Raw genomic sequence first — 57,671 nt, forward strand, 5'->3', positions numbered from 1 at the left:
ATAGGCATCTAAAGGCTTTAAACTAACATTAAACTCACCTGTTACAATCACACAACTCTCCTTTAAATTTTCGCTTACGCGCACATTTTGTGTAAAAATTTATCTCTTTAAAAAACAACCACGAGTATACACATATTAATTAACACTAATGGCATCACCTTGAGAGATAAATCCACCCGTTATAATTTGTGCTCTAAGGCCTGCCTTGTGCATCATATGTTTTAACACTACCTTACCAATACGACCGGCAAGATAACCACAAGGCTCACACAGGCGCACACCACGCAAACGCACCTCCCCCACACTAAATTCACGGCCTTCTAAATCGTTTAAGCGCACACCTCGGGTAACAATATTACGGCGGAAGTCTGATGCAGAATAATCTAAACCAGCAGCCTCATTAAAGGCCTCTATTTCTTCCTGCTCAATTAGCGTTACTTCGAAATCTTGTGATTCCAGCAATAGATCAGAAAAAGTGCCTTGCGAGGAAAAATAGCGATCCCCAACAATGCCCTGCCCGGCTACCAATTCTGCACTTTGTTGTGCGACCATCTCACCGCCAGCGGTTTCGGCTATAATAATTTCTTCTACCTGCATTCTTTTAACCTCAAACCCAATACATTAAATTCAATTTATAAAATCCTAAACAGATCAACTAGCAAACAACGCTAGCGGCCAAACTACTCGGGTGGCCGTGTACTACTCAGCGCGGCCGCCAAAGCTTTAAACTTTAGCTCTACTTTTGCCTCTAAGCGCAACACCCAGTGATTCAGTTTTTTATACTTAACCCTTAAATTTCGCAGTAATATTTGCGAACGCGGGCTAACACAAACAAGTGTGGAAAGGCTCAGCGTAATAAGAATCAAGCCAACCGGAATAGGCGATATCAGCGCCACAACGCCTATGACTAAGACCACCAATGAAACAATCGTCAAAATAAAATTAAGCATAAACCCTCAAGAGCCATTCACGCGGCAATCCGTATACTCACCGCTATAGCAACACAGATAAGACTCTACTTCTGATACGCTTCTACTATTCGTTTTTCCTACTCACCTCTACTACTCGCCTCGACGACGCACGTCTATAAGCAAATCAACGTTAGCAAAAGCTGCTATAAAATAATACGCTAGCGGTCGCTACCACCAACTTTATTAAACGCCAACCCAACCACAGGAGTTGTTGTGAACCTATTTACCTACGGCTCACTAATGTACAGCAAAGTATGGGAATCTATCGTCACAGGACACTACCGCAGCGGCTCTGCGCAATTACGGGGCTACACACGACGCTGCGTCGTCGGCGAAGACTACCCCGTTATCATACCCGCCAGTGATTGCGATCTGGTTACCGGCACGCTTTATTTTGATCTCAATAACGCCGACATAGCCCTACTCGATCAATTCGAAGGGGAACCCTATATCCGTACGGGATTAGAAGTAGACCTAGGAAGCCAAACGGCAGCCGCCGAAGTCTATCTACTCAACCCCAGTAATAGCCAAATTGTATCGGAGGAAGCTTGGGATCAGGTGGCGTTTGAGCAACAGGGCTTGAACCGCTTTATCGAAAGTTATCAGGGGTTTATGCGAACAACCTAAGCTGTGGCAGGCGACAATCGCTTTTTAAATAGGCTATCGTCGAATAATACACCTTCAATTAAAACGCTGTTGGAGTAGGTTTCGATACAATCAAAACCGCAGGCTGTTAACAATTTAGTTGATGCAATGTTGTCCTCAACTACACGCGCCACGACGCTGTTACACCCCAAAGTCTGACACAATTGCAACATCCTCAACACTGCCTCCCGCGCGAAGCCTCGCCGTTGGAATTTTACTGAAATCATATAGGCCAGTTCAGCACTCATGGGTGCGGCGCCTCGCTCATCGAACTCGCCTCTCATTTCGCCATCCATTTCACAATCCATTTCACCATCCAACTTCAAGCCTACAACGCCGACAAACGCACTACTAGATTTTTCGATTAACGCAAAACTGAGCCAACCAGTCGAACCCTTGCCCCACGCTCCAATTTGCTCACTGAAAGAGGCATCTAAGGCACTCGTCGAGGGCTTATCGAAACAGTACCGAATAACGGCAGGATCGGTAACCAGCTGCTTATAGTCTGCATAATCGCTCTGCGCTAAACGGCGTAACCACAACTGCCTTGTGTAAAGCTCCACTAACCACGTCTCACTTATCAATCAATATTCACTCATTAGCTTTTTTAACCGCTCAAATTAAAGGCGAAAAAAAACCAAGCCCCATGAATAGTATCAGAGCTTGGTTTTTTAGCTATCGGTTGAACCTTACGGAACAACCGATATTAACTCAATGTAACGACTATGGCTTAGTTAGCCCACAAACGCTGAATCAAGCTAGTTTTACGACTGTCGAAGCCTAACCAAGTACCCCAGCTTTCTCCGTCATTATCGTATTCATGCAAGTAAAGGCCACCAGTGTCCGCAGACTCTGGGTTAATTGACCAGTAACAACCTTGAATGTTTTTCGCTTTCATGTAGTCAACGAATGTGTTCTGCCACTCTTCGTCTACAGAAGTCGTAATGTGGCTCCAACGCGCTTGGTCTGCGTCGCTGAATCCAGCTGGCCAATCCATCTTACCGCCGAACTCACCGATAACCATGGCATAACCTTGCTCACGCAAGAAACCAAAGTGCTCGTCCCATCCAGCTGCTAGACGATCAGCATCGATCACAACATTACAGTCGTTATCACCAGCTTCATCACCTTCTAAGCCGTCACACTCTGGCTGAGATGGATCCATAAACTGCTTCTGTACGAATACAGAAGGACCGTAGGTGTGTGGAGAAATAATCAAACGATCTTGTGGGATGTCTAACATAGCATCACGAGCTGGGTAGAAGTTCTCACCCCAGTTAGGGTTAGTGTCTTCGTTGCCGTGAGGAACTTCAACACCTGCAGAAGTACCACCAGAGATACCTTCAACCATTACCAACACGTCGTTGTTCACTTCAGCAATAGCGGCGTAAGCTTTCTCAGAAAGATCTTTCCACTCAGCCCAAGTGTAATCCCATGGCTCGTTGAAGATGTCGATAGCAATAATGTTATCAACGCCTAAAGCTTCGCTCAAACCAGCAATTTCACGCAAGTTGTTCAACCAGATAGTCTCGTTGTATGCATGAACGGTAGTAACAGAGCTTGGGTTACCGGTTGCGGAACAAGAGTAGCCTTCACGTTTGAAGTCGTAGTCTTCACGCTCAGCATCAGCATAAGGTGGTTTCGCATCTAAGCGACCCGCACGCCAGCCAAGGTAGTTGGAGCAAGAGTGAATATCGACAATAACTTCAAGTTCGTTTTCATCAGCTAACTTAATGAAATCTTCCATCGCCTGACGAGCATTTTCTTGACGAACGCCATCAGCATTCTTCAATACACCGCCGTCACGAACAAAACCTGTACCCTGAGGGTCGGTTGGGTCGAGGGTTTGTGGAACGATTGGGAAACGAACAACGTTGATACCCAACTGCTTAATTTCAGTCATAGTCTGCTGAATAGTACGACCAGTTTCAGCCCACCACATGTTGCCTATGTAAAGTTCCATAGGAGCACCATCGGCGTTATTTTCAGCGTCTTGCGGCTCGTGCTGACCTTCTAGACCAAACCAAGAACCACACTGAATTGGAATCACAGTGCCGTCTTTAGTAATTTCACCGTTGGAGTTCACACGGAACTTACCAGCAGTTGGATTACCGCTTGAGCTTGAAGAAGAGCTGCTTGAGCTTGAAGAAGAACTTGAGCTAGAGCTGCTGCTTGAGCTTGAAGAAGAGCTAGAACTTGAAGAAGAACTAGAACTGCTTGAGCTTGAGCTGCTGCTTGAGCTTGAAGAACTGCTTGAAGAAGAACTGTTACAGCTGCTGATTACGCCGCCACTACCAGATTGGCTTTCACACGTAGTGCGACCGATACAGCTTTGACTGTTTTCCCAGCCCCAACCGCTATCTTGGTTCTGACACAATGGACGTGGGTCATCTTGGTACCACTTACACTGCTCAGTACACTGACCACCGCTGGTAGAAGATGAAGAGCTTGAGCTACTTGAAGAACTTGAAGAACTTGAAGAGCTAGATGAACTTGAGCTGCTTGAAGAACTTGAAGAGCTAGATGAACTTGAGCTGCTTGAAGAGCTTGAAGAACCGCCTGAACAAGCATCGCCTGTTACAGTAGGAGTCTCGACGCTGCCGCCATTGGAATTACCCTGGAAGCCAAACTCAACAGATTGTCCTGGCTGGATAGTGCCATTCCAACCATAGTTAGTTGCAGTGTATGGGTTGCTACCGCTAACAGTGGCATTCCACGCATTGGTAACAGAGTTGTTGGCGTACTGCCAGCTAACGTTCCAACCATTAATTGCACTAGAACCGTCATTCGTAATACGTATGCTACCTTGGAAGCCTGAGCCCCACTGGTTAACAACGTTGTAGGTACAGCCAGCTTGCGAAACGGCACTGAAAGCTGATGCCGTTAGGCCCAAGCTCAGTGCTGCCGCCAAGCGGAAGCCTTTAGTTTTTGTGTTAATCATCAGAGAAAATCTCCTGTAAATTTTCGAGTGTTTTTATTATTAATGTGAGCAATACCAACCGCCGAAACTCGGCACTATCTGGCTGATTACAACGCCCTTGCTTCTAAAAAAGGGGAACCACACAACAGTCCACCCCAAATCAGTCCGTGACAACCTATCCTGAAAACACATCGGCCAAAGTAACCCCGATATGTACTTCTTGTGTTCATATGGTCGAGCGCCTAAAGAAGTAAGCCTCACCTTCCCCAGCCCGGCAAATACCGGCTAGTCCACCAGATTAAAAATCGCTAAACCTTAACGGTCATACCAACTAACAATCATTAGGCGCAATAATCAATGTTGATTTACGTGCAACCGATTACAGCCCGTAAAAAACAAAGCGTCAAACGTAGAGTCGATATGGTGGAGCTACTGCTATTACGTTTGCAAAAGCTATAAAACGGACGCGAATACCGTAAAAACGCACAGGAAGAATTCAACACCCACCAACAGCAGGCTGAGAAATGACAGCAGCACCAGCAAGCGCATCGCCCAAAGACGATTGCCACGCGAAGTACACATACACTCAAATGAAGCTAAATTGCGAAAACAGCAGAACGAAAACGCCAGTTATTGTTATATCGGCTTATGTTAATACGTTAAGTAATGCGCCATATTTACGCGTTTATATAAACAGCGGAAATATAGAGAAAACTCTAAGCTTCGAGATTGTAATTTACATCGTACCGAAGCGTCTGCTTACTGCTTCTCAATAATATTCGAGAAGCCTAGTAACCCGCCAATTCGCGTGATAAACATCACGATATTTAGTCAAAATGGCGTACTGAGACACAGGATCATACCCTATCGAGCCAAAAGATAGAAATAGCATTTTTGAATAGTAAATAAGATGCCAGCATTCACCACCTAGCAACTTAGTGAATATGTCACTGACATTTACAGCCCTCAGGGCTAAGGTTCTTTGCATAGCAATTTATCCTAAGGAATAGGAGATGCGCCATGACCACCGGAATAGGTCCGTATGAAACACCCGCCGCCGTAAACTTTGCTGGCGGCGGTATTTTTGAGGCGCGCTTCACCATCGCGCTAGCCAGCTTGGATATTGGCGGAACAACGGTTGAAGCAGAAGCCATCAACGGTTCAATTCCCGCGCCTACCATTCACCTCAACAAAGACGACATTCTCGTCGTTCGCTTGATTAACAACCTGCCTCACCCAAGCGGGCTGCACTGGCACGGAATAGAAATGGCAAACGCCGCCGATGGTACGCCATTCACTCAGAATGAAATCCCGCCCGGCGGCACCTACCTCTACAAACTTAAAGTGACGCGACCGGGTATATTCTGGTACCACCCACATCACCACCACTCAACGAATCGAGTCTTTCGTGGAACCTACGGCATGATAGTCGTCGCCGATCCAAACGAGGCCACCCTTATAGGCTCGGGCGTTTTGCCGGCTGCAGCACAGACTCAAGAGGTCGTATTAAGTGATATCACGGTTTGCAAAACGCCGGGAGCTCTGGGAACCGCTGGGGCAAATGACACCGTAACCTATGACCCAACATTACCCTTCCTAGCGGTGTCGACCGCTCAACCGGGGCCCGCGCCAGCCGACTTATGCTCAATAGCGCCACTAAACGAAGACGGCAGTCCCGCCGCAACACCGTTTGCCGCTGGTGAGATTCCCAACATTCAATTATCTGGGCCGGGGCGAACCAACGAAGGCCAAACCGTGCTGACCAATGGTTATATCGCGGGCGGGCGCAGCGGCGATCCATTCACACCCGGCTCGCTTGGTATCGATGCGCTAAGCCTAAACGTGCAACCGCAACAAGGCATTCGTTTACAGCTGCTAAATGCCGCAACCACGCGCTATTTTAGGCTGATACTCACAACAGCGACTGGAACACAGATCGATCTAGTCCGCGTTGGCGGCGAAGGTGGTCTGCTCGACAATGCAGTTGTCGAAGGCGGCGTAAGTGGCGCCTACGACACCAAGTACTCGAGCGGTGAAATCCTGTTGCCACCAGCCTCGCGCGCCGATGTTGTCGCCGTCATTCCGGCTACCGCCACAGGTGTTCTAACCCTTTGGACGCAGGATTTTCAGCGCACCGGATCCGGCTACTCGGTCATCCCAACGCTGCCGGTAATGCACTTTAACGTCAGCGGCACAGCAGCGGGCTTTGGCGGCATAAGCGCCGGCACTCCGTTGCGCGCCTCAATACCTGGGGCAGCGATCGAAATCCTCCCCGCCGCCACCGACAACCTGCTCAACCCCGCGTCATTCTCGCCGCCAAAACTGGGGATGGCTAACAGCGACATCGAGCTTTCCAATGCTGGCGGCACCCTTTCAATAAACGGCATTGGCGGAACAACTGCCGGCCCGGGCCCCTATACAAGCAAAGCAAAAATCGCCTCGGCGCGCTACGCTCAAACAGGTGACCTTTTGCAGTTGTCGGTCACCAATAGCACTGGGGCTCATCACCCTTTTCACCTACACGGTTTTTCTATTCAACCCAAATCCCTAACCCATCCAACACAACCAGACTTTACTTGGCCCTACCAAGAGTTCCGCGACAACGTTGATGTCCCCGCTGGCTACACGCTCAACTTTCGGGTACGTATAGAAGATCGAGAACTTGTCGATGCAACCACCCTTGGCGGAGCTTTAGGGCGCTGGCTGTTTCACTGCCACATATTCTTCCACGCTCACCAAGGCATGATAAGTGAACTTGTGGTAACAGACTCGGACGGCAGCGAAAAACCAAACGTTGATGTTGGCGGATCCTGGAGCTACGCACCACTCGGCGGCATTGCCACACGCCAAGGTACCTTCTCTCACCCAGATGGTGACTCGGTAACCCTGTCGGCGAGCAAAGGCGGATTTGTCAGTATCGGCACCAATACTTGGCAGTGGCAGTACATTTCAGATGGCAGTGATACGCAAACCGATTACGTTTACATCACCGCTCAAGACAGCAGCGGGCGCAGAGATCAAACCGTGTTTAGGCTCAAAATTGGTGGCGCCGATGACGGTTCAGACAACGGCGACCCACACATCCACACCCTCGATGGCAAACGCTACGATTTTCAAGCGGCGGGAGAATTTGTACTTCTACGCGACGATGAGGGCATGGAAATACAAACGCGACAAATGCCGGTGACAACCGCCAACCCCATTACCGACAGCTATAGCGGTTTAAAATCCAGCGTAAGCGTAAACACTGCAGTAGCTGCAACAATCGGCGCGCATCGATTTAGCTACCAGCCGAGTGCTGGGGAGTTTCGCGGCCAGCTGCAATTTTATCTAGACGGCAAGCCAACTCGCATCCCCGAAAATGGGATCGAAATTGACGGCAACCGTATCTCCTCATTTGCAGTAGGCCAAGCCCAAGGCCTGCGAATTGACTACAAACACCACCCAGTACTGCTGATCACCCCCTACCACTGGGGAAGTCACGATATCTGGATTTTAAATATTAGCGTCAGCCACACGCAAGCAGACCGAGGCCTTATGGGGCCAATCGGTAAGCACAGCTGGCTGCCCGCATTACAAAATGGAGCACACGTGGGACCTATGCCGAAAAGTCTTCATCAACGTCACATCCAGCTCTACAACACCTTTGCAGACTCTTGGCGAGTCACAGAAGAGTCGAGCCTATTTAGCTATGCGGACGGCACATCAACAGCGACCTTCACCGATAAAGACTGGCCGGCAGAAGAGCCTCCAACGGAACTAAAACCCGAATTTCAAATTCCCGGCGTACCTATACTCGCAGGCATGGCGATCGCCGATGCCGAACAGGTGTGCAACTTAGTTAAGGCTCCATTAAAAAGTGACTGCGTGTTCGACGTTGCAACCACAGGCGATGAGATTTTTGCCAAGGGTTACGAGCTAACACAATCGATTAACAGTCGTGCAACCAGCATTCAGGTCTATGCAACTAACGAATGCGAAAGCGGTATCGCCGCAGTTGTCATACCTCTGTTTAACGGCAATCCAACGCCTAGCGGCAGCGTTAGCTTTTACATCGATAACAAACCCGCTGGCGCGCCCGTACCGCTCGATAGTAAGGGCAGAGCCTGCCTGCCGTTAAACGCTGTCGAAACCGGCTCGCACGAATTTCGAGCAATTTATCACGGCACCGACACACCACACAGCTACGGCGCAAGTTCAAGCACACCGTTCAGCCACAGCCTGAATCCTACACAGAAAAAACCCAACGCCAGCAGCGCATTTAATTGGTGTCGAAATTTACTGATTTTATTCATTATTTTACTGCTGATTTCGTTAGTGCTCGACTAGTCAGCCTTCGACAGATGCAATAGAAAACGACTTTTATTAACAAAGATCCGTTATCAAAAAACAACGTTCGAACAGTTTAATAAGATCACTGCTTCGCCGACCCGCGAGCGGGGGCATTTAGAAGCGACTAAAACCTATGTTAAACCGCCCTATAACACTGTATTTAAATACAGTATTATAGGGCGATGTTATTTACCTGCCTATACACCAACAGCAACTACACCTTCCTAACTGGCGCCTCGCATCCACAGGAGCTCGTCGCGGGAGCGTTTGCTGCTGGCCACAAGGCTATAGCCATCACAGATGAATGCTCACTTGCCGGCGTAGTGAAAGCTCATGTTTGCGCAAAACAATTGGGAGTGCATCTTATTGTCGGTAGCTGTTTTAAGCTAAGCAATGGCTGCAAGCTGGTCGCTCTCGCCCCCAACCGCGCAGGCTACGCCGAGCTTTCGGGTTTTATTACGCTAGCTCGACGGCGCATGCCAAAAGGCGAATACCAAGCGCATCTCGAAGATTTACGCTTTCGCCTGCAAAACTGTCTGATTATTCTCTGCTTAGAACCCGATCTAAACGACTTAGACACACACTTAAAGAGTTTTTCTGCCGCCTTTAAACAACGCTTATGGCTTGGCGTTAGTCACCAGCTGAGCGGCGGAGAGCAAATGCTATTTCCCCACTGGCAATCCTTGAGCAATAGCAGTGGTATTCCACTTGTCGCCTGCGATCAAATATTAATGCACACAAAAGACCGCAAACCATTACAGGACGTGCTCACCGCTATTCGCCACAACCGCACACTTGAACAGTTAGGCAAAAACTTAAATAGCAATGCCGAAGCCTACCTGAAATCCTCAGAAGAATACCTAGCGCTGTACCCAGCCGAATTAATTGCACAAACAAAAATTATTGCAGAACAATGCCAATTCAACTTAGACGAACTGCGCTACCAATACCCGCGCGAACTTGTACCCAACAACTGCTCGCCTATCGATCACCTGCGCCAGCTCGTCGGCCAGGGAAAATTACAACGCTGGCGCGAGGGCGTTCCAGCAGAAGTTGAAACACTCTTAGAGAAAGAACTCAGCATTATTGAAGAGCTAAACTACGAATATTATTTTTTAACCGTACACGATATTGTCGCCTACGCCCGCAGCCAAAACATTTTATGCCAAGGGCGAGGCTCTGCCGCAAATTCGGTGGTGTGCTACTGCCTTTTTATTACCGAAATATCGCCTGGGCAAATAAATGTACTGTTTGAACGTTTTATTTCGAAGGAACGCGATGAACCACCGGATATCGATGTCGATTTTGAACATCAACGGCGCGAAGAGGTTATTCAATATATTTATCAAAAATACGGCCGCGAACGTGCCGCTTTAGCCGCGTCGGTTGTAACCTATCGGTCGCGCAGCGCAATTCGCGATGTCGGCAAAGCTCTGGGACTAGATTCAGCCCTTGTCGATCAACTGGCAAAATCGCTCGCGTGGTGGGATCGCAGTGGCGATTTAGAACAACGTATTACCTCTGCAGGTCTAAAGCCGCAACAACAAAAACTGCAACTACTGTTTAGCTTAGCCGAAGAGATTATGGGATTTCCTCGCCACTTATCTCAACACGTCGGTGGCTTTGTTATTACCGAATGTAAAATCAGCGATTTAGTTCCCCTTGAAAATGCCAGCATGCCAGAGCGCACCATTATTCAATGGGATAAAGATGACCTTGAAGCAATGGGGTTATTAAAAATTGATATCCTCGCGCTGGGCATGCTTACCGCCCTGCGTAAATGTTTACAGCTGGTAAACGCTTATGCGCCCAACATACGCAGCCTTGCGGATATTCCTCGCGAATGCTCGACAACCTATAACATGCTCTGCGCAGCCGATACGATTGGCATCTTTCAAATTGAATCGCGCGCGCAAATGTCGATGTTACCGCGATTAAAACCCCGCTGCTTTTACGATTTAGTTATCGAAATCGCAATCGTTAGGCCCGGCCCCATCCAAGGGGATATGGTTCACCCCTATTTACGTCGGCGTGAGGGCATAGAGCCTATAAGTTACCCAAGCCAAGCAATAGAGGCGGTATTAAAACCTACATTAGGCGTACCCATCTTCCAAGAGCAGGCCATTCGCCTTGCAATGGTCGCGGCAAACTTTAGTGGTGGCGAAGCCGATCAACTGCGTCGTGCTATGGCAAGCTGGGGAAAAAACGGTGCGCTGCTACAGTTCGAACAAAAATTTATAAGTGGCATGCTCACGAATAATTATTCGCCGGAATTTGCCCATAGATTATTTGAGCAAATTAAAGGCTTTGGCGGCTACGGGTTTCCAGAATCTCACTCTGCCAGTTTTGCCCTGCTATGTTATGCATCCTCATGGTTAAAATGCCATCACCCCGCCGCGTTTTACTGCGCGCTACTCAACAGCCAGCCTATGGGCTTTTATTCTGTATCGCAATTAATTCAAGATGCCCGACGCCATAAAATAAAAGTACTGCCTATTGCTATTAATCACAGTAACGCTGAACACAGTTTAGAAAAACACAGCGCAGGCTTTGCCGTTCGGCTTGGCTTTATTGGCATAAAATCGTTATCTCATAAAACGGCTGAAGCCATCGTATTAGCACGTGCTAGTACACCTTTCGAAAGCATTGAAGAGCTTTGCCTGCGCACTCAGTTAAGTCGTGCAGACATTCAATACCTCGCCGCGGCGGATGTACTGCAAGCCATTAGCGGCAATCGCCACATCGCTCACTGGCAAGCGGCTGCGCTACAACCGCAAGGTGAATTATTGAGAGATCTAGAAAAAGAGCCGCAAGACGACTTATTTACTCAAGCGCCGAATATCGAAACCGATTTACGTCATGACTATCAAACAACGGGGCTTTCTTTGCGGGTTCACCCTATGGCGCTATTGCGCCGCGAAAAACCTTTTAACCGCTGTAAACAGCAGCAGCAATTAGCCCAAATGACAAATGGTGGTTTTGTTCGAGTAGCGGGGTTAGTTACCGGCAGGCAGCGCCCCGGCACAGCTAAAGGCACATTATTTTTAACCCTAGAAGACGAAACCGGCAATATTAATGTGGTGGTATGGAAGGCGACCCAAGAATTATTTCGCAGCGCGCTACTCACCAGCAAATTATTATTGGTAAAAGGTCGAGTTGAAATCAGTCGGAATCCGCCGCTCTCTACAGCAGCAACCAACATCACCACGGACGATAATAGCAGCCCAGTTATACACGTCATTGCAGGCCAACTCATAGATTACTCGGCGCGACTAGACGCCTTTACACTGCCCTCTCGGGATTTTCACTAAGCGTTTAGGAAACCCGCAAGCAAGGTGACAAGAACTTTAACCAAAACTTCGCTATTATCCCTACCAGAAATCAGCCCCTAAGCATTTGGGGCGAAAACACTAAACCTCTACACGGGAGATTGCAGGTGGCTATTCGGCATTCACTACCCTCAGTAAAACACTGCTCACAGCGCCTATTAATTTGCTTGAGCGCTACGCTGTTCGCGATCGCATTAAGCAGCTGCAGTAAAAATAACGAATCTGAAGAGGCTAAAAAACCAAGCAGTAAGGTAACGCCACAGCTCAACGCTGCCTGGCCAAAGCTCCCCGGTCAGCACAAGGATAAAAGTGTCGAAACACGTATAGCCAAGCTCCTAGCGAAAATGAGTCTAGAGCAAAAAATTGGCCAAATGCTGCAGCCTGCAATTAGCAATGTAACGCCAGAACAAGCGCGCGAATTTCATATAGGCTCGATTCTCAATGGCGGCGGCATGTATCCCAACGACAATCGCAATGCCACCCCCAATGATTGGCTAACACTCGCCGATGCCTACTACGAAGCCTCCATGACCCCCATTGGCGACTTACCGGCAATTCCGATTATTTGGGGTACTGATGCGGTACACGGCCATAACAACGTTATCGGCGCGACCCTATTTCCACACAACAGCGCGCTCGGCGCAACTGGCAACCCCGAACTAGTACAGCAAATCGCTGCGGCTACGGCACGAGAAGTTGTTGCCACCGGCATCGATTGGACCTTTGCACCGACGATTGCCGTGGCTCAAAATATTCGCTGGGGCCGCAGCTACGAAAGTTTTAGCGAAAACCCCGGCCTCGTTGCGCAAATGGCCGATGCGGCGGTTACCGGCTATCAAGGCCGCCTCGACAGCTCACAATTCCTCAATAACCAGCATATCCTTGCCACCGCAAAACATTTTATCGCCGATGGTGGCACCGACCGCGGCGATGACCAAGGCATTAACCGGTCGAGCGAAGAGGAGCTTATCAATTTGCATGCGCAAGGCTATTTCGCTGCACTAAGTGCTGGGGCTCAATCAGTAATGGCGTCTTACAGCAGTTGGCATGCACTGCCCATGCACGCCAATAAATACCTATTAACCACCGTATTAAAACAACACATGGGGTTTGATGGTTTGGTGGTGAGCGATTGGAACGCACTCGCGCATATCGACGGTTGCACTCGCGATAACTGCGCCGCAGCCGTTAATGCCGGCGTCGATCTTTTTATGATTCCCTACGCTCCAGATTGGCAAAACATGATTGCCAATATCAAGACGCAGGTCGAAACCGGCATCATTCCACCATCGCGTATCGACGATGCGGTAACGCGAATTTTGCGCGTAAAGATTCGCGCAGGACTATTTGAAAAAGGCAAGCCGTCTAGCCGCAGCAATTACCAATATGAAAAATATCTAAGTGTGGATTCACATCGCCATCTCGCACGCGAGGCGGTACGCGAGTCGCTAGTCTTACTGAAGAACAACAACAGCATTCTGCCACTAAACCCAAGCAAACATATTCTGGTAACCGGCAACGCCGCTAACGATGCCAGTTTGCAAAGTGGTGGCTGGAGTATTAGCTGGCAGGGACACGACACCAAACCGGAAGACTACCCAACCACAACTACGATATATCAGGCCATTGCCAATGCCACACAATCCGCCGGCGGTAAAGCGCAGCTGAGTATCGATGGCAGCTATACCCAAAAACCCGACGTAGCAGTCGTAGTATTTGGCGAACAGCCCTACGCCGAAATGTACGGCGATATCGAAAACTTAGAAACGCTGGAATACGCCAAAGAAAACGCAACGCCACTAGCACGCCTAAGTCAGTACCAAGCGGACGGTATTGCCACGGTTGCTTTATTTGTGTCGGGCCGCCCGCGTTTAACCACCAAAGAAATTAATAAAAGCGATGCCTTTGTTATGGCATGGTTACCGGGTAGCGAGGCAACAGGTATTACCGATGTTTTATTTAGTCATATAGATGGCAGTATCAACTTCGACTTTAACGGTTCACTATCCTTCGCTTGGCCATCACAGCCCTGTCCAGATTCACCAGATTATGAAACCAAACTATTTCCATTTGGCTTTGGTTTAAATTACCGCACGCAGAATAAAACGCCCACCCTGAGCGAAGCCTATGAGCAACGCCGCTACGGCTGTGACCTTCACAACGACCTTTACCCATCAAAACCTTACCAGTTAACGACTGCCGACTGGTTCGCAGAGCTGGAACTTAAAAGTGTGGAAGGTGTACGCGTTGAAAAAACAACTGGGTGGAATGGCTTAGCTATTGATGTGCAACGAGATAAAAGCAACTCGATTGAGAAAATAGATCTCGCTTGGAGCGAGGCCCCCAAGGTAAACATGATGCTGAGAAATGGTCGAAAGAATCACTTTGTTGATTTTGTTGCCGCGGATTACGCTCTAGTACTAGACGTAAACTTAAGCGCAAAGCCCGATCAAGATGTGTATCTATTTATGGAGTGTGGCGACCTTTGCGCAGAACCACGCAAACTCACCGACACCTTCAGCAACTTACCACTAAATAAATGGCAAACCCTCTATTTACCACTTTCCTGTGAAGCCAACTTACGTACGGACTTTGCGAAAATCAATTCGGCCCTGCGCTTAGATTCATCGGGGAATTTCGCATTGAGTCTTCGCAATATGCGCTTTGCGCCAGCACCAAAAAGTGACGCCATTCGGCTGTGTGATTAATCTCGGTGGGCCGATGGAAAAGTCCAAAAGAGGTTAAACCTTCAGCCGCTGGAGTTTATTATTTCAATATCCCATAGCGGTTTTCGAAGCAAAAAAAGAGCGGCATATGCCGCTCTTTTGTTATATGGAAACCTACGCTATACCAACAACATACAACTACAAGCTACCACTATAAACTACAGCTGAGCCAACCAAGCGGCCGCGCCCAAGAAGGCTGTTTGTTCGTGACCAATAATATCGACAGGAATATCTTTGACGTAAGGACTCATAACGCCCTTGCTCGAAAAACGCTCGTTAAAAGAACTGTTTTTCACGAAATCAACAAAGCGGGGCAAGATGCCTCCAGCCAAATAAACCCCGCCTTTAGCGCCATAGGTTAGCGCTAGATTTCCAGATAGAGAACCAATAAAGCCACAGAACAGCTCCATTGTTTCTACACAAACCGGATCTGTGCCCGCAAGCGCATCGTGAGTGATATCTTTAGGTTCTACAACACGCGCCTGCTCGCCGCGAACGACACATAATGCCTTATACAAGTTGACAAAACCGGGACCAGAAATAAACACCTCGGCGGACACATGACCATGCTGCTCCATTGCCGCTTTTACCACTTCGCACTCAAGTGCTGTTGCCGGTGCAACATTGACGTGGCCGCCTTCACTCGGAATAGGCAGCCAGCTACCGTTGGCATAAACCAAACCGGCAACACCTAAACCAGTACCCGGCCCAAGAATCGCTTTGTTGCCTTTAGGGTCGCGCACGCCGCCTTTTATCTGGATAAGGTCTACTGGCTTGAGTGCACTGGTGGCTACAGCCAAGGAGGCAAAATCGTTAATAGCGGCGAACTTCTCAAAACCAAACTCTTCGCGAATACCCGACTGAGTAAACGACCAATTGAGGTTGGTCATGCGCACATTGTCGCCATCAATAGGGCCGGCGATGGCGACACAGGCGGAAATCGGTTTAACGCTGGCATCCAGTGTTTTTAAGTAAGCAGCCAATGCATCCGAGAAACTGGCGTAATCACTGCCATTCAAAATTACAATACGCTCCAGTATAAACTGGCCCTCGCGTTCGCCTGTAACCAGTGCGAAGCGCGCGTTGGTACCGCCAATATCAGCCACTATAGAAGGATACATATCGCCTGCCTTTGTCTTATTTGTGAGGTTCAAGTGTGTAAGATTAAAGTGTTTTCTATACTGCTCAAGCCCCACAGGGCCTAGCTATGCTTTTAAAAAGTGATGGCACTCTAGGCAATGGGGTGGAATTCGTCAAGGCGAGAGCTGGACATTAGGAGCGGTTCAATCAAGAATGCTCGCAGCTCTTAGGTAACTTTCTTAGTGTTCTCTTGTTAGCGCTCTCTTGAGTAACCCAGTAGTTTTTAGCTGCTAGCGGTCGCCAGCGATAATACATAGGCGATAAGCCCATTGGCCGCCACTAGCGAACGCAAAGCCCAGAGCAACCAATCTCTGCCAGCCCCCAATCAATTAAAATAACGAGGACTTTATGGCCAGCATTCCAACCCCCACATCTGCAGCCACAGACGACGCCAGCGCTCAAAATCAAACTGTACCTCTGGCCATTTTAACCACACTGTTTTTTATGTGGGGCTTTATTACCGTACTTAACGATGTACTTATCCCTCACTTGAAGGCGCTGTTCGACCTCAATTACTTTCAAGCTATGGCAGTACAGTTATGCTTTTTTGGGGCCTACGGGGTGGTATCTTACCCTGCCGGTACGATCATCCGTAAAATTGGCTACCAGAAAGGGGTAGTGCTGGGTTTGCTGGTAGCCGGGCTTGGTTGCCTTATGTTTTACCCTGCGGGGAGCCTGCGCGTCTACGGCTTATTTCTAGCCGCACTATTTGTATTGGCTTCTGGGATTACTATTTTGCAAGTTGCAGCCAACCCTTATGTGACCCGTTTAGGAAAACCAGAGAAGTCTTCGCTACGCCTCACTCTGACCCAAGCGTTTAACTCATTGGGTACCACTATCGGGCCTATCTTCGGCGCCTTGCTGATCTTCTCTGCCGCCACCGTCGACACCTCGATTTTGTCTGGAGACGCCCTCGACGCTCATCGTCAAAGCGAAGCTGAGGCCGTGCAACTCCCCTATCTTATGCTTGCCGCCGCGCTAATCCTACTGGCTATTGTTTTCGCATTCCTAAAGAAGCTGCCGGTCATTATTGATGCCCAGCAAGACCCTCAACATATAGGTAAGACTGCATGGCAATTTAAACACTTGGTACTCGGCGCCGTCGGCATATTTGTTTATGTCGGTGCAGAAGTTGCTATAGGTAGCCTGCTGGTGAACTTTCTTGGCGAGCCGCAAATCGCCGGGCTCAGTGAACGCAGTGCAGGCAGTATGATCTCGTATTACTGGGGCGCCGCCATGATCGGCCGCTTTGTAGGCGTTGCGTTAATGCTGCGTTTTCGTCCTCAACTTCTGCTCACTATCGCCGCGATTGCTGCCACCATCTTACTCTTGGTGGCATCACTTGGCAGCGGCTCAATCGCCATGTGGTCGGTACTGGCAATTGGTTTGTTTAACGCCATTATGTTCCCAGTGATCTTCAGTTTGGCGGTCGCCAAGCTCGGACCTGCAACCAGTCAAGGCTCTGGGATTCTTTGTGTAGCAATTGTTGGTGGCGCAATTATCCCGCCACTTCAGGGGTTGCTGGCCGACAATATCGGCCTACAGCTATCATTTTTGCTACCGATTGTTTGCTACCTGTATATCGCGTTTTACGGTATCAAGGGTTACAAAATCGACGAGGCGTAATACGCAGAAACGCTCCACCATCGAGTAGAACTAGACCATAGGAAGCAACACTGCAATGTCGCGCCATATCACCATTGTTGAAGATGAAGACGCCATAGCCCAGAACTACGCCGACGCCATGCGTCGGCAGGGCTACAAAGTGTCTCACTACCGCAACCGACCGGACGCCCTGACCGCCTTCGCTACCCGACTGCCGGACCTCGCCATCATCGATGTCGGCTTAGGCGATGATATTGAAGGCGGGTTTGAGCTCTGCCGAGAACTTCGCAGCCGCGCACCGCAACTACCCATCATTTTTCTAACCGCGCGCGATAGTGAGTTCGATATGGTTTCAGGGCTGCGTCTTGGTGCCGATGACTATCTCACCAAAGATATCAGTCTCCCTCATATGCTGGCGCGGATTACAGCACTGTTTCGTCGTATCGACTTACTTTCCCAACCCTCGCAGCGAGAGACTGAACTGGTACGCGAACAACTCACCCTCAACATGGACAGAATGACCGCCTATTGGAACAGTAACCACGTTGAGCTGACCATTACTGAGATGTGGATTGTCCATGCCCTCGCCCAACATCCAGGGCACGTCAAAAATCGCCAGCAGCTTATGGACGCCGCAAACGTGGTGCTGGATGACAACACCATAACCTCCCATATCAAGCGAATCCGCAAGAAATTCCGCGAACAAGACAATAGCTTCGACTGCATTCAAACCGCCTATGGCATGGGTTATCGCTGGTTAAACCGCAGTGACAACTAGTTTTGCACCCACACAATAGACGCCAATGAAACTACGCTCGCAGCTCGTTATCGTTAGCCTCATTACCCTTACCTTGCCGTGGCTAGGTGTGCAATACGTGCGCGAACTCGATGGCCATTTGCGCAACGGCCAGGTTGAAGCGCTAAACGCTACCGCAAAAGCCGTCGCCGCGCGCTTTGCCAGCGATTCCCATCTGCTAGCCCAGCAGCGTCATTACGCCGTACCGGTGGGCGCTATCGGGCTCTACGTCCACAAGCTTTCTCGACCAATGATTTTGGACGGTTACGACGAAGACTGGCAATCGCTAAACCTTAACCTGCAACACCTAGACAATAGCCGGTCTGTGCCGAAAACAACCACAGGCAGCACCAAGATGATTGCCGGTGTACGCGCCAATATTCAGAACGCCACGCAAGGCCAAATCCTGCAGTTATTTTTTAAAGTCGAAGACGGTGATATCCGCTATCACAACCCGACACTCCCCTCACCGCTGTTCGCCGATCACCTGCGTCTACAGCTCGTCGGGCCACAAGAAAGTAAGCGTACACTCCTCGTCTACGCCTCAGGCCCCGGAAGTTTGCAAGTTTCGCGGGCACTAAAAGATGGAACTCTACAGCGAGAGTTTGGCGTCAGTGGTAATTTAGTCGAATGGCAATATGGCTATCAAATTGAGTTACATCTGCCGCTCAACTGGGCCAATCAGGCTTTCGGCATCGAGATATTTGACGTAAACAATTACCCAGGTGCCGGTCACCCAACAAGCGACAATCTTGGCATTAACGGTGAGCTACCCCCACTGCTGATCCAATCCGACAAACTGACCCGCGAGCTAACCATATTCCAACGCGAAGGTGTACGTCTCCGCCTAACCACTCCGCAGGCGCGTTTGGTGGCGGAGTCCGGTGCTCTAGATACGGAATTAAGCGCTCAACTGGCTAGCCGTCACGGCCTGCTAACATGGTTGTTCAACCGTATTTTAGGCGCGGAATCACTACCTGAATTGGACACACCAGAAACCACCGGCTTAATCGAAACCCCAGAAATATCGGCCGCGCTGCTAAACCTCGCCACAACAACACCTCGCGATACGAGCAGTCACGCCCTATCTTCAGTTGCTATCGGTAAACCCAGCAGCGGCTGGTATCGACTAGGCAAACAGCGCGTGGTTCGTGTTGCCGTTCCGGTTATCGACAAGGCAAACAACAATCAGGTTGTCGCCTTGGTAATTGCCGACCAAAGTGCCGATAGCCTCGCCCAACTCGCGGGCTCGGCACTTTACAGGCTCCTCACCTATTCGCTAGTGACCACCACGGCAGTAGGCGTACTACTATTGCTTTACGCCAGCTGGCTGTCGTTGCGTATTCGCAAGCTCAGCCGCGCCGCCCAAGGAGCAATTTCTGATCGGGGCCAGCTAGTAGAAAGCTTTCCAGTGTTTTCCAGCGAAGATGAGATTGGCGACCTTTCGCGCAGCTACGCGCAATTACTGAAACGCCTGCAGGAATATACCCAGTACCTGAGAACCCTCGCCAGCAAACTCTCCCACGAACTGCGCACGCCCTTAGCAATAGTGCAGTCCTCCCTTTACAACCTAGAATACGAAAGCCTCAGCGACGAGGCCAAAGCCTATGCGCAGCGTGCCAACGAAGGTAGTCAGCGACTTCAATCCATATTGAATGCGATGAGCTCTGCTAGCCGTGTAGAGCAAGCGATAGACGCCGCCGAACTAGAAACCGTTTCTTGCGAGCAACTACTTACCAACCTCGTGGCGGCCTACGCCGACACCTACACTAAAGTGAGGTTTGAATTAGTGCTGCAACCCCCTAGCGGCGATTTCACCCTACAGGCCAGTGCCGACCTGCTAGTGCAAATGCTCGATAAGCTAGTAGACAATGCCGTCGATTTTTCCGAACCTGGCAACCTTGTTACTATCATCCTAGAGAATCAGCCGCACAAACAGCTCTGGCACGTTCACAATGACGGCCCCCCACTACCCGCTCAAATGCAGTCGCAGCTATTCGATTCACTGGTGTCCGTGCGCGCTAGCGGCGCGTCCCAGCATCTGGGTTTGGGCCTCTACATTGTGCGATTAATTGCCGAATTCCACGGCGGCAAGGTTACTGCTAGCAACGCTCCCGAGGGCGGTGTGACATTTACCGTAGACTTGCCAACTAACACCAAGGCTAGGAATTTAAACAGTTAGGGCTACTAAAGCCTAAGCGCTTGACTTTGATCGGCAAACAAGGATAATACCGCGTCCCAAAAGCCCTAGATGGGCATGTGGAATAGAATTTTTCTTTCATTTTAAACAGATTTTATAGGAGCAACGCCGGTGGCAAACTCACCTCAAGCAAAGAAGCGCGCTCGTCAAAACGACAAGGCTCGCGCCCACAATGCTAGCTTGCGCTCCATGGTTCGCACATATCTTAAGAAAGTAAATGCGGCGATTGAAGCAGGCGACGCTGAAGAAGCGAAAGCAGCATACGCTACAGCCGTACCCATTATCGACCGCATGGCCGATAAAGGCATTATCCACAAGAATAAAGCAGCTCGTCATAAGAGCCGTTTGAACAAGCAAGTTAAAGCTCTTGCCGCTTAAGTTTAAAACTTAACCTGCAGGTGCAAAAAAGCCGACATTTTATGTCGGCTTTTTTTTGGCTCACCATTAATCGGCTTAGACTCAACGAAAACTAACTGATCACCCCCAGCCGAAACGATCAGTAAACGATTAAATCAAACCGTCTAAAACCCCCAGCAAACGTTCAGTCTGCAGCTTATCACCAAGCGTAATACGCAACCCCATACGCCCACCGCTATCCGCCTTAGGCCGCACCAAAATTCCAGCGTCTAGCAAACCGGCATTAATTTCCAATGGATTAGCCGGAAAGCTCCACAAATAATTACCGCCGCTGGGCCAGTAATCAATGCCTTTTGCATCCAAAAATGCTTCCAACATCGGCTTTGAAACCTGCATAACCTCATCAACATAGCTTTCAACTGTATCGAGATTGTCCAATGCAGCTCGTATCGCCACAATTGCAAGCTGGTTAATATCATAGGGCCCGCGAACATTTAACAAGGCGCGCACATTTTCCGCTGCGGCGATAATATAGCCCAGTCGCAACGATGGAATCCCCCAAGTTTTCGAAAAGGTTCGTGTGACTACCAAGTTCGGATAGAGCCCAACCAAATCGGCCACGGTGACTGAGGCGTACTCGAAATAACACTCATCTACCAAAATCACAGCTTCTGGCGCCGCTTTGGCGATGGTCACAATATCGTCACGGGACACCAGAGTGCCGCTTGGGTTATTCGGGTTAGATACAGTAATTAAACGCGTTTTATCATTAATAGCGGCCAATGTTTCCGCTAAAGGGAAACCCTTTTCACGGCTATACTGCGGCTCGATAATGGTGAGATTTTCCACCAGCGCAACCTGCTTATACATCGCGAAACTCGGCCCGGGAATAATCGCCTCATCACCTTCGCGACAGGCCGCGCGGATCACCAAGTCTATACCCTGATCAGAACCGTTAGTAATCATAACTTGATCAGCCGCAACACCGGCGTAACCCGCAATCTTATCGGTAATATCGCCATAGGCCGGATACATCTGCAAGCGACCAGAATTGATGTAGTCGATCAATGCCTGCCGCACAACATCCGCAACAGGCTGGGTGCGCTCGTTAAAATCCAACAGTAAATGCTTATGCGGGTCACGCCCATCCAACGGTGGCTTGTACGCACTCATAGCATCAATGTGTGATTTAAAAACCGACATATAAAAGTCTCAACAATAACAGGATAGAATTAGCCGACGGCTCAGGATAAAACCAAATTATCGCGATGAATTAGCTCATCAAAATCTTTATAACCCAATAGCGATTCAATTCTTTTAGTGGGCTGCCCCATAATTTTACGGGCCTCGTCACTGTTGTAGTTCACCAAACCGCGCGCTATTTCACGCCCCTGCAGATCGCGACACTCAACCATATCGCCGCGCGTAAAATAGCCATCAATCTTTACCACACCAACCGGCAGTAAACTTTTGCCATTACCAAGGACAACTTTTACAGCACCATCATCAAGCACAACGACACCGCGCGACTGCATTTGACCAGCAAGCCATCGCTTGCGAGCAGCAATAGGCTCTTGATCTGCATAGAGCAAGCTACCCAAAATTTCGCCCGATGCAACTCGCGGAATTACGTCCGCTATTTTGCCTCCAACAATCACAGTACTAGCACCAGAGCGCGCAGCCAATCGAGCGGCGCGCACTTTACTGATCATACCGCCACGCCCTAAGGAGCCACCGCCAGTCGCCATAGCATCCAGCTCTGGAGCGAGCGCAGGCTTTTCAAAAATAATTTCTGCCAAGGCATTTTGCCGTGGATCACAGTCGTACATGGCATTTTGGTCAGTGAGAATACATAACACATCAGCTTCTATTAAATTAGCCACTAATGCGCCAAGCGTATCGTTATCGCCGAAACGAATCTCGTCGGTTACAACCGTATCGTTCTCGTTAATAATGGGCACCACCCCCAAATTAACAAGCGTGCGTAAAGTCGAGCGCGCATTCAAATAACGCTCTCGACTAGAAAGATCATCATGATCCAGCAGCACCTGGGCTGTTTTAATTTGATAATGCTGAAATAATTCTTCGTAGGCCTGAATTAAACTGCTCTGACCAACCGCCGCTGCGGCCTGCTGTTCGTGCACAGCTTTTGGCCGCTGCGCCCAACCCAGTCGAGACATACCTGCGGCAACCGCACCAGAAGAAACCAACACAACCTCGTAGCCCCGTTTGGTAAGCGCAGCAATCTGCCCCACCCAAACAGCCATAGCTTTATGATCGAGCGCGCGCCCATTATCCGTTAACAGAGCACTGCCAATTTTAATTACCCAACGACGACCGTCTTTTATTAGGTGTCTTCTGCTCATGCGCGATATCTTCTACTCTAAATTTTTAGCCAGTCTATTTTTACGGCGATTTCGAATTAACGACAACAGCCTTACTCTCGAACGTATTCTACTTCGACATCGAAGTCGTCGTCATCATCGTCATCCTGCTCATCATCGCCTTGCAGCCGCTTTGCCTTATGCTGCAGTCGCAGCTCTTCAATTCTTTCACGAGCTTCGCGCTGCATCTGATGCTGAACCTCCAGCTCGCGTGCTTTCACTTCAGGGTCTTCACGCTCGGCCTCCCAAATGGGTTCAAGATGGGTCAAAATGTTTTCACATAAGCGTTCTGTACCCTGCCGAGCAATCGCTGAAATTGTGTAGATTGGCCCCGTCCAATTTAGCGCCTCAATAACATGCTGTTTACGTTCTTCCAACTCTTCTTCAGTTAACAAATCGGTTTTATTTAACACCAACCAACGATCCCGCTGAGCCAATGCAGGGCTAAATAGCCCAAGCTCACGCACAATCGCAAGTGCGTTATCTGCCGGATCGCTACCATCAACAGGGCAAATATCCACCAAATGCAAAAGCACACGGCAGCGTGTTAAGTGTTTTAGGAAGCGAATACCAAGGCCAGCACCGTCAGACGCGCCCTCGATCAACCCGGGTATATCCGCAACCACAAAACTGCGATGCTGCTGCACCTTTACAACACCAAGGCTAGGAATAAGCGTAGTGAAGGGATAGTCGGCAACTTTTGGTTGCGCCGCCGAAACAGCGGTAATAAAAGTAGATTTACCCGCATTCGGCAAACCCAACAAACCGACATCAGCAAGAACCTTCATCTCCAAGCGTATATTCTTTAACTCACCATCACTGCCAGGACTGGTTTGTCGTGGCGCGCGGTTTACACTGGATTTAAAACGGGTATTACCCAAACCGTGAAACCCACCCTGCGCAACCAGTAGTGACTGGCCGTGACTAGTAAGATCACCGAGCTGCTCACCGCTATCGTCATCGAGAATTAGCGTGCCGACAGGCACCTTAAGATAAAGATCCTCACCTTTACGGCCAGTACAGTTGCGGCCGCGACCACCCTCACCACTCTGCGCGTTATGACTACGCTGATAGCGGAAGTCGATCAAAGTATTGAGATTTTCATCTGCAATCAGATATACGCTGCCACCATCACCACCGTCGCCGCCGTCTGGGCCACCCTTGGCGATAAATTTTTCACGCCGAAAACTCAGGCAACCATTTCCGCCCTTTCCCGCCTGAACCGTAATAGGAGCTTCATCTACAAATTTCATTTTCAATACCTTTGGTGTGAATACCGGCGCGACAAAAGGCTCGACCACGTTCCACTTTTGGCCATCTCGGAATTGAGGATAGCCACTAATTTTCTCGCCCAGGCTCTAATACCTGTAACGCTGGGAGCTAAGCATAAACTCATCCCCACAATGCAAAAAAGCCCCGCTACCAAGTAGCGGGGCTTTTCGAAGAACTTAAAACCGAAATTAAGCCGCTACGATGCTAACGTACTTACGGTTTAGAGGACCTTTCACTTCAAACTTCACCGCGCCATCAGACTTAGCGAACAAAGTGTGATCCTTACCGATACCAACATTAGTTCCAGCATGAAAACGTGTACCACGCTGACGAACAATGATGTTACCTGCTACAACTTCTTGACCACCGAAAATTTTAACGCCCAAACGTTTACTTTCGGAATCGCGACCGTTGCGTGTACTACCGCCTGCTTTTTTGTGAGCCATGATCTACTCCTAAATTAACCTTTGATGCCAGTGATTTTAACTTCGGTATACCACTGACGGTGACCTTGACGCTTCATGTGATGCTTACGACGCTTGAACTTGATGATAGTCACCTTGTCTGCACGACCGTGACTAACAACTTCAGCGGTCACTTTAGCACCGGCAACTACGGGAGCACCGATCTTAATGTCATCACCATTAGCAACTAGCAAAACCTGATCGAAATCGACGCTTTCGCCGGTTGCCACTTCAATTTTCTCTAGACGAAGAACTTCGCCTTCTTCCACGCGGTGCTGTTTTCCACCGGCAGCAATTACTGCGTACATACGTGCGCTCCAATTACAAAGTTGGACGATACGAAGCAGCCGACCTTCCGACTTTTAAGTTAACACCACCATTGGCACCAACCGCAGAGCTTGCATCGTTTTCGAAACACCCTAAACAAGTAGAATTGCAACCGCTTCACTAGCACTATACTAGCCCACCAAACGCAACCACCCCTTCGGGGGCGCGAATTTTACTTCAGCACTGCTCGCAAAGCAAACAGTTGCAAGCCAATTTCACTGCTTTTAAGGATATTTAAGGCCGCAAGAGTACAAAACATCCGCCATTCCCCCTATAATGGCCGCCTATTGAGGGCCACTGACTCGCAAACACACCAGCCCCCTTAAATTTTCAACTCATACCGCAACACACACAGGAACCCAGATTATGTCGACCAAGATTCTCGATGCAGTAAAACCGGGCGTAGCAACCGGCGACGACGTTCAAAAGATCTTTGAAATAGCCAAAGCCAATGCCTTTGCTCTGCCAGCCGTAAACTGCGTGGGAACCGATTCTGTAAATGCGGTATTAGAAGCAGCGGCAAAAGTAAAATCACCGGTTGTTATCCAATTTTCCAACGGCGGCGCAGCCTTTTACGCAGGGAAAGGCTTGAAAGCTGAAGGGCAGCAAGCCCAGATCCTGGGCGGTATCGCCGGCGCGAAGCATGTTCACGCCGTTGCCGAAGCCTACGGTGTTCCGGTAATTTTGCACACCGACCACGCCGCCAAGAAACTTCTACCTTGGATCGACGGCCTGCTCGACGCTGGCGAAAAGCACTTTGCTGAAACCGGCAAACCGCTTTTCAGTAGCCACATGATTGACCTTTCTGAAGAAAGCCTCGAAGAAAACATCGAAACCTGCGCCAAGTATCTTGAACGCATGAGCAAGATGGGTATGACCCTCGAAATCGAACTTGGCTGCACCGGCGGCGAAGAAGATGGCGTAGACAACACAGGCATGGACAGCTCAGAACTCTACACCCAACCAGAAGATGTGGCCTACGCATACAAAACATTGATTGCCGTTAGCCCACGCTTCACCATCGCAGCCGCATTCGGTAACGTACACGGCGTATACAAGCCAGGCAATGTTCAGTTGACACCGAAAATTCTCGATAACTCTCAGACCTATGTATCCGAGAAGTTTGGCCTTCCAGCTAAATCCTTGAACTTCGTCTTCCACGGCGGTTCGGGCTCTTCTAAAGAAGAGATTCAAGAATCGATCGGTTACGGCGTAATCAAAATGAACATTGATACCGACACCCAGTGGGCATCTTGGGAAGGCGTAATGAACTACTACAAAGCCAACGAAGGTTACTTACAAGGCCAGATCGGCAACCCAGATGGTGACGACAAGCCTAACAAGAAGTACTACGACCCACGCGTTTGGTTGCGCAAAGGGCAGGAAGCAATGATTGCCCGCCTCGAGCAGGCCTTCAGCGACCTAAACGCAATCGACCGACTCTAAGCAAAGTTACCGATTACATTTTTCCAACTAAACCCCAGCCATTCGCTGGGGTTTTTTATATCTCACCAAAAGCACTCTTGTGTCGTCAAAATCGACGCGCTAAAGTGAGACCCTGCGGGAATATCTGTAGTATATTGTCGCTCGAAAATAGTGTTATCCAGCTGATTCTGCTGGTTTGGTGGCGAGTGCTCGCTTAGCACTGCTGTAACTTACCCCTGCAACCATAACGAATAATGACAATGACTAACGTTAACCAGAAACTGTCCGTTACCGAGAAAATCGGCTACAGCTTGGGCGACCTTGCCGCTAACTTGATCTTTCAAACTCTAGTAACCTTTATTGCGTTCTTTTATACAGACGTTTACCGTATTCCTGCGGCAACCGCAGCAACCATCATCTTTCTCGGCGGTATGGCCGGCGCCTTTTTCAACCCTGTAATGGGGATGATTGCCGACCGCACCAATACACGCTGGGGTAAGTTTCGCCCCTGGATCCTATGGACCTCGGTACCCTTTGGCCTAATCTCACTGGCTGCGTTTAGTACCCCAGATTTGGGCGAAAACGGCAAGGTGATATATGCCGTAACGACCTATGTACTACTCGTAGTAATTTACTCCGCCAACAACCTGCCCTACTCGGCATTGAGCGGTGTACTCACGGGCAGCATGCAAGAGCGCAACAGTTTGTCTTCCTACCGTTTTGTGGCGGTAATGGTTGCTCAATTTATTATCCAAGTGCTGCTTTTGCCGCTGGTTCTTATCTTGGGCGACGGCGACAAGGCTGTCGGCTTCAAAAACACGATGACCTTCTTTTCAATTATTGGTGTGATCTTTTTCATCATCACCTTTATTACCACCAAAGAGCGCGTCATCCCAAAGCCTGAACAGCGCTCTAGCATACTTGAAGATCTAGGCGACCTATTTAAGAACAAGCCCTGGATTGTAATGTTAGTGGTAACCGTTCTGGTCTTTGTAACCCTCGCGCTTAAGGGTGGCATGTATGTTTACTATTTCAAGTACTACCTGAGCGAGCCCCATCTAGCGGCGTTCCTGACCGATGTTGGTTTTAACGGCTTTATGGCCAACCTCAACAGCGGCCTAACTAGCGTTGGCTTGACCGAGTTTAAGTGGCCCAAAGATGCTCCCACGTCAGCGTTAAGCTTATTCAATGCAGGTGGTATCATCTTTATGATTGTCGGGATTGGCTTCTCTAAATCGCTGGCAGACAAGCTTGGCAAGCGCGATGTATTTGCCGTTGCGCTACTGGCATCAACACTCTTTATGCTGGCATTTTACGTGTACGCTCCAGACGCGATTGGCATCGTATTTGTTTCGCAAATTTTACATGGGTTCTTTTACGGTATTACCATCCCACTGTTATGGGCAATGATTGCCGATGTCGCCGACTACTCAGAATGGAAAAACAATCGCCGCGCTACAGCTATCATCTTTTCGGCTATGATTTTTGGCCTAAAAGCTGGCCTTAGTATCGGTGGCGCACTAGTAGCGGCCATTTTGGCGCATCTCAACTATGTTGCCGAAGCGCCAATGCAAGCCGCCGAAACTGTAAACGGTATTAAATTAGCGGTGAGTCTATACGCTTCTACACCGTTCTTAATTGCGGTTGCCGCTATGCTTGTGTACGAGATCAACAAGCGTATGGAATTGCGAATTGAGCAAGACTTGATCGAACGACGCAGTAACTAAATACCTGCCACCATGCATAGGGTGTTCGCACCCTATGCATTATCAAGTCACATTTGAACGTACCCTATTCTCACCTAGTCATTCGTTAGAATTGCTCCTCTAGCAATGATTAAAGCTTTTCAACTGTACGGAAGTGAACATGTCTGATAACACCGAAAACGTCGATTACAAAACCCTGAAATCCCAAGCTATCTCACAACCTCTGGTTGAGCATATTTACACGGCCGACCCTTCGGCGCATGTCTTCGACGGCAAGATTTATATCTACCCGTCCCACGATATCGATGCAGGAATTCCCTTTAACCACAACGGCGATCACTTCGGCATGGAGGATTACCACGTAATCTCCATGGACAGCCCCGATAGCGAAGCGGTGGACAACGGCGTTGCACTACACGTTAAAGATGTCGCTTGGGCGGAACGTCAAATGTGGGCCCCAGACGCGGCAACGAAAGACGGCAAATACTACCTGTACTTCCCCGCAAAGCGCGCGGATGATATTTTTCAAATTGGCGTAGCGGTTAGCGATTCTCCTACTGGGCCATTTACTGCCCAGCCAGAAGCTATTCAAGGCAGTTACACCATCGACCCCGCTGTATTCGCCGATGATGACGGCGAATACTATATGTACTTTGGTGGAATTTGGGGCGGCCAGTTACAGAACTACCGCAACAACCAATACGATGCCAATGGCACAGAACCAGCCGATGACGAACCAGCACTGGGCCCTATTGTGGCGAAAATGAGTGATGACATGCTTGAGTTTGCCGAAGAACCTCGGGAAATAAGCATCGTCGACGAGAACGGCGCACCATTGCTAGCAGGCGATCACGATCGACGCTTTTTTGAAGCCTCATGGATGCACAAGTACAAGGGGAAATATTACTTTTCCTACTCTACCGGCAATACTCACCTAATCTGCTATGCCACTGGCGACAGCCCTTACGGCCCCTTCACCTATCAAGGCCAGATTTTGACACCAGTTGTCGGGTGGACGACCCACCATTCTATTTGCGCCTATGAAGACAAGTGGTACCTGTTCTATCACGACTCGATTTTATCTGAGGGTGTAACCCACCTACGCTCAATAAAAATGGCCGAGATCAGCTACGACAGCAACGGTAAAATCGTCACACTGGCGCCCTATATTGACTAGAAACGGTGCAATAACGCAGTTAGTGGGCTCCGACTCAGCCCACTAGGCTGCACCCTAACGCACCAAAACCCTGCAAAATAGAACTGGGCCACGCGGCACAACACGAACACACCGCAAACCCAGCGCGGCGACTTGACACCACCCCTTGTGCGCCCTAGCATCCCAGCCTCTATTTTTGTGGCCCTACTATAAGAACAATATTAAATGAACTCTTTTCATAAGGTTGTCGAGCATGATTTCGCGGCCGTAAATCAGCTGATTATCGATCAACTTCACTCCGACGTAGATCTTGTCGAAAATATTGGTCACTATATTGTCGACGCTGGCGGTAAGCGATTGCGCCCCTTGCTGGTACTGCTCGTTGCTAACGCGCTTGGCTATCAAGGCAAACAACATCTAAGCTTAGCTGCCATTATTGAGTTTATTCATACGGCAACACTACTCCACGACGACGTGGTAGACGTTTCCAGTCTGCGTCGTGGCCGACCTACGGCAAATGCCAAATTTGGCAACGCCCCAAGTGTATTGGTTGGCGACTTCCTTTATTCCCGCGCGTTTCAAATGATGGTCGCGATTGGCGAAATGGACATTATGGCGATACTGTCCGACACCACTAATGTGATTTCCGAAGGGGAAGTACAGCAGTTGATCAATGCCAAAAACCCCGATGTTACCGAAGCCAACTACATGACGGTCATCCACAAGAAAACAGCCGCACTGTTCGAAGCCGCTTGTGAGACTGGCGCTGTATTGGCAGGAGCGACGCCGACGCAACGCCTAGCGATGCGACAATTTGGTTACCATCTGGGGCTGGCATTCCAACTGATCGACGACGCACTAGACTACGAAGGTGACGCCGATAAGCTAGGTAAAAATGTAGGCGACGACTTGGCCGAAGGTAAGCCTACACTTCCGTTGATACATGCAATGGAAAACGGCAACGCCTCGGAAAAAGCGTTAATTCAAGCTGCCATTCGAGAAGGCGGTTTAGACCAGCTCGACAGCATATTAACGATTGTTCAAAAGCGCGGCGGTCTCGACTACACCAAAGCCTGTGCTAGCGCACACGCCAACCAAGCCCTAGCCCTTTTAGGCGAACTAGAGGCCTCCCCTTTCAGCTCGGCTATGGCCGAGTTAACTGCATTCTCTGTGGCGCGCTCCAGCTAGCTTTCTGGTATATGCACGCCATCCAACTCAACACTGTACGAGAACACGCCAATGGATGTACAAAACCTATCTGACCTATATAGCAACTGGCAAGAACTCACCGAACATGCTGCAAGCTGGGACACAAAAACCCTAAAGCAAGCATTTGCCGACGACAACAACCGGGCAGCGCGTTATTCCGTTGCGGCGGCAGGCTTAGAGCTCGACTATTCCAAGAACCACATCGACGACACCACCATAGACCTCCTAATGTCGGTGGCGAAACAAGCCGACCTGAAAGGTGGGATTAAACGTTTATTCCGCGGCGATCACGTCAACAACACCGAAGATCGACCAGCCCTGCACACCGCACTACGTTTTGAAGGTGCTCCCAGCACCGACGAGCAGCGTGATGTTCAAGCCACTTTAGACAAGATGTCGAATTTGATCGAGCGCGTATACAGCGGCGATTGGCGCGGCTATAGCGGCGAAAAGATTACCGACGTAGTAAACATTGGTATCGGCGGTTCCGACCTCGGTCCCCGCATGGTTACTAAAGCCTTAACGCCTTATCATACCGGTGATGTCAAAGTTCACTTCGTGGCCAACGTCGATGCCGCTGAAATTTACGATTTAACCAACGGCCTCAACCCCGCAAGTACACTTTTTCTGATCGCTTCGAAGTCATTTTCTACTCAAGAAACGCTTGAAAATTCTCTTAGTGCACGCCGCTGGATGCTGGAAAAAGGCTGCCCAGAAGACCAGCTGGCACACCACTTTGTCGCTATTTCGTCCAAAGTCGACAAGGCCGTTGAGTTTGGCATAGACGCGGATAATGTTTACCCGCTCTGGGATTGGGTTGGTGGCCGCTATTCGCTTTGGTCTGCAATAGGAATGCCGATTGCGTTCGCCATAGGTATGGACAACTTTAACAAGTTGCGTCACGGCGCTGCCGCCATGGACAAACACTTTTCCGAAGCGCCACTAGAACGCAATATTCCGGCTTTATTGGGGCTATTGATGTTCTGGTACAGCGGCTTGCGCGGTACTGACACCCAAGCGATTCTGCCTTATGCCTACCACCTACAGTTGCTGCCGGCCTACTTGCAGCAACTAGAAATGGAAAGTAACGGCAAAAGCGTGACCAAAAGTGGTGTTCGCGTGAACTACCAAACCGGCTCGATTGTATGGGGCACAGAAGGAACCAACGGCCAGCACTCCTTCCACCAGCTGTTGCATCAGGGCACGACCATGGTGCCTATCGACTTTATCGCCACGTTGAAAGCACATCACCCTATTGACCACCAGCACAAGCTACTCTTTGCTAACTGCGTGGCGCAAAGTCAGGCACTGATGACCGGTCGCGACCTCGCCACCACAGAAAATGAAATGCGCAGTCTCGGCGTTAGCGACAATGAGATTGACGCCATCGCCGCGCACAAGGTTCACCCAGGCAACCGCCCCAGCAATATGATATTGATGGACAAGTTGACACCCGAAACACTTGGGTCGCTTATCGCGGCCTACGAACACAAGGTGTTTACCCTCGGCACACTTTGGAATATCAACTCCTATGATCAATGGGGCGTTGAACTCGGCAAGCTACTAGGGACGCATGTAGCGACTGCAATTAGTACCACAGACATACCCGGTAACTGGGATTCATCTACCCAAACACTGGTGAAAAAATTTAATGAAGCGAATAAGTCTATTTAACAACGCATTTTTGAGACCTGACGCATAAAATGCCCTGCATCACGGTCGATAAAAAACGTTATAGTTTTGTGAAGATTTGCGGTTTGAACTTTGCGATTATGGCTAGGTCAGATGATCTGCTAGTAATCGCAAAGCAAAATTACCGCGAAATAGCCGCTATAAATGACGCAGAGCGCTGATGTAAAGTAGCCAATAATACTCATCACCCTAGCTTAGGGTTACATAATTCCAGGAGCCTCACCATGAAGAAAATGTCACAAACAATCGCATTAACAACCGCAATCGCCACCGGTTTAGCCATGGCTGCAAGTGCGCACGAAGCCGATGCGGGTGAAAGTAAATTTGAGAAATGCTTCGGCATGGTCAAGGCCGGCAAAAATGATTGTGCGATTAAAAGCCTAGGCACTAGCTGTGCAGGTTCTGCTCCAACCGACGGCGTACCCGATGCTTGGATCTACGTACCCAAGGGTAAATGTGAAGCTATCGTGGGTGGCAGCTTAACGCCTAAGAAGTAGCATTCTGCATGCGCAGCTCTAGATTCAACCGAATATTGGGCTGCGCAGCTCCCACCTTATGAAGCCCACATTCACATCCAGCACCGAGTTCGCTCTGCCAAATACCTGTGGCATTGGCTTACGAGCACCCCATTACCAATCGATACTAACCGACCGCCCAGATATTGCTTGGCTTGAGATTCATCCCGAGAACTTTATGGTAGACGGTGGCCCCTCGCATCACTATCTAACCGCTATCAAAGAGCACTATCCGCTATCTATGCACGGCGTAGGCATGTCGCTTGGCAGCGCCAATGGCGTCAGTATTGAACACTTAATTTCCCTAAAAAAGTTAGTCGACCGCTACCAGCCGCTGCAAGTATCCGAGCACTTATCCTGGAGCCACGGTCAAGATATATTCCTAAACGACTTACTTCCTTTGCCTTACACAGACGAAAGCCTAAAACTGATTTGTCACCACTTGAATCAAGTGCAATCTTTTTTAGATCGCAAAATTCTAGTCGAAAATCCGTCGACTTATATAGACTTCGCCAACAGCGATTACAGCGAAACAGAATTCCTAAAAGAAATTTGCAAACAAACCGGCTGCGGGCTTTTACTCGACGTTAACAATGTTTTTGTTTCCGCCTATAACAATGGATTCGACCCCTATCATTACCTCGACAACTTTCCTCATTCAGAAATAGGCGAAGTTCACCTCGCCGGACACAGCTTATACCCCCTAACAAAATCGGCGCAGATACGTATAGACGATCACGGTGCGCCGGTGGCAATGGAAGTGTGGGCCCTCTACGAGCACCTTCTCAGTCACTGCCAATGTAAACTACCAACGCTGATCGAATGGGACACAAACATCCCGCCGCTTGAGACGCTATTGATTGAGGCGACTAAAGCTGAGGCGCGCATGAAGATCTACTCGGTGCCGGTGTTGCCAACATGCGTTTAAGACAACTTCAGGCGCTATTTAGTGACGTCTTATTTAATCAAAGCCTTAGTTACGAGCTCGAAAGCGCGTTCCAGCACTATGACCGCGACGAGCTCGATGCAAGGCTAAAAATCTACCGTAATAATGTGTTCGCCTCTCTTAGAGACTGCCTCAAAGAGATATACCCATGCATCTATAAAGCGCTTGGCGATGATAAATTTCTCTCGCTTGCTCATAACTATATTCACGAGCACCCCCCCAAAACCGCAGTAATGGTAGCCTTTGGATCCGGCTTTGCCGATTTCCTAAACAAAAAATTAAACAGCTCTAGCGCTGCGCAGCTCCCCGTCTATTTAATAGATTTGGCTCGCTTAGAATGGCTGCAACATCAAGCCTATTATGCCGCCGATAGCGCGTCGCTAACCGCAGCAGAGCTAAGCTCAATTGCTCCCAGCAAACTCGCAGACAGTCACTTCAGCCTGCAACCCAGCTGCGCATTGCTCGAATCAGAATTCTCAGTATTTAATATTTGGCAAGATTTAACTGGCGGCCATTCGTTAACCGACGGCACCGCTGTAATAAGTAATGGTTCATTCAGTAAATCGAACGAAAGAGATACGAGGCAATCAATATTAGTTGTGCGCCCACAACTGGAGGTTCACACCTATCTGCTCGAACCCGGCATGCACGCCGCACTATCCGCGCTGCAGCAACAAGCCAGCCTCGGCGAAGCCCTAACAGCAGCAAGCGAGACACCAACATTTAATCCCGCCAGTGCCGTCGCATTTCTTGTTCAAAGCGGCGCCTTAACCAAGGTTACTCCGACACCATGAAATTCATTCGTTTACTCGACAACTTTTCTCGCAGCCTCGCCAATATAATTCCAGAATGGTTATTCGCAATTCTTGTTCGCATCTCTGTCTTTATGATTTTTTGGCCTGCAGCACAAACAAAAATTGCGAGTGGATATTTTTTGGGGCAGAAATGGGCGTTCTGGGATTTATCGGCAGGCGTCGTGCTCTTATTTGAACACGAATACAACTTGCCTTTATTACCGGCGGAAATTGCCGCTTACGCCGCCACTATTGGTGAATTCTTTCTATCGTTATTGGTACTTGCTGGGCTGTTTACACGTATTAGCACATTTATCCTGCTAATAATGACTGTAGTCATTCAAGTTTTTGTCTACCCAAATTCATGGGCGCTGCACTTGCTTTGGGCAAGCACGCTGTTGTACTTACTTAAACATGGAGCTGGAAAGGTATCTTTAGATGGGATTATGCGGCGCGGATAATATTACCGGGCAGGTATAACAAGATAGGAACGGAAATAAAATCACGCACTGAAGTAATCTGTAACTAATTAGGTATAGTTGATCTCGATTAGTCAGTGCGCGATTCTTTTAAGCGAAAAACTTACGTAAGGATAATTAGGCGTCAAACGTCTTAACCAGCCCCAACAATTCCTCTGTTTTTGCTTCCATTAAAGCGCGGTCACCACGCGACTCAATATTTAAACGCAACACAGGTTCTGTGCTCGACATACGAATATTAAAGCGCCACTCATCAAAGATCATCGACAAACCGTCAACCTTTTCAATTTTGCTACAGCTATCGGTGTAATGAGCCTCAATTGCAGTAATAATCTTAACCGGATCGTTAACCGTGTTATTACGCTCACCACTACAAGGAAATTTAGCTACGCGGTCGTTAACTAACTCGGATAATTTCTTACCGCTACGACTCATCAGCTCCGTCACCAACAACCAAGGAATATTTCCGTTGTCACAGTAGGCGAAGTCGCGGAAATAATGGTGCGCACTCATCTCCCCGCCGTAAACAGCATCTTCTAAGCGCATACGCTCTTTGATAAATGCGTGCCCCGTTTTACTTTCTATCGCTTCACCACCACCGGCTTTAGCAATATCGATGGTGTTCCACGTTAAGCGCGGATCATGTACGACTTTAGCTCCGGGGTTTTTAGTTAAGAACGCCGCTGCCAATAAACCTACAACATAATAACCTTCGATAAAGGCTCCGGTTTCGTCAAACAGAAAGCAACGGTCGAAGTCACCGTCCCACGCAATACCAAAATCGGCCTTGTTGGCAATGACCGCATCAATAGTTGGCTGACGATTTTCTACAAGTATTGGATTGGGGATACCGTTCGGAAAGTTGCCGTCTGGCTCGTGTTGGATTTTAATAATTTCAAACGGTAGTAAAGATTCGATTGCATCGATCACTGCACCGGCACCACCGTTACCCGCGTTCACCACAATTTTTAATGGCTTTAATGCTGACGTATCAACGTAAGTCATTAAATGCTGAATATATTCTGGGCGAACATCTTGTTTAACAACTTCGCCTTTGCGAACTGGCTCGCGGAATTCACCCGCTTCTGCCGCCGCGCGAATTTCATTCAAGCCCGAATCGCTAGAAATAGGCCTAGAGCCTTCAGCGACCAACTTCATACCGTTGTAATCCATCGGATTATGACTAGCCGTCACACAGATTCCACCGTCAACTCCCAAGTGGAAGGTACCAAAATACACTTCTTCGGTACCCACTTGACCGATATGTATCACGTCTGCACCCGCATCCGTTATACCCTCAATCAATGCATCCGTAAGCTCAGCACTCGTCAGGCGAATGTCATGGCCGACAACGACTTTTTTAGCGTCTAAAAACTCTACAAAGGCGCGACCAACTCGGTAGGCGACATCATTGTTCAACTCATCGGGAACACGACCGCGAATATCGTAGGCTTTGAAACACGTTATCTCTTTTTTCATTACATCTATCTCTGTGACTAGTTCTATTGAAATGTAGTATTTGCGCTTAGCACCGCCAAACGAAGCCGAGCGTCTAACTGCTTAGCCCTACAACTTATTCCTAGCAACCTAGGCCAAGCCGTACGACGGCAGAAGCCCTATGGGTTGTACAAGTTTTCGTAAACGTAATTAGTTGCGGTTACAAAACCTTCAACACTACCACAGTCAAAACGACGGCCTTTAAACTTATACGCCAACACACAACCATTTTGCGCTTGCGTCATCAATGCATCGGTAAGCTGAACTTCGTTATTTTTTCCAGGTGGAGTGTCACGAAGGATCTCGAAAATATCCGGCGTCAAAATGTAGCGACCAATAATAGCCAGGTTACTCGGCGCATCTTCTGGATTAGGCTTTTCTACCATTTCATTAACTTGATAAATGCCATCTTTAATTTGCTCTCCACCAATTACACCAAACTTGCTAATTTGATCTTCTGGCACTTCTTGCACGGCAACAATACTGCAGCGAAATTGCTTGTACAGTTTTACCATTTGCGAAAGAACACCTTCTTCGGCGACACAGAGATCGTCCGACAGCACCACACCAAAGGCTTCGTCACCAATAAGACGGTAACCATTTAAAATCGCATCACCTAAACCACGCATATCGCGTTGACGAGTAAATGAAAACGACCCCTTAGACATAACCTCGCGAATAGACTCTAAATACTTCTCTTTATCCGAACCGGCGATTTGATGTTCCAACTCATAGCTCACGTCGAAATGATCGGCAATTGCGCGCTTACCTCGACCAGTAACAAAGCCTATATCTTTCAGCCCCGCTTCCAGAGCTTCTTCGACACCGTATTGCACCAATGGCTTGTTTACGACGGGCAACATTTCCTTGGGCATAGATTTTGTCGCGGGCAAAAAACGGGTTCCATAACCAGCAACCGGGAACAAACATTTCGTAATCATAAAAAAGTACCTTGTAATGGTTAAAACTGTGAGAATTTAATGGTGTAGCCTATCGGTTCGCCTTGACAGGAAGATGTCAGCTGTAAGCTATTTATTCAAACGGCCAGCCCACGCAAATAAAGGTTAATGCCGACACCACGTCGACATACCCTTCGCGAGCAGTGTCAGCCAAGCTATTTTTCTGCACTTAGCCCGACTTAAGCTAAAAAAGTTCGTAAGATTGAGCATATCAAAAACAAAAAGCGCGCTATTTTAACGCACTTTAGAGGGCTATTTAGCTGGGCCGCACATTTCTGGCCACTCCACTGCACCCAAATAGCACCATAACGTTAATTCGAGGTCAATAAAGGCAGGAAATATACCATAATTACCACCAGTGTACGGGCGCATCTCCCGCAATTAGCCCAAGACCACAGGCAAACGTCTGGGTATTTGCGGGACTTGGCTACTGGACAAGCTAGATCGAGAGAGTAGAATGGCGCCTTTCGCGAATCACTGCCTCCAGGGCTAAAACCGTCTAAAAACAACAAATCGGACACGATACTAATGCAAGAATTTACACCCCAAGCTTCCTATACTCGAGAAGAACTCATCTCTTGCGGACAGGGCGAACTGTTCGGCCCAGGCAACGCGCAACTTCCAGTGCCAAACATGCTGATGCTAGATCGCATTGCTCACATAAGCCAAACCGGTGGTGAATATGGAAAAGGTGAGATTATTGCTGAGTTAGATATCAACCCTGATTTATGGTTTTTTGGCTGCCACTTCCCCGGCGACCCTGTAATGCCCGGCTGCTTGGGCCTAGATGCTATGTGGCAACTGGTCGGCTTTTTCTTAGCTTGGAAGGGTAATCAAGGTCGTGGCCGCGCTTTAGGCTCTGGTGAAGTTAAATTTACCGGCCAAATTTTGCCTACCGCAAAGAAAGTGACTTACCACATTCAACTAAAGCGAGTGATAGAGCGCAAGTTGGTAATGGGGATTGCCGACGGCCGGGTTGCAGTGGATGGCAAAGAAATTTACTTCGCCAAAGATCTACGCGTCGGCTTGTTCACTAATACCGAAACTTTTTAACTCGCCCGCCATCACAGAGGCAGACAACCGTTCAGCTGTGGCATAATTGCCCCCCACACGGCGCGCTGAGCGGTGTTAACAATAAAGAGGAAAGCTATGAAACGCGTTGTAGTTACTGGCATGGGCGTTGTATCGTGCATCGGCAATGACGTAGAGACTGTTCTGAACTCGCTGAAAGCGGGTAAGTCTGGCGTCACAACTAACGAATCCTACCAAGAGCACGGTTTCCGCAGTACCGTATCCGGCTCGGTAAATATTGATTTAAGTGAGCACATCGACCGCAAGGTATTGCGTTTTATGGGTGATGCAGCGGGCTTCACCTATGTCGCCATGGAGCAGGCCATTAAAGATTCAGGCCTCAGCGCAACAGAAGTTTCAAACGAGCGCACCGGCATTATCGTTGGCTCCGGTGGCGCGTCAACTCGCAGCGTTGTAGAGTCCGCCGACATTATTCGTGATCGCGGCGTTAAGCGTGCGGGCCCATATCGTGTTACCCAAACCATGGGCAGTACCACCTCCGCTTGCCTAGCAACCCCCTTTAAAATCAAAGGCGTCAACTACTCTATATCGTCCGCATGTGCGACCAGCGCACACTGCGTCGGCAATGCCATGGAGCTGATTCAGCTCGGTAAGCAGGATGTCGTGTTCGCTGGCGGCGGCGAAGAGGAGCACTGGACCTTAACCGGCCTGTTCGATGCTATGGGTGCGCTTTCAACAAAATATAACGACACCCCAGAGTCGGCATCACGCCCTTACGATGCTAGTCGTGATGGCTTTGTCATTGCTGGCGGCGGTGGCTGTCTGGTAATTGAGTCGCTCGACCACGCCCTCGCTCGCGGCGCTAAGATTTACGGTGAGCTTGTTGGCTATGGCGCCACCTCAGATGGTTACGACATGGTTGCCCCTTCGGGCGAAGGCGCTGCACGCTGCATGCGTATGGCGATGGCCGATATTAAAGGTGAAATCGACTACATCAACTCACACGGCACCAGCACGCCAGTTGGCGATCTGGCAGAACTTAAAGCGATACGAGAAGTATTTGGTGCTAGCAAAGTTCCAAACATTAGCTCAACCAAATCGCTTACTGGCCACTCACTTGGCGCTACTGGTGTTCAGGAAGCCATCTACACCTTGCTGATGATGAAACATGGCTTCGTGGCAGGCTCATCCAACATCACCACCCTCGATCCAGAGGCTGAAGGGCTGCCGATTCTCCGCAATGCTCAAGACGCCAATATAAACGTGGCACTATCCAACTCATTTGGCTTTGGCGGCACCAACGCAACACTCGCTTTTCAGCGTTATGAAGGTTAAGGCTAGCAACCAAAAATTTTACTTTGGCTAGACACAAAAAAAGCGCCTAAGGCGCTTTTTTTGTGTCTTACGTACACGTCAACTTAACGAGCAACCCTGCGTAGATCCGGTAGCATGCCTCGCCCATGAAGCCAGCGGCGAACTATTGTCTTAAAACCAACCCGCCATGTCGGCAGCTGTATGCCAAAATTATCAGTACAGCGAGCACCAATGATATGAGCATTGCCCCGCAACAAACGACCCTCATCTCGACCAGCGATTATCTCTGGCATTGGTAACTCCAACGAGGTCTCAGCATTTATATTGCGCACAGTAGCATCGACAAACTCGGCCTCAGTGCAGGTGTCCGCGCTGTGCAAGTGAAACACACCCCAATTTTCCGCCCCACAAAAAATCTGCTGTAACATTGCCGTTAAACTGCGAATCGCAAAATCCGTCGACACCAAGCCTAACTTGTGGTGATCCGAAGCGGCTGCTAACTGTCCGCTCAGTAACGGAGAGGCAATATGATTCAACAAGCAATCACCCGCTTCATCCAACACCCATGGCAGTCGCAACACGATACTATGATCGAGCTTAAGTGCCGCCTGCTCACAACGATAAAAGCGTTTAGCGTTGTCGTGATCCAGCTCTGGCGGCGTAGATTCTAACGCTGAACCTTGCTGATACCCCTCACCAAAAAGCACAAACGATGAACACAAGAGCAGCGGGATACTTTTAGTTTGACATTGAAGAGCCAAAACCTTTGCTCGCTCAACGTCCCGCTCACTGCAGTGGCGCGACCGCTCGGGGAACTGCACCACAGCACTAGGAGACTTTTCGTTAAATAAACTACTAACAGCAGCGGCATCTCGCCAATCAAACACATCGCTCGCGGGGATAATCAAAGAATAGGGGTAATCCTCCATGGCACGAATGAAAGCCTGAGCAAGATCAGCTTCTGCGCCACACACCAAAATTCTGAAACTCAAAAGAACCCCCTATTGCACATCACCCTTGTCGATAACTAGAACGGGATGTCATCGTCAAAGTCATCCATTGCTGGCGGTGCTGATTGTGCGGGCGCGGGAGAAGACTGCTGAGGCCGTGCGGCTGCCTGCTGTGGGTTTCCCTGTTGCGGGCTTGGAGCACCGCCACCAAAGTTGCTACCACCAGACTGCGGGTTATAGCCCTGGCCTTGACCGTCACCCTGGCGAGAATCCAGCATCTGCATTTCATTCGCGACAATTTCAGTGGTGTACTGATCAACTCCCTGCTGATTTTGCCATTTACGTGTTCGCAAAGATCCCTCAACGTAAACCTTAGAGCCTTTACGCAGGTACTCTCCTGCAATCTCGCCCAAGCGATTAAAAAATACTACACGATGCCATTCAGTGCGCTCTTGTGGCTGTCCGGTATTCTTATCCTTCCAACTTTCAGACGTGGCGATACTTATATTCGTGACCGCTCCGCCAGACGGCATATATTTGGTTTCTGGATCTTGCCCTACGTTCCCGACTAGGATTACTTTATTCACGCCTCTGCTGGCCACATCAATCTCCTCAAATACTTATCTATTGTCGTTTGTGCCCGATTCTAAACAGTTTTACGGCGGGCTCATAGCTCTGTTATCAGCGAACCTGTTAGCCACCGACTAATTTTTTCAATTCAAGCTCATCGAGGACTGATTTATCCACTTTCAAATAGATTAACCCATCATCCTCCGCGAGCAATGCCTCCTCAACCCCCACAACCCTAAGCAGCACATTCGTACCCGGAAATGAATCACCAGCAGGAAGGCAAAGGCTACTCAAGTGGCGCGGGCGAGGCATACTCGTCGCCACTAGCAGCCACAACAAAACAAACGCGCCAGCCGCAGAGAAAACAACCGTAAGGGAATAATTCTGTAACAGCCAACCGCCACAGGCGCCACCACAAAAGGCCCCCAAAAACTGGCTAGTAGAATACAGGCCCATGGCAGTGCCTTTGCCGCCAGCAGGTGCAAGCTTGCTAACCAACGACGGCAGCGACGCCTCAAGTAAATTAAATGCGGTGAAAAACACCAGCAACAAGGCCAAGCCGTAAACCACCGAATTAACGGCTTGAGCCAACAAAATAAGGCTCAACGCTAAAACCGCAATAGCACCAACAAAAACAGGCTTTAACTTGCGCTTGCGCTCCGCCACGATAATAAACGGGAGCATCAGAATGAACGCAACCACCAGCATGCCAAGATACACCAACCAATGATCATCCCGAGCAATAGTAAACGACTGCTCTAGGAGTTGAGGTACAGCCACAAAGCTAGCCATCAACACCGCATGCAGGGAGAAAATCCCCCAATTTAAGCGCAGCAAATCAAGGTTCTTAGCTGTACTAATGATTAACGCAGGGATAGCGCCGGACTCTCGGTGCGAAGCGGCCGCAGCACGCGGCGGGGTTGGCACAACTAGAAGTAATACGGCAATACCTAGCAAAGCGAGAAATGCCGAAAGCGAAAACACCCCGGACAAACCCGCTACCGCGGCTACCGCTGGACCGACAATCATCGCCACCGAAAATGACAAGCCTATCGAAGCCCCGATTGCCGCCATAGCCTTAGTACGATTTTGTTCTGACGTAAGGTCGGCTACCATCGCCATAATGGCGCTGGCAATAGCACCACAACCTTGCAAGGCACGACCAAAAACCAACCCTTCAATAGATGTCGATAGCGCAGCGATTACACTACCAAGTGCGAAAACAATGAGGCCGCCAATAATAACGGGCTTGCGCCCAAGCAGGTCTGACAACAGCCCCATGGGAATCTGAAATAAAGCTTGAGTGAGGCCGTAAACCCCGAGCGCCACTCCCAACAGAAAAGGTGTCGCCCCAGTATAATTAGAGCCGTACAGCATCAGTACCGGCAGCACCATAAAGAGCCCGAGCATTCGAAAGGCGTAGAGTAACGCCAATGACCCCACAGTCTTTGTTTCTGACGCCAAAGCGCAGTCTCCCAATTAAAAAGAGGGCGATTCTAACAGGCATCTACGGCGCGCGACACTACCACACCAAGAAACTCATACTTTGCCATAACGACTATCTTCGGAGGGGCACTTTTGGCGCCTAAATCAACCATAATTCATACGTACACGCGCCTTACCACCAACTTAAGGATGAATTTTTTTAAATAGTCAAGTGCAATTAATCATCCTTTTGGGTACTAATCCTGCGAATATAAGATACAATATCTAATGATCCCTGCTTCGTTGTTTCTCGAGTTAGGCATGCGGAGATAGAATCTTCTGCAATCGCCGGGCTTGAATCAAATTGTTGTCGATACTTGGGGAAGGTAATTACTTATTCGCATCGCATCGCAGATAAAGGCTTCGGTCCAACTGCTGCTTGCAAAACTTCAGGTAAACACGTGTCCAATACCGAAACTGACGCTACGTCACCCAACAAGCATATCGCGCTTTTTTCCGCCAACTCCAGCCTGCAGACAGGCCTGTTAGCTAAGCTTATAGGTGAAGAGCTACAGCTCACTTGTACTGTATGTAAAAATCTTGCCGGTGTTCCCGAGGATGTCGATGTATTGCTAATCGATTGCAATAACGAAGACCTAGAAACATTAAGTGTCTATGTACGTGATATACACGAAAAATTCCCCGATGTTACGGCAGCACTATTAAACGCAGAATATGAAAGCGAACAAGAAATGTTGCTTGACTGGCCATGCGTATCCGGACTGTTCTATATCGACTCTGAGCAGGAACAACTTATTCGCGGATTGCGCCGTTTGCTTGAAGGCGATTTCTGGGTTCCACGTCGCCTACTTCATACATTCTTGGATAAAAATCGCAAAGCGCCTTCAAATCTCAAGCGTCCAAATGTAAAGCTCACCAAGCGCGAGCGTCAGATTTTAAAACTGATTAAAGACGGTGCCACAAACGCCGATATATCGACCTCATTATCAGTTAGCGAACACACGGTCAAAAGCCACCTATACAACGTTTACAAAAAAATCGGGGTTCGCAACCGTCTCGAAGCCAGCAACTGGGTGCGGGATATGGACAACCTAGAAGGCTAATCCCCCTACTATCTTTGCCGTAGTTACCGCTACGGCAAACTTCCCTCCCCACATAGCCCCATTTCCATAAAATAAACGTATACTACAGCGCTCGCTGCTCGGCCAATCAAGGCCGTTACTTCCGACCCGCTGACGTTTATCAGGTCTTTACTGTGGAAAATATTGTTGTACGTGGGGCTAGAACTCACAACCTTAAAAATATCGATCTCGACCTACCCCGGGACAAGCTAATTGTTATCACGGGGTTATCCGGCTCGGGCAAGTCATCTCTAGCATTCGATACCCTATACGCGGAAGGGCAACGTCGTTACGTTGAGTCCCTATCGACTTACGCGCGTCAATTTCTATCGATGATGGAAAAGCCGGATGTCGATCACATCGAAGGCTTAAGCCCCGCTATATCCATCGAACAAAAATCAACCTCGCACAACCCGCGTTCAACAGTCGGCACAATTACCGAAATTTACGACTACTTGCGACTACTGTTCGCTAGAGTAGGAGAGCCTCGCTGCCCAGAGCATGACGAACCACTATCAGCACAAACTGTCTCACAAATGGTAGACCAGATTTTAAAGTTACCGGAAGGCAGCAAGGTCATGCTGCTGGCGCCAATTATTCGCGGCCGCAAAGGTGAGCACCTACATGTCTTCGACAGTCTTCGCCGCGATGGCTTTATACGCGTGCGTATCGATGGGCGCGTCGTTGACCTAGACGATATTCCCGACCTCGACAAAAAGAAAAAGCACACGATTGAAGCTGTTGTAGATCGCTTCAAAGTACGCGACGACATTAAATTACGCCTTGCAGAATCATTTGAAACCGCCATTCAGCTAGCCGATGGCATTGTTATTGTTGCCGATATGGACGGCGTCCACGCGGACCAAGTATTCTCGGCGCGCCACGCTTGCCCTGTCTGCGACTACTCCTTAGCAGAGCTAGAGCCTCGACTATTTTCGTTTAATAGCCCAGCCGGCGCTTGTGGCGGCTGTGATGGTTTAGGTGTTAAGCAGTTTTTTTCAGAAAGCAAAATAGTTCAGTACCCAGACTCGTCGCTCTCGGAGGGCGCAATTCGAGGCTGGGATAAACGCAGCCTATATTACTTCCACATGCTTAAATCGCTCGCAACACACTACGGCTTCGACCTAGATAAGCCTTGGAATAAGCTGGCAAAAAAATACCGCGATGTGATCTTATTTGGTTCGGGCACAACGCAAATCGATTTCAGTTATGTGAATGACCGCGGTGACACCTATTCACGCAAACATGTATTTGAAGGCGTTGTACCCAACATGGAGCGCCGCTATCACGATACAGATTCAAACTCTGTACGCGAAGAACTCGCCAAATTTTTATTGACACAAAAGTGCCCTGACTGCGGCGGAGCACGCCTTAAAAAAGACGCTCGCCACGTATTTATCGACAACCGAAACTTACCTGACATCACAGAATTACCCGTAAGCGACGCATTTGACTATTTCCAGCAACTTACCTTCGCTGGTTCGAAAGCTGAAATTGCCGATAAGATTTTGAAAGAATTACGTGACCGCTTTCGCTTCTTAGTAGATGTCGGCCTCAACTATCTTTCACTCAACCGCAGCGCCGACACACTTTCAGGTGGTGAAGCACAGCGCATACGACTCGCCAGTCAGATCGGCGCCGGCTTAGTAGGCGTCATGTATATTCTCGACGAACCATCGATCGGCCTACACCAACGAGACAATGAACGCCTATTGCGAACGCTCACGCATTTGCGCAATCTTGGCAACACAGTGATTGTTGTCGAGCACGATGAAGATGCAATTCGTAGTGCAGACTATATTGTCGATATTGGTCCTGGCGCGGGTGTTCATGGCGGCGAAGTTGTTGCCGCTGGTACCTATAAACAAATCATTAAAGCTAAGAATTCGTCCACCGCCGATTACCTTTCTGGACGAAAATTTATTCCGGTTCCCAAGCACCGAAACGTTCCCGACCCAGAAAAACAATTAGTTTTAAGTGGCGCTACAGGAAATAACCTAAAGAATGTTTCACTCTCAATACCCTTCGGATTAATGACCTGTGTAACCGGTGTTTCTGGCTCAGGTAAATCAACATTAATTAATGGTACGCTCTACCCTTTGGCGGCGACAGCGCTAAATGGCGCGACCACCCTTACGGCGGCACCCTATAAAGATGTTAAAGGTATGGAGCTGTTTGATAAGTGCGTGGACATCGACCAAAGTCCGATTGGCCGAACACCGCGTTCCAACCCAGCAACCTACACCGGCATCTTCACCCCAATTCGCGATATTTTTGCCGGCACACAAGAAGCACGTTCACGCGGGTATAAAGTTGGCCGCTTTAGTTTTAATGTTAAAGGTGGACGCTGTGAAGCCTGTCAAGGCGACGGCGTTGTAAAAGTAGAAATGCATTTCTTACCTGATGTATATGTTCCCTGCGACATCTGCAAAGGCAAACGCTACAACCGCGAAACCCTCGAAATAAAATTTAAGGGTAAAAATATTCATGAATGCTTAGAAATGACCGTAGAAGATGCGCGAGTATTTTTCGACGCTATCCCTAGCATCGCTAAAAAGTTACAAACGCTTATGGATGTAGGCCTTTCCTACATTCGCTTGGGGCAAGCCGCCACAACGCTTTCCGGCGGAGAAGCGCAAAGAGTAAAACTTAGCCGAGAATTATCCAAACGCGATACCGGCAAGACGCTCTACATCTTGGACGAACCGACTACAGGCCTACACTTTCACGATATACAGCAACTGTTAAACGTTCTACACCGGCTTCGCGATCACGGCAACACGGTTGTTGTTATCGAGCACAACTTGGACGTTATTAAAACTGCGGATTGGATTGTTGATTTAGGGCCTGAGGGAGGAAGTGGTGGTGGCACAATCATCGCGGAAGGTACGCCGGAGCAGGTCGCCAAACAAAAAGTGTCGCATACTGGCTCGTTCTTAAAACAACTTCTAGCGAAAAAATAAAAACTACAAGAGCTAAGATTTAAACCTTAGCCCGTAGCTTAAATTAATTAGCCCTTAACGTAGCTCGATAACGCGGCGGCCGGAACGTTCCAATTCTTCCACGCCGCGTTTAAATGAAGGGATGCTCATAAACAAACGATCGAAGCTGCCATCCTCAATTGCCCGCATCAAACCTAACTCAATTCGCTCTGCCAAAGCCGTATTGTTCTTTCGCACAAAAAAATAATACGGCGCGGGGTAATGCAACATCACATAAGGTTCAACAACGATATCTTGATCTGTATGCAGCGCAACCTCTCCCCAAACTTCATGAAGGCCACGCGGAAAATAATCAAATCGTTTGCTCGTCAACATAGCAAATAGCAATTCGTAATTCGATGTATTTACCACAGGCAATTTATTGCGTCTGAATACGTCGGCATCCGGCCAACTTGTGCCCAAACCAGCCCTAAACTTTGCCAAATCGTCCATCGACTTAACGTGCTTTAGGATATCTCTGTTTTCCGCCTGAACTAGAAATACTTTGTAACTATTTAAGTTTTTCAGAAGAGGAATTTCAATCGCCCGCACGCGGCTCTCACGATCGTCGCTGCTCATATTCCACAGCAGATCGACCAAGCCATCACGTTTTTCCAACTCTTTAAACAGCCGTGCAGAAGAGAGTATTTTGGGGTAGAAGCGCAATTCGAAATCACCGTGAGTTTTTCGGGTTTTCTCGAGCGCCAAATCTAGAAGTTGTGGGTAATATTGTGCATGCCCAGTAGAAGAAGCTTCAATCGGCGGCAATGTTAATCGCAACACCTCTGGAGCAGGAATAGATTCCGCAGATAAAGGACCAGCAGAGAAAAAGCCGAGCAAAGCAATGAAAAACGTCGCAATATCAGCCACAAGCGATCGCCGCCAACAGCTTTCATGAAACGTTCGGTTAGATAAGGTCATAGTAATAGTGCAGAGCAAGGCGGAAGAAACAATAGGTTAAGCTACATAATAAAATATGTGCCGAATTATCGCATAGCCAGCTACACACCGATACAGCCATCGAACTAAGCGCTCCGTTGTGGCGCGGGGGAACAGCGCTTTAAAAAAAGTAGAGGTGACAATAGTAAACCGCAACTTACGCGCCAGCGAGCTACTTTCTCGCGCCATGATAAAGCTGATCAATGTAAGATGTAGCGCTGTCCTGCCAAGTAAAACGCACCTCAGATGCGCATTTGGCGATTTGGCGATAATGCTCATTGTCGTGCTGAAACATATTCAGCGATGTTGTAAATTCACTAATCATATTTTGAGCTTGCTCGCGTACACCCTCACCACCGAAACAAAACCCGGTTTTATGATGATCAACTGTGTCTTTTAAACCACCGACACAACTTACTAAACAAGGCTGCCCCGCTCGCATCGCCAGCATTTGACTAATACCACAGGGTTCAAATGAGCTGGGCATTAAAAATAAGTCACCATACCGATAAAGCATTTGCGACAAATCATCCGAATAGCCATTACAGAAAATAAAATTACTATAGTCGCCACTTACTTTAACAAAAAATGCTTCCATGCTGGCGTCGCCGCTGCCCAACATAATGAATTGCCCCGCATCGCCAAGTGACTCTAACAATTGTTCGAGTGCCGTTTTGCCATTAATCCGGGTCATAAGCAAACGCGTTTTTTGTTCGGTAATTCTTCCTACCGAGGTAAGCGTAAATCCACGGCTCTTCTTTACACCCCATTGCTGAAGACGCTTTTCGGCTAACCAATGGGCACTTGCCAATACCGGCGAACGGCTGGCCCATTTGAGCAAACAGCTCTGCGCCAGTTCGACAACTTTCTTTTTCGCCGGCGCCGCGATACGAACCCCCTTAGGATACTCGCAGCCATTGATGATGCCGCAAAGGCGCCCCTGTTCGGACCGCAACTGTAAATCTCGCTCTAAGCCCTCACCACCATAGTGACCCAGCCGGTGATCACTCGCATGTAAAATTTCACGAGCGTAAGTGGGTGATACGGTATGCACCATGTCAGCAAGTCGAATCGCGGCTCGCATCGGATTAATACAGTGGGTAAGTTTCGGGTCACAAATCTCTGCGGCGTCATACTGAAGCTCTGGATACCAAGCTTGGAAAGCAGACGGATCACCAGAGAAAGGTCGCACACCCTGCATCGCCAAGTTGTGGATGGTAAATACTGTGGTGATACTTTTGAGTAAATGTAACGCTGGGTCAAAACGAATCTGAATTAACAAGAAGGCGCTGTGCCAATCGTGACAATGCAAGACATCGGGAATTGGCAGAAATCCTGCTACCAGCGCTTGCGTTACCGCGGAGCAAAAGAACGCGTATTTTGTCGCGTCAGTTGCAAAGGGGCGAGAGGGAGGATCATTGCAATAGACCGACTCCCCGGACGGTGCAAATGCTTGATGGTGCAAGATATACTGGCTAGACCCGCCGTGCAGCCCAGGGACTTTGAGCAGCGTAACCTCGCGCTCTTCACCGGAGAATAAAACGACAAAACTGCCGCAGTTCTCAAGCCCCGGTAATCTAGCCAAAAAGCCATACGAGGGAACAACGACATCAACATCCAAACCCTCAGCTACCAGAGCCGGCGGGAGGTCTCTCAAAACGTCACCAACGCCTCCAATTTTAGCGCCGGGTAAGGCGTCATTTTCCGCGGCAATCATTAAAATTCTTTTTTTCGAATTCATATTATTCTGCTAAATACTGGAGTTTGAATGATAAATTGCCTGCTTAGGGTGCAGGCAATTTATTCGCTCTTATCTTTAAATGGTCGTTAAGGTTTCTAAAAAACCCGCGTTACTGCGGTCGATGCTGCCCCAGCATCTCTCGCGTCACTAACACCACACCTTTTTTAGTAACTCGAAAACCACGTGCAATATCGTGTTCATGATCATGTCCAATAATCATTCCATCCGGAATAATGCAGGAACTATCTATAATGGCTTTCTTTATTTTCGCATTCCGATGAATTTCCACTTCAGGCAGAATTACTGACTCTTCAACGGTAGAGTATGAGTGGATATGAACGTTTGAGAACAACAAGGAGTTTTTAACCGTTCCGCCAGAAATAACACAACCGCCAGACACCATAGAGTCAACCGCATAGCCGCGTCGATCATCGTCATCAAATACAAACTTCGCCGGTGGCAGGTGCTGCTGATAAGTCCAAATCGGCCAATCGTTGTTGTACAGGCTGAGTTGTGGTGAGGGCGAAACAAGCTCCATGTTTGCTTCCCAAAATGAATCCAGCGTTCCAACATCCCGCCAATAGGAAGGTACATCGGTTTCGTGATCTCGAAAACGATATGCACGTATATTGTGGGTATCAATAATATCGGGAATAATATTCTTCCCAAAATCGTGTTCTGAATCGGGGTTTTCTGCATCTTTGCGCAACTGGTCGAATAGGAACTCAGTATTAAAAATATAATTACCCATCGATGCTAAAGTCATCCCAGGATGATCGGCTAGCTCCGTTGGATGCTTTGGCTTTTCAGAAAACTTCATGATGCGGTTTTCTGAATCTACAGTCATAACACCAAACGACCCAGCAGCTTCTTCAATCGGTACCTCAATACAGGAAACCGTTAAATCCGCTCCAGACTCAACGTGATACGCCAACATTGAACCGTAGTCCATTTGATATACATGATCGCCAGACAGCACCATTACATACTTGGGCGACTCCGCCTGAATAATATCAAGATTCTGATAAATTGCATCGGCGGTACCTTGATACCAGTTGGGAGAATAACGCTGAGATGCCGGCAGCACCTCTACATATTCACCCAGCTCTCTCTTAAAATGACTCCAACCGCGAATAACGTGGCGAATTAACGAGTGAGCTTTGTACTGCGTTAAAATCCCAATTTTACGTATACCGGAGTTAACACAGTTCGATAAGGGGAAATCAACGATTCTAAACTTTCCACCGAAATGCAATGCCGGCTTCGCTCGCCAATCGGTAAGTTCATGTAGTCGACTGCCGCGGCCACCCGCAAGAATCAACGCCATAGTGTCGCGAGTAAGTCGACTTACGTAGCGTGAATTCGGATCTAACATTGTCATTCTCCTAGTTTCCCTCAATGCAAAATCTCTAATAGACACTGAAGTATTGGTTTAAAGAGCTACAACGGCGGTTGATACAATCACACCACGGCTTGCGCTCAAAATATAAGTTACATATAAAAGCTAGCAGTCGTAAACATTAATTATAACGGTAGCTTCCAAATATCTCGCGCATATTCTGCAATGGTGCGATCACTAGAAAACTGCGCGCTAGCGGCAGTGTTCAATATGCTTGATCTCACCCAACGACTACGGTTTTTATAGGCCACATTAACATCCTGCTGCGCGTCTATAAAACTTCTAAAGTCTGCGGCAACCATCCACTGGTCTTGAGGGTTGCGAACAGTTTGTATAATAGGGTCAAAAATACCTGGTTCAAACATATTAAAGTGACCGCACTCTAACAACTGCATGACTCTATTCAAGTCGTGATCTTCGGCGATAATAGCATTTGCATCATGTTGCATTCTGAAGCTGGGGATATCCTCTACCCTCAATCCAAAAAGGAAAAAGTTGTCGGCACCTACGGCGTCAAGAATTTCAATATTGGCGCCATCGTAGGTACCGATAGTCAGCGCACCGTTCATCATAAATTTCATATTACCTGTACCGGAAGCCTCTTTTCCAGCGGTAGAAATTTGCTCCGACAAATCCGTGCCCGGACATATGACTTCCATGGAAGTAACGCGATAATTCGGCAGAAAAGCAAGCTTGAGCCAAGGCGATACCGTCTCATCCGAATTCACAACAGTGGCAACATTATTAGCAAGCTTTATGATTAACTTTGCCAAGGCATAGCCTGGAGCTGCCTTGCCACCCAGTAATACCGAGCGCGGCACCAAGCCTTCCGTGTCACCGCGAGTAATTCGATCATATAGGTGTATAACGTGAAGAATATTAAGTAGCTGTCGCTTGTATTCATGTATGCGCTTAACTTGAACATCAAATAAACTATCAACACTAAAATCAACTCGACACTTATCTTTTACGCGCTCAATTAAAGGCAGCTTATTGCGCTGCTTTACGTCAAACCAACGCTTTTGAAATTCCGTATCATCGGCGAGTGGACGAAGCTTTTCTAGCTCCGTCAAATCTGTTCGCCAGCCATCACCGATCGCTTCATTAAGGAGTGAACCAAGGTTAGGATTGCAGTGCGACAACCAACGACGAGGCGTAACACCATTAGTTTTATTGTTAAATTTGTCCGGCCAGAGCTCATAAAAATCTTTAAAAAGCCCGGTAGTTAATAGCTGCGAGTGTAGTGCTGCAACACCGTTAACCGAAAAGCTGCCGACGATTGCCAAGTAGGCCATACGGACATATTGTTCGTCACCCTCTTCGATGATCGACATACGCTGCTGCCGCTGGGTATCGCCAGGCCAGCGATGAGCGACCTCGGCAATAAAGCGCGCATTAATTTCAAATACAATATCCAACAAGCGCGGCAATAATTCACGAAATAGTCTTACCGGCCACTTCTCGAGAGCTTCGGGCAGAAGTGTATGATTAGTATATGCCATGGTCCGTGTTGTAATACGCCACGCCTCGTCCCAACCAATGCCGTGGTCATCGATCAGTAAACGCATCAATTCTGCAACAGCCAGTGTCGGGTGAGTGTCGTTTAGCTGAAAACAATTGAACTGATCAAAATCGTTAAACTCTTCGCCGTTCAACATCACCCAATCAGCTATTACATCTTGCAAACTGGCTGAGGCAAGAAAATATTGTTGGCGTAGGCGTAGCTCTTTCCCATTCTCACTGGAGTCGTTGGGATAAAGCACCATGGTAATTTGTTCAGCAAGATTTTTTTCAGCGACAGCATCCGCGTAGTCGCCAGCATTAAACTCTTGCAAATTAAACTCATCGGTAGCGGCCGCTTTCCACAGCCTTAGGGTATTTACTTTGTCATTTTTATAGCCGGGAATCGGCATGTCGTAAGGTACAGCTAGAACATCTTGTGTATTAATCCAGCGCGCACATAGCCGACCAGAGTCATTGTTATAGTATTCTGTTTTTCCGTAAAACCGAACGCGACGGGTATGCCCTGGTCGTTCAATTTCCCAAGGATTACCACCGATGAGCCAGTGATCAGGCTGCTCTACTTGTCGTCCCTCCTGAAAGCTTTGGTGAAACATACCGTATTCATAGCGAATACCGTATCCAATGACCGGCAAGCCCAGTGTCGCGCAACTATCCATAAAACATGCGGCTAAGCGACCAAGTCCGCCGTTACCTAAACCCGCATCTTTCTCGTCCGATTCAATCTCTTCCAGCTTGCTGCCAAAATCCGCTAACGCGCCGCGTATAGATTCTTCCATATCTAAATTTAAGATGGCATTACTTAAACTTCGCCCTAGCAAAAATTCGAGGGATAAATACATCACCTTGCGTACGTTGTGCCGACTTCCCCGCAATTTGGTGATACGCCAGCGATCCATCAAGCGATCTCGAATGGTAAGCGCTAATGCGGTCATCATATAGCCATTCATGTCGTCGCTATCGAATCGACCGAGAGTAAAGTTGTAGTGTCTATGTAAGTCGGCGGTTACTTGCTCTACGCTATTGCTTAGGATTGGCAGATTCTCTTTATCGTCCATATGTCTACGCCTTATTGCTTTATTCTTTGCGATCTATTCTTTACCGTTTTGCTCGTCGCGGCTCTAGTAACATAAAAACAACGCACGCCGCGAAAATGCCTTACAGGAATTCAATAGCAAATTCATTTACCGGTCAGCTAGTTTAGCCAACCAGCATTAGAAATTGTCGCTATTGTGAAAAATTTGCAATGAACATCCGTATGGATTTCCCGTGCAGTTTCACCACGGCATCAGTACTAACATTTGCTTCTCGTGGTTTTCCGTCTGAATAATAGGTATCTAATACGCAGTTCCAACTTGCAGCTAATGGTGCTTCTGCATCCGTCTTGCTTGCCGTCGGCATAGAAAAGGGAATCGTTTCCATACCTGCGTTAAATAAAATCAGTTTCCGTACCGGTCGGTAGAACTTGTCCTGCCGCGCACCATCCTCCACTTCCTGTGCGGTAGGGTAATGTTCCAATATCCAACCTAACGATTGCACATATTGCTCGACCCAATGCGAATCACGCATTTCTTCACCCGTGGGGTTCAACCAGCGCACCATGCATTTAATGCCGTCGTCAGGCTCATCCGGCTTATGGATGTAACGTAGGGATGTTAATAGCGGATAAGTACGACGTAACTCTAGTACATATTTGGCGAAGCTTTTAAGCTGCAGCTGCGACTCACTAAGTTGCGGCCAATTTAACCAATTTATTTCGTTATCTTGACAATAGGCATTGTTATTCCCACCTTGACTTCGTCCCAACTCATCGCCGGCCAACAACATCGGTGTTCCTTGCGACAAGAACAGTGTGGTCAACAAATTACGCTGCTGACGTAAACGTAACTCTTCAATTTTAGGATCATCGGTTTCACCTTCAACGCCGTGATTTTCGCTAAAATTGGCATGATGGCCGTCGCGATTTTGTTCATTATTGGCTTCGTTATGCTTGTCTCGATAACTAACCAAGTCACGCATCGTAAATCCGTCGTGGCTGGTAATAAAATTAATACTAGACGATGGCGCCCTACCCGAGTGTTCAAATAGGTCGCTAGAACCGTGTAAACGTCGCGCAAATTCTGGCAACACACCGGGTTCACCGCGCCAAAAACGCCGGCAGGTATCACGAAAGCGATCGTTCCATTCCGACCAGCCGTTGGGGAAACTTCCCAACTGATAGCCGCCAGGGCCGATATCCCACGGCTCTGCAATAAGTTTACAGCGCGCCAATATCGGGTCTTGCCGAACCGCATCGAAAAAGCCGCTACCACCATCAAAGCCCTGTACTTCACGGCCCATAACCGTAGCTAAATCAAATCGAAAGCCGTCAACGCCCATAGTATTGGCCCAAAAACGCAGGCTATCCATCACCATCTGGAGGACGCGCGGATGCTTAACATTTAAGGTATTACCACAGCCGGTATCGTTTGCGTAATAACGTTTATCGTGATTCTGCAGAACGTAGTAGGAGGCATTGTCGATACCTCGAAACGATAAGGTTGGACCAAGGTGGTTCCCTTCCGCCGTATGGTTATAGACAACATCTAGAATCACTTCCAAACCCGCTTCGTGAAACGCACTAACCATGCGTTTGAACTCCAGCAGGTCGCCACTGGCAGAGTAGTCTTGGTGCGGAGCAAAGAAATGAAGAGAGTTATAACCCCAATAGTTGGTGAGATTTTGCTTAACTAAAAAACTTTCATCGATAAAGCCCTGCACCGGCAGTAATTCAACGCTGGTGACACCCAGATCTTTTAAATAGGCAATGACATCTGGGTGTCTTAGGCCCGCGTAGGTGCCACGCTCTGGAGCTGGAACCTTTAAATTCAACTGCGTAAATCCACGTACATGTGTCTCGTAGATCACGGTTTCATGCCACGGAATTTTCGGTTTATTTGCTGATGGCTCTACCTCGTTCGCAGGCAGTGCTAACGATTCATCCGAAACAACCACCGCTTTTGGAACATCCAGCGCATTATCGATAGCGTCTTTATATAAATCTTCTAATGCATGGCCAGGGCTATAACCGTAGATTGAGTTCGACCAATGAAAAGCCCCCTCTACTTTTTTCGCATAGGGATCCAATAGCACTTTATTTGGATTAAAACGATGGCCATGGGCCGGATCATAAGGTCCGTAAACTCGATAGCCGTATATAACCCCCTCACCCAAACCTTCCACATGTAAGTGCCATACATCATTAGTACAGCCTTCCATTTGTAATCGCGCTAGCTCGACTCGGCCAAGCTCATCAAAAATACACAGTTCAACTTTCTTAGCATGAGCCGAAAAAAGTGCAAAATTAACGCCACCGGCAACACAAGATGAGCCCAAAGGATAGGCATCACCGCGCTGTGTTTTGTAGTCCTTGGTATTTTTAAATGGGCGCATCACATACTACCTCTGGAGCTTTAGAACTACCGTCGAAAGTGGCGGCAAGTTTATAACTATAGACTGCTCGCGATGGTGCCACGCTGTCGCCTCAGTTTGTACGCCGCCAGCATTACCTTTATTGCTACCGCCATATATTTCTGCGTCGGTATTAAGTAGCTCTTTGTAATAACCCGACTCGTTTACACCGACACGAAAATGCTCCCGATAAACCGGCGTGAAGTTACTAACCACGACTACGGTTTCTTCTTTGTTACGGGATTTACGATTAAACGCAAATACTGAATTGTGGTAGTCATCAGCTTCTATCCATTCAAACCCAAGCCCGTCACAATCCACTTCATGCAGCGCTGGCTCAGATATATACAGATGATTTAGATCGCGAATTAACTGTTGTACGCCACGATGCTCCGGCAACTCCAATTGATGCCAAGCTATGCTTGAATTGTGATCCCACTCGGCGCCCTGGGCAATTTCACAGCCCATAAATACCAGCTTTTTCCCAGGGTGCGCCCACATAAAAGAATAGTACGTACGTAGATTCGCAAACTGCTGCCAAGCATCGCCCTGCATCCGCCCAAGTATTGATCGCTTGCCGTGAACAACCTCATCATGGCTTAACGGCAGCACAAAGTTTTCACTAAATGCGTAGTAAAGGCTAAAGGTCATATCGTGGTGGTGGTACTGACGATGGATAGACTCTTTCGCAATATACTCGAGACTGTCATTCATCCAGCCCATATTCCACTTAAAGCCAAACCCTAAGCCACCAAAATGCGTCGGCTGCGATACTCCGGGCCACGCGGTAGACTCCTCAGCAACCATCATTGCATCAGGAAAGTGCTGGTATACCCGAGTATTTACATTGCGGAGAAAATCTATAGCCTCAAGATTTTCGCGTCCACCATAAGCATTTGGAAGCCACTCGCCCTCTTTCCTGCTGTAGTCCAAATAAAGCATGGATGCGACCGCATCGACTCGCAAACCATCTATATGAAAAACATCTAACCAATAGAGTGCATTTGCCATTAGGTAATTGGAGACTTCTTTTCGGCCATAGTTATAAATAAAGGTATTCCAATCGGGGTGGAATCCTTGGCGAGAATCCGCATGCTCATACAGTGGTGTTCCATCGAACCTACCCAGTCCGTGCTGATCGGTAGGGAAATGGCCAGGAACCCAGTCAATGAGCACCGCAACGCCCGCTTGGTGGCATTGATCAACAAAATATTTAAAATCGTCCGGACTACCAAAACGGCTAGTAGGCGCAAACATACCAATGGGTTGATACCCCCAGGAACCATCGAAAGGAAATTCGCTCACTGGCATCAACTGTAAATGCGTAAACCCCATGTCTTTTACATAGGGAATAAGTTGTG

At 48.5% G+C, this 57,671-nt stretch carries 43 protein-coding genes (2 of these 43 cut by a window edge); 21 read left to right on the forward strand and 22 right to left on the reverse strand.

Going from position 1 to position 57,671, the window contains the following annotated elements; all coding sequences use genetic code 11:
* The 3 genes from IDZ20_RS01855 to IDZ20_RS01865 all read right to left on the reverse strand — a co-directional run.
* Positions 1–51, reverse strand: partial view of a DUF3224 domain-containing protein gene (locus IDZ20_RS01855; protein WP_188149728.1) — the 5' portion only. The gene continues 354 nt to the left of window position 1, outside the view; the window shows 51 of its 405 coding nt (coding positions 1–51); it begins with the start codon at positions 49–51; its stop codon lies off the left edge, out of view.
* Positions 52–135: 84 nt separating this feature from the next.
* Positions 136–597, reverse strand: a complete 462-nt coding sequence (locus IDZ20_RS01860; protein ID WP_188149729.1) for an MOSC domain-containing protein — start codon at positions 595–597, stop codon at positions 136–138.
* Positions 598–680: 83 nt separating this feature from the next.
* Positions 681–950, reverse strand: coding sequence for a hypothetical protein (locus IDZ20_RS01865; protein ID WP_188149730.1), 270 nt, complete (start codon positions 948–950; stop codon positions 681–683).
* Positions 951–1,184: 234 nt separating this feature from the next.
* On the opposite strand from IDZ20_RS01865, the gene IDZ20_RS01870 reads away from it, so the two are divergent.
* Positions 1,185–1,598 (forward strand): gamma-glutamylcyclotransferase family protein, encoded by a 414-nt coding sequence (locus IDZ20_RS01870; protein WP_188149731.1) that lies wholly within the window; start codon positions 1,185–1,187, stop codon positions 1,596–1,598.
* Here IDZ20_RS01870 and IDZ20_RS01875 read toward each other — a convergent pair.
* Positions 1,595–2,200, reverse strand: a complete 606-nt coding sequence (locus IDZ20_RS01875; protein WP_188149732.1) for a GNAT family N-acetyltransferase — start codon at positions 2,198–2,200, stop codon at positions 1,595–1,597. The two genes, IDZ20_RS01870 and IDZ20_RS01875, sit on opposite strands and share 4 nt — an antisense overlap.
* Positions 2,201–2,346: 146 nt before the next feature.
* The gene (locus tag IDZ20_RS01880; RefSeq protein ID WP_188149733.1) at positions 2,347–4,557 is read right to left on the reverse strand and encodes a cellulase family glycosylhydrolase; all 2,211 of its coding nucleotides are present in this window, start codon (positions 4,555–4,557) and stop codon (positions 2,347–2,349) included.
* Between the two features lie 999 nt (positions 4,558–5,556).
* Here IDZ20_RS01880 and IDZ20_RS01885 point away from each other — a divergent pair.
* The 3 genes from IDZ20_RS01885 (at position 5,557) to IDZ20_RS01895 (ending at position 14,905) form a co-directional block, all read left to right on the forward strand.
* A complete protein-coding gene (locus tag IDZ20_RS01885; protein ID WP_188149734.1) occupies positions 5,557–8,865 on the forward strand; it encodes a multicopper oxidase domain-containing protein in 3,309 nt (1,102 codons plus the stop codon).
* 185 nt (positions 8,866–9,050) lie between these two features.
* A complete protein-coding gene (locus IDZ20_RS01890; protein WP_188149735.1) occupies positions 9,051–12,179 on the forward strand; it encodes an error-prone DNA polymerase in 3,129 nt (1,042 codons plus the stop codon).
* Positions 12,180–12,304: 125 nt separating this feature from the next.
* A complete protein-coding gene (locus IDZ20_RS01895) occupies positions 12,305–14,905 on the forward strand; it encodes a glycoside hydrolase family 3 protein (RefSeq protein WP_188149736.1) in 2,601 nt (866 codons plus the stop codon).
* Between the two features lie 176 nt (positions 14,906–15,081).
* Here IDZ20_RS01895 and glk read toward each other — a convergent pair whose 3' ends face one another.
* Complete coding sequence (gene glk / locus IDZ20_RS01900) at positions 15,082–16,044, reverse strand: glucokinase (RefSeq protein ID WP_188149737.1); 963 nt, start codon at positions 16,042–16,044, stop codon at positions 15,082–15,084.
* 367 nt (positions 16,045–16,411) lie between these two features.
* On the opposite strand from glk, the gene IDZ20_RS01905 reads away from it, so the two are divergent.
* The 4 genes from IDZ20_RS01905 to rpsT all read left to right on the forward strand — a co-directional run bounded on the left by IDZ20_RS01905 (position 16,412) and on the right by rpsT (position 21,042).
* Entirely contained in the window at positions 16,412–17,689 is a 1,278-nt protein-coding gene (locus IDZ20_RS01905; protein ID WP_188149738.1) for a sugar MFS transporter, read from the forward strand.
* A 55-nt stretch (positions 17,690–17,744) separates the two neighbouring features.
* Complete coding sequence (gene pdsR / locus IDZ20_RS01910; RefSeq protein ID WP_188149739.1) at positions 17,745–18,446, forward strand: proteobacterial dedicated sortase system response regulator; 702 nt, start codon at positions 17,745–17,747, stop codon at positions 18,444–18,446.
* A 25-nt stretch (positions 18,447–18,471) separates the two neighbouring features.
* Entirely contained in the window at positions 18,472–20,646 is a 2,175-nt protein-coding gene (locus tag IDZ20_RS01915; RefSeq protein WP_188149740.1) for an ATP-binding protein, read from the forward strand.
* A gap of 129 nt (positions 20,647–20,775) precedes the next feature.
* Positions 20,776–21,042 carry a 30S ribosomal protein S20 gene (gene rpsT, locus IDZ20_RS01920; RefSeq protein ID WP_188149741.1) on the forward strand — a complete coding sequence of 89 codons (267 nt, stop codon included), beginning with the start codon at positions 20,776–20,778 and terminating at the stop codon, positions 21,040–21,042.
* A 129-nt stretch (positions 21,043–21,171) separates the two neighbouring features.
* Here the strand turns inward: rpsT and IDZ20_RS01925 are convergent, their stop codons facing one another.
* The 5 genes from IDZ20_RS01925 to rplU all read right to left on the reverse strand — a co-directional run bounded on the left by IDZ20_RS01925 (position 21,172) and on the right by rplU (position 25,449).
* Positions 21,172–22,224, reverse strand: coding sequence for a pyridoxal phosphate-dependent aminotransferase (locus IDZ20_RS01925; RefSeq protein WP_188149742.1), 1,053 nt, complete (start codon positions 22,222–22,224; stop codon positions 21,172–21,174).
* Positions 22,225–22,265: 41 nt separating this feature from the next.
* Positions 22,266–23,387, reverse strand: a complete 1,122-nt coding sequence (gene proB / locus IDZ20_RS01930) for a glutamate 5-kinase (protein ID WP_188149743.1) — start codon at positions 23,385–23,387, stop codon at positions 22,266–22,268.
* Between the two features lie 71 nt (positions 23,388–23,458).
* A complete protein-coding gene (gene cgtA / locus IDZ20_RS01935; protein WP_188149744.1) occupies positions 23,459–24,658 on the reverse strand; it encodes an Obg family GTPase CgtA in 1,200 nt (399 codons plus the stop codon).
* A 207-nt stretch (positions 24,659–24,865) separates the two neighbouring features.
* Positions 24,866–25,123 (reverse strand): 50S ribosomal protein L27, encoded by a 258-nt coding sequence (rpmA, locus tag IDZ20_RS01940; RefSeq protein WP_188149745.1) that lies wholly within the window; start codon positions 25,121–25,123, stop codon positions 24,866–24,868.
* Positions 25,124–25,137: 14 nt separating this feature from the next.
* A complete protein-coding gene (gene rplU / locus IDZ20_RS01945; RefSeq protein WP_188149746.1) occupies positions 25,138–25,449 on the reverse strand; it encodes a 50S ribosomal protein L21 in 312 nt (103 codons plus the stop codon).
* Positions 25,450–25,834: 385 nt separating this feature from the next.
* Between rplU and fbaA the strand changes: the two genes are divergently transcribed.
* The 9 genes from fbaA (at position 25,835) to IDZ20_RS01990 (ending at position 35,372) form a co-directional block, all read left to right on the forward strand.
* Complete coding sequence (gene fbaA, locus IDZ20_RS01950; RefSeq protein ID WP_188149747.1) at positions 25,835–26,914, forward strand: class II fructose-bisphosphate aldolase; 1,080 nt, start codon at positions 25,835–25,837, stop codon at positions 26,912–26,914.
* Positions 26,915–27,153: 239 nt separating this feature from the next.
* A complete protein-coding gene (locus IDZ20_RS01955) occupies positions 27,154–28,620 on the forward strand; it encodes an MFS transporter (RefSeq protein WP_188149748.1) in 1,467 nt (488 codons plus the stop codon).
* A 139-nt stretch (positions 28,621–28,759) separates the two neighbouring features.
* Positions 28,760–29,776: a glycoside hydrolase family 43 protein gene (locus IDZ20_RS01960; RefSeq protein ID WP_188149749.1), complete on the forward strand. Its 1,017-nt coding sequence runs from the start codon at positions 28,760–28,762 to the stop codon at positions 29,774–29,776.
* A gap of 204 nt (positions 29,777–29,980) precedes the next feature.
* The gene (locus IDZ20_RS01965) at positions 29,981–30,943 is read left to right on the forward strand and encodes a polyprenyl synthetase family protein (protein ID WP_188149750.1); all 963 of its coding nucleotides are present in this window, start codon (positions 29,981–29,983) and stop codon (positions 30,941–30,943) included.
* A 51-nt stretch (positions 30,944–30,994) separates the two neighbouring features.
* Complete coding sequence (gene pgi / locus IDZ20_RS01970; RefSeq protein ID WP_188149751.1) at positions 30,995–32,638, forward strand: glucose-6-phosphate isomerase; 1,644 nt, start codon at positions 30,995–30,997, stop codon at positions 32,636–32,638.
* A gap of 242 nt (positions 32,639–32,880) precedes the next feature.
* The gene (locus tag IDZ20_RS01975; protein WP_188149752.1) at positions 32,881–33,153 is read left to right on the forward strand and encodes a BufA1 family periplasmic bufferin-type metallophore; all 273 of its coding nucleotides are present in this window, start codon (positions 32,881–32,883) and stop codon (positions 33,151–33,153) included.
* Positions 33,154–33,211: 58 nt separating this feature from the next.
* A complete protein-coding gene (bufB, locus tag IDZ20_RS01980) occupies positions 33,212–34,099 on the forward strand; it encodes an MNIO family bufferin maturase (protein ID WP_188149753.1) in 888 nt (295 codons plus the stop codon).
* Entirely contained in the window at positions 34,090–34,911 is an 822-nt protein-coding gene (locus IDZ20_RS01985) for an HvfC/BufC N-terminal domain-containing protein (RefSeq protein ID WP_188149754.1), read from the forward strand. Before bufB ends, IDZ20_RS01985 begins: the two co-directional genes overlap by 10 nt.
* On the forward strand, positions 34,908–35,372 hold the full coding sequence (locus tag IDZ20_RS01990; protein ID WP_188149755.1) for a DoxX family protein: 465 nt from the start codon (positions 34,908–34,910) through the stop codon (positions 35,370–35,372). The genes IDZ20_RS01985 and IDZ20_RS01990 overlap by 4 nt, the downstream gene beginning before the upstream one ends.
* A 135-nt stretch (positions 35,373–35,507) precedes the next feature.
* On the opposite strand, the gene IDZ20_RS01995 is transcribed toward IDZ20_RS01990, so the two are convergent.
* Both IDZ20_RS01995 and galU read right to left on the reverse strand, forming a co-directional pair.
* On the reverse strand, positions 35,508–36,869 hold the full coding sequence (locus tag IDZ20_RS01995; protein ID WP_188149756.1) for a phosphohexomutase domain-containing protein: 1,362 nt from the start codon (positions 36,867–36,869) through the stop codon (positions 35,508–35,510).
* A 137-nt stretch (positions 36,870–37,006) separates the two neighbouring features.
* Positions 37,007–37,828, reverse strand: a complete 822-nt coding sequence (galU, locus tag IDZ20_RS02000) for a UTP--glucose-1-phosphate uridylyltransferase GalU (protein ID WP_188149757.1) — start codon at positions 37,826–37,828, stop codon at positions 37,007–37,009.
* A gap of 546 nt (positions 37,829–38,374) precedes the next feature.
* Here galU and fabA point away from each other — a divergent pair.
* Both fabA and fabB read left to right on the forward strand, forming a co-directional pair.
* Positions 38,375–38,899: a 3-hydroxyacyl-[acyl-carrier-protein] dehydratase FabA gene (fabA, locus tag IDZ20_RS02005; RefSeq protein ID WP_188149758.1), complete on the forward strand. Its 525-nt coding sequence runs from the start codon at positions 38,375–38,377 to the stop codon at positions 38,897–38,899.
* Between the two features lie 96 nt (positions 38,900–38,995).
* Positions 38,996–40,213, forward strand: a complete 1,218-nt coding sequence (fabB, locus tag IDZ20_RS02010; protein ID WP_188149759.1) for a beta-ketoacyl-ACP synthase I — start codon at positions 38,996–38,998, stop codon at positions 40,211–40,213.
* Between the two features lie 83 nt (positions 40,214–40,296).
* On the opposite strand, the gene IDZ20_RS02015 is transcribed toward fabB, so the two are convergent.
* The 3 genes from IDZ20_RS02015 to IDZ20_RS02025 form a co-directional block, all read right to left on the reverse strand.
* A complete protein-coding gene (locus tag IDZ20_RS02015) occupies positions 40,297–41,184 on the reverse strand; it encodes a sugar nucleotide-binding protein (protein WP_188149760.1) in 888 nt (295 codons plus the stop codon).
* Between the two features lie 35 nt (positions 41,185–41,219).
* Positions 41,220–41,744: a single-stranded DNA-binding protein gene (gene ssb, locus IDZ20_RS02020; RefSeq protein ID WP_188149761.1), complete on the reverse strand. Its 525-nt coding sequence runs from the start codon at positions 41,742–41,744 to the stop codon at positions 41,220–41,222.
* 91 nt (positions 41,745–41,835) lie between these two features.
* On the reverse strand, positions 41,836–43,176 hold the full coding sequence (locus IDZ20_RS02025) for an MFS transporter (protein WP_188149762.1): 1,341 nt from the start codon (positions 43,174–43,176) through the stop codon (positions 41,836–41,838).
* A 422-nt stretch (positions 43,177–43,598) separates the two neighbouring features.
* On the opposite strand from IDZ20_RS02025, the gene IDZ20_RS02030 reads away from it, so the two are divergent.
* Positions 43,599–44,261 carry a LuxR C-terminal-related transcriptional regulator gene (locus IDZ20_RS02030; RefSeq protein ID WP_188149763.1) on the forward strand — a complete coding sequence of 221 codons (663 nt, stop codon included), beginning with the start codon at positions 43,599–43,601 and terminating at the stop codon, positions 44,259–44,261.
* Positions 44,262–44,413: 152 nt separating this feature from the next.
* Complete coding sequence (gene uvrA / locus IDZ20_RS02035) at positions 44,414–47,242, forward strand: excinuclease ABC subunit UvrA (RefSeq protein ID WP_188149764.1); 2,829 nt, start codon at positions 44,414–44,416, stop codon at positions 47,240–47,242.
* A 54-nt stretch (positions 47,243–47,296) separates the two neighbouring features.
* On the opposite strand, the gene IDZ20_RS02040 is transcribed toward uvrA, so the two are convergent.
* The 6 genes from IDZ20_RS02040 to glgB form a co-directional block, all read right to left on the reverse strand.
* Complete coding sequence (locus IDZ20_RS02040) at positions 47,297–48,130, reverse strand: substrate-binding periplasmic protein (protein WP_188149765.1); 834 nt, start codon at positions 48,128–48,130, stop codon at positions 47,297–47,299.
* A 241-nt stretch (positions 48,131–48,371) separates the two neighbouring features.
* Positions 48,372–49,940: a glycogen synthase gene (locus IDZ20_RS02045; protein WP_245792054.1), complete on the reverse strand. Its 1,569-nt coding sequence runs from the start codon at positions 49,938–49,940 to the stop codon at positions 48,372–48,374.
* Between the two features lie 109 nt (positions 49,941–50,049).
* On the reverse strand, positions 50,050–51,315 hold the full coding sequence (gene glgC / locus IDZ20_RS02050; protein WP_188149766.1) for a glucose-1-phosphate adenylyltransferase: 1,266 nt from the start codon (positions 51,313–51,315) through the stop codon (positions 50,050–50,052).
* A gap of 149 nt (positions 51,316–51,464) precedes the next feature.
* Positions 51,465–53,918: a glycogen/starch/alpha-glucan phosphorylase gene (locus IDZ20_RS02055; RefSeq protein ID WP_188149767.1), complete on the reverse strand. Its 2,454-nt coding sequence runs from the start codon at positions 53,916–53,918 to the stop codon at positions 51,465–51,467.
* 169 nt (positions 53,919–54,087) lie between these two features.
* Positions 54,088–56,292 carry a glycogen debranching protein GlgX gene (glgX, locus tag IDZ20_RS02060; protein ID WP_188149768.1) on the reverse strand — a complete coding sequence of 735 codons (2,205 nt, stop codon included), beginning with the start codon at positions 56,290–56,292 and terminating at the stop codon, positions 54,088–54,090.
* Between the two features lie 6 nt (positions 56,293–56,298).
* A protein-coding gene (gene glgB, locus IDZ20_RS02065) for a 1,4-alpha-glucan branching protein GlgB (RefSeq protein ID WP_188149769.1) crosses the window boundary here: on the reverse strand, positions 56,299–57,671 show its 3' portion. Its footprint extends 823 nt past the window's final position; 1,373 of the gene's 2,196 nt are visible here — the last part of the coding sequence; its start codon lies off the right edge, out of view; its stop codon occupies positions 56,299–56,301.

Source organism: Teredinibacter waterburyi (assembly GCF_001922985.1).
Classification (GTDB): Bacteria; Pseudomonadota; Gammaproteobacteria; order Pseudomonadales; family Cellvibrionaceae; genus Teredinibacter; species Teredinibacter waterburyi.

Excerpts from the sequence above, each read along its gene's own strand:
- IDZ20_RS01955 (WP_188149748.1), top strand. The coding sequence starts at position 27,154 with ATGACTAACGTTAACCAGAAACTGTCCGTTACCGAGAAAATCGGCTAC.
- IDZ20_RS01905 (WP_188149738.1), top strand. The coding sequence starts at position 16,412 with ATGGCCAGCATTCCAACCCCCACATCTGCAGCCACAGACGACGCCAGC.
- IDZ20_RS01860 (WP_188149729.1), bottom strand. The coding sequence starts at position 597 with ATGCAGGTAGAAGAAATTATTATAGCCGAAACCGCTGGCGGTGAGATG.
- rplU (WP_188149746.1), bottom strand. The coding sequence starts at position 25,449 with ATGTACGCAGTAATTGCTGCCGGTGGAAAACAGCACCGCGTGGAAGAA.
- IDZ20_RS01960 (WP_188149749.1), top strand. The coding sequence starts at position 28,760 with ATGTCTGATAACACCGAAAACGTCGATTACAAAACCCTGAAATCCCAA.
- IDZ20_RS02055 (WP_188149767.1), bottom strand. The coding sequence starts at position 53,918 with ATGGACGATAAAGAGAATCTGCCAATCCTAAGCAATAGCGTAGAGCAA.
- fabB (WP_188149759.1), top strand. The coding sequence starts at position 38,996 with ATGAAACGCGTTGTAGTTACTGGCATGGGCGTTGTATCGTGCATCGGC.
- IDZ20_RS01865 (WP_188149730.1), bottom strand. The coding sequence starts at position 950 with ATGCTTAATTTTATTTTGACGATTGTTTCATTGGTGGTCTTAGTCATA.
- IDZ20_RS01880 (WP_188149733.1), bottom strand. The coding sequence starts at position 4,557 with ATGATTAACACAAAAACTAAAGGCTTCCGCTTGGCGGCAGCACTGAGC.
- cgtA (WP_188149744.1), bottom strand. The coding sequence starts at position 24,658 with ATGAAATTTGTAGATGAAGCTCCTATTACGGTTCAGGCGGGAAAGGGC.
- glgX (WP_188149768.1), bottom strand. The coding sequence starts at position 56,292 with ATGCGCCCATTTAAAAATACCAAGGACTACAAAACACAGCGCGGTGAT.
- glgC (WP_188149766.1), bottom strand. The coding sequence starts at position 51,315 with ATGTTAGATCCGAATTCACGCTACGTAAGTCGACTTACTCGCGACACT.
- glk (WP_188149737.1), bottom strand. The coding sequence starts at position 16,044 with ATGTATCCTTCTATAGTGGCTGATATTGGCGGTACCAACGCGCGCTTC.
- galU (WP_188149757.1), bottom strand. The coding sequence starts at position 37,828 with ATGATTACGAAATGTTTGTTCCCGGTTGCTGGTTATGGAACCCGTTTT.
- fbaA (WP_188149747.1), top strand. The coding sequence starts at position 25,835 with ATGTCGACCAAGATTCTCGATGCAGTAAAACCGGGCGTAGCAACCGGC.
- IDZ20_RS02045 (WP_245792054.1), bottom strand. The coding sequence starts at position 49,940 with ATGAATTCGAAAAAAAGAATTTTAATGATTGCCGCGGAAAATGACGCC.
- bufB (WP_188149753.1), top strand. The coding sequence starts at position 33,212 with ATGAAGCCCACATTCACATCCAGCACCGAGTTCGCTCTGCCAAATACC.
- IDZ20_RS01915 (WP_188149740.1), top strand. The coding sequence starts at position 18,472 with ATGAAACTACGCTCGCAGCTCGTTATCGTTAGCCTCATTACCCTTACC.
- IDZ20_RS01890 (WP_188149735.1), top strand. The coding sequence starts at position 9,051 with ATGTTATTTACCTGCCTATACACCAACAGCAACTACACCTTCCTAACT.
- proB (WP_188149743.1), bottom strand. The coding sequence starts at position 23,387 with ATGAGCAGAAGACACCTAATAAAAGACGGTCGTCGTTGGGTAATTAAA.
- pdsR (WP_188149739.1), top strand. The coding sequence starts at position 17,745 with ATGTCGCGCCATATCACCATTGTTGAAGATGAAGACGCCATAGCCCAG.
- IDZ20_RS01990 (WP_188149755.1), top strand. The coding sequence starts at position 34,908 with ATGAAATTCATTCGTTTACTCGACAACTTTTCTCGCAGCCTCGCCAAT.
- IDZ20_RS01925 (WP_188149742.1), bottom strand. The coding sequence starts at position 22,224 with ATGTCGGTTTTTAAATCACACATTGATGCTATGAGTGCGTACAAGCCA.
- IDZ20_RS01885 (WP_188149734.1), top strand. The coding sequence starts at position 5,557 with ATGACCACCGGAATAGGTCCGTATGAAACACCCGCCGCCGTAAACTTT.
- IDZ20_RS01975 (WP_188149752.1), top strand. The coding sequence starts at position 32,881 with ATGAAGAAAATGTCACAAACAATCGCATTAACAACCGCAATCGCCACC.
- IDZ20_RS01995 (WP_188149756.1), bottom strand. The coding sequence starts at position 36,869 with ATGAAAAAAGAGATAACGTGTTTCAAAGCCTACGATATTCGCGGTCGT.
- rpmA (WP_188149745.1), bottom strand. The coding sequence starts at position 25,123 with ATGGCTCACAAAAAAGCAGGCGGTAGTACACGCAACGGTCGCGATTCC.
- fabA (WP_188149758.1), top strand. The coding sequence starts at position 38,375 with ATGCAAGAATTTACACCCCAAGCTTCCTATACTCGAGAAGAACTCATC.
- IDZ20_RS01965 (WP_188149750.1), top strand. The coding sequence starts at position 29,981 with ATGAACTCTTTTCATAAGGTTGTCGAGCATGATTTCGCGGCCGTAAAT.
- IDZ20_RS01985 (WP_188149754.1), top strand. The coding sequence starts at position 34,090 with ATGCGTTTAAGACAACTTCAGGCGCTATTTAGTGACGTCTTATTTAAT.
- pgi (WP_188149751.1), top strand. The coding sequence starts at position 30,995 with ATGGATGTACAAAACCTATCTGACCTATATAGCAACTGGCAAGAACTC.